Below are 57,671 nucleotides of genomic sequence, written 5' to 3'. Positions count from 1 at the left end.
TTGGAGGTTCCGGTTCAGGAAAAACCACGCTATTGAAATGTATGGTAGGCCTTCACCAGCCAGACTCGGGCTCGGTATTGTACGATGGCCGTGATTTTACACCAATGACCTACGAACAACGTATTGAGGTACGTAAAGAGATCGGGATGTTGTTTCAGGGATCGGCACTTTTTGACAGTATGACTGTGGAGGATAACATTATGTTTCCTTTGAATATGTTTACCGATCAAAGCCGTAAAGAGAAATTAGAGCGTGTAAATTTTTGCCTGGAAAGGGTTAACCTTGCGGGTAAAAACAAATTGTTCCCGGCAGAGCTATCGGGTGGTATGAAAAAGCGTGTAGGTATTGCCCGCGCCATTTCTATGAACCCTAAATATTTGTTTTGCGATGAGCCCAACTCAGGTTTAGATCCAAAAACTTCGATTGTGATTGATGAGCTGATTCAGGAATTAACCGAAGAATATAAAACAACCACTATTGTAGTAACGCACGATATGAACTCAGTAATGGGTATTGGTGATTATATTTTGTTCCTGCACGAAGGGAAAAAATTCTGGGAAGGAAGCAACAAAGAAATTGCACATACCGACATTAAAGAGCTGAACGACTTTGTGTTTGCCAGCCGCTTTATGAAAGCTGCAAAAGATAAGTTTTAAAAATTTTGTATATTTGGGTATGACCGCGGCAACAAAAAACATCATTCATAAATTGGAAACCTTACCAGATAGCATGGTAAACCAGGTAGAAGATTTTATTGATTTTTTAAAAGCCAAAGATGCCAAAAGCTTTCCTAAATCAGGACGAGAAGAAAACAAAATTGCTGAAGAACCAAAAAGTTTATATGGTGCGCAAAAGGTTTATTTATCATCCCTGAAGATTTTAACGATCCATTAAATTTCTCTTAAAACCAAATCGTCATTGCTTCGTACCTCGCAATGACGGCATACTATAAATTAAATGATACAATTACTTGCCCCCACCCACTGGAAAGATTACGAACTGATTGATTGCGGGGATTTTGAAAAATTAGAACGTTTTGGCAATGTTATTTTAATCCGTCCGGAGCCACAGGCCGTATGGAAAAAAACCTTATCAGAGCAAGAATGGCGCAAAACCGCTAACATTACTTTTAAAGGCCGTTCGGCTACTTCAGGCGAATGGGTAAAGAAAAACCTTTCTATCCCCGATCGCTGGCATATAGAATATAAAAACAATGAAGCCGCCATTAAACTACGCTTGGGTTTAACTTCATTTAAGCATGTTGGCGTTTTCCCGGAGCAGGCCGTAAACTGGGATTTCATTTCTTCATCAATCAAAAAGTTTAAAACACCACAGCCCAAAGTATTAAACCTTTTCGCCTATACCGGTGCAGCTTCGTTAATTGCCAATGCTGCCGGTGCAGAAACTACACACGTAGATTCGATTAAACAGGTTGTTACCTGGGCCAATGAAAACCAGGAGCTTTCTGGCCTGAAAGATACCCGCTGGATGGTAGAAGATGCCTTGAAGTTTGTGAAAAAAGAACTTAAAAGAGGCAAAAAATACAACGGTATTATCCTCGATCCACCTGCCTATGGTCATGGTCCTAACGGTGAAAAATGGAAACTGGAAGACCACATACAGGAGATGATGCAGGATGTAGTGCAGCTTTTAGACGAAAAAGAACATTTCCTGATCCTGAATACCTATTCTTTAGGTTTTTCATCAGTAATTGTTGAAAACCTGATCCGCACTTCGTTTCCTAAGGTTAAAAACCTCGAAACCGGTGAGTTGTATTTACAGGCCACATCGGGAATTAAATTACCACTGGGTGTTTTTGGTAAATTCTGCAATGTGTAAATGTTAATTACTTTATTTTAAACTACCAGAATTCCAACCTACTTTCATCCCAAAACAGTACCGGAAAACTGTCTAAACTTTAATTATTTTAATAATCTATGAAATTTCCTCAATTAGCAGGCACACTAGTACTTGGTTTTGCCGCAATCAGCTTGTTTGCCAACTGTAATTCGGATGGCAAAAGCAGCAGCAGTATCGGCAAAATATTTTCTTCTGATTCGACGAAGAAAAAAACCGATTCTACGGAGAACGTAATAAAGCCTGTTGATCCTAAATTATATGATTCTTTAGCTAAAAAACTGGCCAATGGCGATACCACAGGCCGGTGGCCGGTAAAAAAACAACCCTATCCTTTAGCTGGTGCTATTTTACCTTTTAAACGCATTGTGGTTTATTACGGAAATCTTCATTCGAAAAAAATGGGTGCCCTGGGCGAGTATGCGCCTAAAGAAATGTGGCAACGCTTAAACGCCGAAGTTAAACACTGGGAAAAAGCCGATCCTTCTACTCCGGTACAGCCAGGCTTACATTACATTGCTGCGGTTGCAAGTGGTACGCCAGGTAAAGACGGTAAGTACATTAACAGAATGGGCAACAAACAGATCGATTCGGTTTTAAAAATTGCCAAAATGCAGCCAAATACCATTGTATTTTTAGATTTACAGGTTGCATTGAGTAACATCAAAGCTGAATTACCACACATCGAAAAATATCTTGAGCTACCTTACGTACATTTGGGTATCGACCCTGAGTTTTCGATGAAAGATGGTTCATTACCAGGCAAAAAAATCGGAACTTACGATGCTGCAGACATTAACTATGTATCGGGTTACCTAGCCGATATTGTTAAAAAATATAACCTGCCTCCAAAAGTGTTTACCGTTCACCGTTTTACAAAGAAAATGGTAACCAATTCGCAAAACATTAAATTGCGCCCGGAGGTTCAGATTGTAATGCACATGGACGGATGGGGCGAACCAGAATTAAAAAAAGGAACCTACAGACACTTTATCCAAAGCGAACCGGTTCAGTTTACAGGCTTCAAACTGTTTTACAAAAACGACCTGAAAAAAGCGCCTAACAGGCTAATGACTCCTGAAGAGTTGTTAAAACTTACACCAAAACCGATTTATATCCAGTATCAATAAATAAAAGCGTATAAAAAGCCCGTAATTCTACGGGCTTTTTACTTAAACACTCTTTTTGACTGTTATTTGCAATTCATATTACCCCTATTTGACGACATGTAATCAGATAGCGTTAAAACTTCTAGGAATATTCGGCAAACTACTGTAATTAATATCAAAAAATATCGTTTTTTTGATTCAATTAATTAGTCGACTAGATTTTACAACAGGTAGGATATGCAAACAGCAACATTTGGTGGAGGCTGCTTTTGGTGCACCGAAGCCGTATTTCAGGCCCTGAGCGGAGTAACCAAGGTTACCTCTGGCTATATGGGAGGTGATTTAAAGCATCCAACATACATGGAAATCTGCAATAGCAATACCGGGCATGCAGAGGTGGTTCAGCTCATTTTTGATGAAACCATTATTTCTTTCAACGAACTTTTATTTATATTCTTTAAAACCCATAACCCAACTACCCTAAACAGGCAAGGTAACGATGTTGGGTCGCAATACCGTTCGGTAATATTTTACGAAAACGATGATCAAAAAACACAAATTGAGCAAATGATTGCTGCCTTAACCCAGCAGCATATTTTCGATAAACCGATTATTACTGAGGTTGTAGCTGCGACTGAATTTTACGAAGCTGAGGATTATCATCAGAATTATTTTAACGATAACCAGGGAAAACCTTACTGCTCTTTTGTGATACAACCCAAGTTAAATAAGTTTGCAATAGATTTCAGGAACAAAATCAAACCTGAGCTCCTCGAGTAATTAAACCTCAAAAGTAAGCAACCCGTGTTGGCTGGCGGTGTGTATATCCCTCCATACCCGATTAATCTCCGATCCCTTTTTTGCCGCCTCTAAACCACAATACGGAAACAAAACACTTGCAGTACGCCAACAGGTATGAACCAGTTTACGACTGATTGAACTGACTTCATTTAGTTTAGCATCGGTAATTTGACCATTGTTCATTAACTCAGTCCACGATTCATCAAATGCAGTATAGAATTGTTCCCTTAGCATTTGCACCTCATTTTTGCAGCGGTTTAATTCGCTGGTAAAGAACTGTATTTGGGCTTCGCTAAATCTCCGCATACTGGAACGCGAATGAAATGATTGTTCTGCCAGCTGAATAAAATGATTGGTCATGCCCAGGCTGTTTACCGCTAATGTAGTTTCGGCAAGCTGCAAAAAGGGATAATCAAAGCCCGAATCTGCTACGAGGATATCTTCATTGATGGTGAATGTTCTGTTTTCGGGCACTTCGAGGTCTTTTACCTCAAAAGCATGACTGCCTGTAGCCATTAAACCAAAATAAGACCAGCCGGGCAAAATATTAACCTCAGCCTTTTTCAGGATAAATGATTTGATTACAGGTTCACTGTTTTCATCCAGGATATCCTCACCATTTTCGTTTTTAAGCGTACAGTTGGCTGTAAAGATGGTAGCATGCAATGCACCGCTGGCATAGCTCCATTGCCCGTTTATACGATAGCCTGTTTCCGTTTTAACAGCCTCACCACCCACTGCCCCACTCCCCGCAAAACACACTTCCCGGTTGGCAAAAATATCGGCTGCCAGCTCCGGATTTAGAAAACCAGCAAACCATCCTGCACCGGCACATAAGGTGACCGTCCAGCCAAGACTGCCATCGGCTTCGGCCAGCTGTTCTTCTAAACGCAAAATTTCGGGTAACTTTTTATTAGCGCCGCCATAAACTTCGGGTACAAAAAGTTTAAACCAGTTTTCCTGATAAGCCAGCTCCAGTATTTCGGGATGCAGTTGCCCCATTTCTTCTGAAAGCGCTGCATATTCGGCAACTTTCTCCTGCCAGGTAAGGGTTAAGGTGTCTTCCATAGTATTTCCCGTTTAAGATTGAGCTAATTTAAACCTGTTTTTATTGATAATCTTCTTCCAGTCTAAAAAGCCGAAAATGGCCACAGTAAATAGAAACGTAGTTAAACAAGCCATTAAAGGCAACTTTTTATGGAACAATAAGGGAATGGCTACAATGTTCGAAATATTGAGGAAAATCCAGTTTTCTATTTTACGTCTGGCCAGTAACCACATGCCTGCCCAGGCAGTAGCCGAAACAAAGGCATCGAAAAGAGGTACATCCGAATCGGTAAAATGACGCAATACCAGGTACAATACCACAAAACCAATTACCGAGATCGATACGGCAATGCTTAATTCATTGTTGTTTGACCACGAAACCTGATTTTCGGCATCTTGTTTCCTTTTCTTCCAGATGATCCAACCATATACGCTCATTACCAGGTAATAGACGCTAAGCAGGGTTTCTGCATATAGTTTTACATTTAAAAGCAGAAACATAGACAAAAGAACAGAAATAATACCCGTAGGATAAAGCCAAATGCTGTTCTTTCTGGCCAGTAAAACTTCGGTCACACCAAAACCTACAGCCAGCCACTCGATAAAAGATGTATGTGCAATCTGCTCCTGAAAAAGCTTAAACCAATCCTGAAAATTCATTTACAATATTTTGCTAATGCTAAAAATAATTGAAAACTGTTTTCGGGGCGAAACAGTATGGTAAAAGTTAACCTCCTTCCTACGTCGGTATTATCCGCATCAGGTTCATTTAAGGTTAAAGAGAGAGGGTTTGGAGGTGGAGGGTTGAAAAACCTTTTGCCTTTTACCTTTTTATCTTTAGCCTTAAAACGGGTGTAATCTCAGCAAACTGGTTGAAAAGAATTTCTGAACCAATAAGCACCCCTTTGAGCAGGGCAAATATAGGTTTAAAAAAGGAAGGTTTTGTTTTTTATTAGATTTTGTGACGTTTAGAATGTTGTTTTGGTTAACGATAAGAAGATCGTCATTCCCAACTTGATCCGATAACTATCGGATGGGAATCCTAAAGCAAAAGCATTAAGATTCCCACCTGCGTGGGAATGACGAGTTACCGGAGTGTATGCCTCCGATAATTAAAGTTTAAATGTGATTAAAACAAACCAATTTGTCCCTTGTCATCAATATCGATATCATCAGGGTTGGTAATTTCAAAGTCTACCTTTTTTACAGGCTTTTCTTCAGCTTTTGGCGCTTCTTTTTGGGCCGGTGCAGGTTTTTCTGTTTTAGGTGCAGGCGTTTCTGTACGTTCGAACTTTGGCTTTACCTTTTCTACAACAGGTTCATCGGCAGTTTTTTCTACTGCTTCGGCAGTTTCGGTCGTTTCTTCAGCAGCTTCTTCCTCCCCTTCCTGATTGTTGTTATCATCTTCGGCAGGTATTTCTACTTCTTCCTCTTCTTCAATCTCAGGCTCTTCTAAAACAACTTTTTGTACATCGTGCGGCGATAAACGATTACCATTTGCCTTTAAACCTTTAACATCGATCAGTTCGGCCAATACCAGATCCAGGGTTTCCGGAACCTGTGTTTTACCTTTCAATACATCGACTATAATTTTGGCCGCAGGGTTGGCAGTTAAATGTAATAATCTCGATTTCTGCTCTTCGCTGATAAAAATGGTTTTCTTACCATTGGCCTGTAATTCGAATGCAAAACGCTTGATAAAATAATTCTGCGCTTTACCTTCAAAGTGAACTGCAGCAAAAACCCTTTCAGGATCAAACTTCTGAATCAAGAGCAGATTATCGTCAAAGTGGTTCGTTAAATCGAACGAACTCAACTCGTAGTAACCATCTTTGTGTACCTGTAAAATACGGTCGTCGCCATCAAACTCGCCCAGGTATTTACCACGTCCATCAACATTCAGGCGTTTTAACAAGTCATCGTACCAAATTTTAAGTCCGGATAGAGTAGAAACACCTTTACTTTTTAAAATGATCTTTTTAACCGGATATTTCGATACAATATTACCTTGCGAACCACGGCCTTTAATGGCCACTTCGGCAAAATCCAGATCGAACTGCAGCTTACGCAATTTCGAATGTGGTTTTAAGGCAACATTTATAATTTCGGCTTCTCCGTTAGGGTTAGCGGTAAAGTACAATACCTTCGAACCTTTTGATCCTTTGGTTAAATCGTATTCCTTATCGCGGGTTACGCCCACAACCGAAAAACGTTTAATGTACGAGGTTCCACTGGCACCATCTTTATAAACCATGTTATAAACGGTACGCTCGTCGTTTTTCTTGAACACCTGTACATGTATAATGCCTTTGCCTACAAAGGTTTTATCGGCCACTTTGGTAATGATACATTTACCATCTTCGCGGAAAACGATAATTTCATCAATATCCGAGCAATCGGCTACGAATTCATCTTTACGCAAGCCTGAGCCTACAAAACCATCAACACGGTTTACATATAATTTTACGTTGGCTAATGCAACTTTCGAAGCTTCAACCCGATCAAACAAACGGATTTCTGTTTTACGCTCTCTCCCCTTACCATATTTGTCTTTCAGTTTCTGAAACCAGGCAATGGCATAATCAGTAAGATGTTTCAAATGGTTTTTAACCACTTTAATTTCATCTTCCAGGTTCTTCATCTGCTCATCTGCCTTTTTCACATCAAAACGGGTGATGCTACTCATCGGCTTATCGATTAGCTTCTTGAAATCTTCGGGCAGGATTTCGCGGTAAAGCGATGGCTTGAAAGGATCGAACAAAATGTGCAATACCTCAACCACGGTTTCGAAATTACTCGAGTTTTCGTATTCGGGGTTTTTATACATCCCCTCCTGAATAAATATTTTGAGCAGGGAGCTGAAGAAAATTTTCTCCTGCAATTCATGCAGGCGGATTTCGAGCTCTTTTTTAAGTAAGCCTTTGGTGTGTTTTGTATTTTCGATCAGGATATCGTTCACACTTAAAAAGTGTGGCTTATCTCCCTGGATAATACAGGTATTGGGAGAAATGGAAACCTCACAGGCCGTAAAAGCGTACAGCGCATCAATCGTCACATCCGGAGAAATACCAGGTGCCAGATGCACTACAATTTCTACATTGGCAGCAGTATTGTCTTCAATTTTTTTGATTTTGATCTTACCTTTATCGTTGGCCGATAAAATACTATCGATAACCGAACCAGTGGTGGTACTGAAAGGCACTTCGGTAATTACCAGTGTCTTTTTATCCTTTTCAGTAATTTTTGCCCTTACGCGTATTTTACCTCCGCGCTGACCTTCATTATAATTCGAAAAATCGGCCATACCACCCGTAAAGAAATCGGGCATAATATTGGGGCGAACACCTTTCAGTGCTTCTATCGATGCATCTAGCAATTCGACAAAATTGTGCGGCATTACTTTGGTGGCTAAACCTACGGCAATACCTTCGGCACCTTGCGCCAATAGTAAAGGAAACTTAACCGGTAAGGTAATGGGTTCGTTGTTACGCCCATCGTAACTTAACTGCCATTCGGTAGTATCGGGATTGAACACCACTTCGTTGGCAAATTTCGATAAACGTGCTTCGATATAACGGGGTGCAGCAGCACTATCGCCGGTAACCGGATCTCCCCAGTTACCCTGCATATCAATCAGCAGGTCTTTTTGCCCAATCTGTACCATGGCATCGCCGATAGAGGCATCACCATGAGGATGGTATTTCATGGTGTTACCAATTACGTTGGCTGCCTTGTTAAAACGACCATCATCCATCTCCTTTAAGGAGTGCATAATACGGCGTTGAACGGGCTTCAAACCATCGTTAATGTGTGGAACCGCCCTATCCAGAATTACATAAGACGCATAATCGAGAAACCAGTTTTCGTATAAACCGTTAATTGGTGTTATGGTATGTTTGTGTTCTTCGTTGATGTTTGGGTCTAGTTCTTCACTCATTTATATACAAAAATTGGCAGCTGTAAATATAATAAAAAGGATAATACAGTTAAATATTGGTTATTCACATTTGGGCTATGTCGATCCTATCGGCTGGTGTCGCACCAACCGAACAAAGAAATGCTTAACAGATTTCTCCCCGTCTGTACGGGCAGGCACTGCGATCGAAGTGACGGCTGAATGAAAAACTAGAAAACTATTCTGTACCCAACAATACCCCCGAAACGTTCCAGGCGCTGGAGCTCGATCCCTCAGGCTTACCCATAGGGATAGTAACTTTAATGGTATGCTCACCCGCTTTTAAATCGCCGAGGCTAATCCAGTTGGGATTGGTAACTGTACCCGGGCACCAGTTAGACCGGCTTAAATCTGATGATGAAAGCCCTGTTTCGAAGTTACCTGAAGCGGGGTTAGATAAGCGGTACGAACCACAATCCTGTCGCCATGGGGTAAAAGCAAATGTTTCTTTATTATCGAGCCATATTGTATTTTTCCGCGGCACAAACTCGTCGCCATTTCCCCAGCCGCCATGGCCTGTGGTAATGTAACGCAATTTGGCATCTTTTACATCTTTATCTAGCGTGAAAGAAACTTCAAGACCTTTTTCGCTGCTAAACATGGTGGCGTATTCTTGTCCGGCCATTTCCATTACATTGGTCGAATTGAATAGTGGCATAATCACTTCTTTTTTGCTTTCTCCACGACCTCCATTATGCAGTGTGATGTTCATCGAAACTTTGTGTCCGCCTTTGTCATAATTACCAATAAAAACAGCAACCCAGGCTTCCTTCCCACTCAATAAAGGAAAGAGTTCCGAAATATCCTGTCTGTAATAAACTTTTTCGGCCCAGTTTTTATCTTTTAGTTTTAAAGTATTGTACTTGCCTACACCAAAAGGCGTAAAAAAGCGCATCAATTCAATTACCGGATTATAATTGGCCGTAGCCACTACGCCCTGGTATTTTTTTCCATTGCCGTTATCGTAAACCGGCAGGTCTTTCACCGAATTTTTCAGGGCATCCATTAAACTAATTGTTTTATCGGTTGGGATTACAAATACGGATCCCGTCCTGTCGTAGGCATCGCCGTTTGATTGTTCTGTTAAATCAACAAAAACATTTGGGCTACCGGTATAAGCCGGAAATTTAACTTTTCGTGCTATCACGGTTCCACCGGCAAAACGAAAAACCGAATCGTTTGATTGGGGCTTATCGATAAAGTTGATGGTTTCGTTGCTAAACACGCTAAGCGTGGTAAACCTGCTTTTCCACAACAAATCTTTATAGGTTAAGCCATCGCTCAGGTTTGTATTTATCTTCGCTAAATCAATCTGTTTTACATTTTTAACTGCTTCGATTTTAGTTGCGGTAACATAGCTGCTGCCATTGCGTACCTGCTCCAACACCAAACCCAGGTTTTGGCCTAAAACAGTTGGTGCAGCTTTAATACCGGCATCGCTTGTGTACCATAAATCGATGCGGTTAGAGTTTACCACTGTAGTAGCCTTTTTACAGGTATAACCCAGTATTACTTTGGTATCGTTGCTGTATTCAAAAACCTGTTTTCCAATTGCCGCACTATCAACAGTTGCAATCTGACTGGCGGCGCTTAAATCGGCAATCTGAAACAAAATTTGCGCAGGTTTGCTAACCAGGCTTTGCTCGTAAGGATATTTTGCCTTGTTATCCAGAATATTGGCATTGCTGATTAAATTCTGTTTGGCATCTGCAATAACTACCGTGGCATTCCGGTCTTCCTTTGGTTTGCCATCGGCCGAACGGAAGTAAGTAATTTTATAAGTTGCGTTGCTTTTGAGTACGCCCTGGGCCTGCAGGTTAAAAGCTATAAAGGCCGAAAAAACGAGGATGTATAAATGTTTCATTGTGGTTAAAAAACCAAATATAATAGTTTGTACGGTAAACGTTTGATTTTAACGAAATCCTATTTCCCCCTTCGAAGGGGGCAGGGGGGATGAAGTTGTAAACAATCAAATTAGAAAATCTAAAATCTCTATTCCATTATCATCCCCCTACCCCCTTCAAAAGGGGGACTGAGTTTACCGCCAGACAATTAGAAACCGAATTTCTAAAAATGTGCATCTAAACTTACCGCTCCAACCTATCCTCCACAAAAGCAAAAGGCAATAAGCTTTTTACGCTGGGCACTTTTAGTACCTCACCGTTTAAGCAATAAAAAATCACTTCAATCGGGCTTTGTTGTTTGCGCTCAAATTCAATCATTACCTGTAAGCAGCCTCCGCAAGAGGTAACCGGCTTTAAAACTTCGAAATGATCGGTTTGTGCAGTAATGGCCATACTTTCGATCACTGCATCAGGATACCTGGCACCAATGGCAAAAAGGGCCACACGTTCGGCACATAGTCCTGATGGGTAAGCCAGGTTTTCCTGGTTGCTTCCTAAAGCTATTTCACCCGAAGCCAAACGGATAGCCGTACCTACCCTGAATTTAGAATAAGGTGAGTATGAAGTGGCTAAAGCCTGCTCAGCCTGTTGGCACAATATGCGGTCTTTTTCTATTAATTCATCAATACCCGCGTATTGTTCAAAAGATATATTTAGATTTATTGAATTCATTTTAAACTGTTTATTACACCGGCCATGTTAAATTTTTATAGCGGGCGAACAATTTAGGTTATTTTTTGTATTATTTAATAAAATGCCAGCTAAATTTAATTTAAACGGCATAGTTTTTGGCTTTAAACAAACACCAAACACCCTCAGTTTTGAATAAATACGTACGCAAAAGTCTTAAAATTTTACTGTGGATAATTGCCTCCATTATTATATTGGTGGTAGGTTTAGCGCTGTCGCTAAATATTCCGGCCGTTCAAAACTTTGTAAAGGATAAGGCCATCAACTACCTCAAGACCAAAACCAAAACCGAAGTTAGCCTCGAAAGCATCAAAATAGCCCTGCCCAAAGATGTTGTGCTAAACAAATTCTATATCGAAGACCGCAAAGGTGATACCCTGCTTTATGCCGAAAAACTAGCCGTAGACATTAGCTTGTTTAAGTTGTTAAAGAACACTGTTGAGGTAAATAATATTGAGTTAAAAAATGTACGCGCAAATGTGAAGCGCATTAGCCCCGATACCACATTCAATTTTTCTTTCCTGGTTGATGCTTTTGCAAGCGATCAGAAAAAGCCCGAAGAGAAAGTAAAGAAAGATACCACCTCTACCCTAAAATTTTCGGTCGATAAAGTTTCGTTTGAAGATATAGGCCTTAGCTACCGCGATGATGTGGCCGGCAACGATGTAAAGCTTTACCTGGGTGCCTTTAAAACAAAAATCAAAGATTTTGATCTGGCCAACCAGCATTATGTGATTAAGGAGCTGAGCTTAAATAATACATCTTTAAGGTACCTGCAGCAAAAACCGCTGGTACAGCTGGTGCAACACATCACCAACAGCGTAGATAGCAGTGAGAAAGAGCAGGGAAAACTGCCTTTAATAGAAGTGGAGAATTTCGTTTTCAGCAAGGTAAAAGTAAATTACGACGATCAGATTTCGACTACCAAAGCTGTTGCCGATGTAAACGACCTTGGTTTGGTTAACTTAAAAGTAGATTTAACCAATAGCAAATACGCGGTTGATGATGCACATTTAAACAAATCTAACATCCTGTTTGCCTTTAAACCTGCGCCCGGTAACGATTTAAAAAAAGTAAAAGATACCGTATTACCCGAAAAATCGACCCTGGGGCTGCTGATCAAAAACATTAGCCTGGCCGATAATCAGGTGCAGTTCGATAACCTTGGCGCTAAACCTGCGGTAAAAGGAATGGATTTTAACCACCTCAAAATTTCCGGATTAAATTTAGGTGCGAGCGACGTATCGTACAGTGCAGCGGGGATAAAAGCCAATGTTAAAAATGGCTCACTAAAAGAAAAAAGCGGTTTTGTATTAAATGAGTTGAAAGGCGACGCCGTGTACAATGACAAGCAGATTAAACTGAGCAATTTTGTACTCAAAACCCCAAATACCACCATCGAAAATGCCACTGAGCTTAATTTTACTTCGATGGAGGATCTGACTAAACATCCTGAACGTGTAAAACTTAACCTGGCTTTTAAAAATACGACAATCGGTTTAAAGGATGCGGGCTTTTTTAGCGATGCGATTCCGACTAACTACCGCAACGAAAAAATAAGACTCAATGCTGATGTTAACGGTTATTTAAATAACCTGAATATTCCACGCTTACAAATTAGTGGATTAAAAAATACCCAGATCGATATCAGTGGAAAAGCAAAAGGCCTGCCCGATATCAAAAAAACTTTTCTGGATTTAAACATCAAAAAGCTCCATGTTACCAAAAGCGATATTTTGGTCGCCGTACCTAAAAAAGCACTCCCGCCTACCATCGAACTGCCCAATGTAATTGATGCAAAAGGTAATTTCAAAGGATCGATGACTGATTTCAACACCAACCTAAACATCCTGACGGATATGGGTGGTGCCAATGTAATTGCAGGAATGAAAGGGCCAAAAGGCAAAGAAAGTTACCAGGCCGATATTAGCCTGAACAATTTTAACGTTGGCCGTTTGTTAAAAATGCAGCCCAAATTGGGGCGTGTTTCGGCAAAAGCCAGGGTGGCGGGTACCGGTTTAGATCCTAAAAAAATCAATGCTAAATTTAATGCGAAGGTGTTAAGTGCTTACTACAATAAATATACTTACCGCAATTTAAATGTAGCGGGCACCTATGCCAACCAGAATGTGGTGGTAAAAAGCAGTATGCCCGATAGCAATGCGAACTTTGCCCTCGATGCTAAAGTTAACCTGGCCGGGAAGTACCCAAGCGTAAAGGCCGACTTAAATTTAAAACAGGTTAACCTGCAGGCTTTAAATTTTAGTCCTACCGTATTAAGTGCAGCAGGTGTAGTTAAAGTAGACCTGGCTACCGCCGATGCCGATTATTTAAACGGATCGATTGATGTAACCGGACTGCAACTAGTAAAAGATAAACAGCGGATTAATGTAGATACTATTTCGGTACGCGCCAAAACAACCGCTACTGAAAATGAACTCACGCTAAAATCAGAAATTTTATCGGCCAGAATTGACGGTAAATACCAGTTAACCAATATCAGTAGTGCCATTATCAATGAAATCAATAAGTATTATGCTTTCGGCACTGTTACTAAAGTTCCCGATCAGCGCCTGAGGTTCTTTGTGCGTGTGTACGACTCAAAACTGCTGAAGAGTTTTGTACCTGAATTAACGGTGTTTAAACAATCTCAGTTTTATGGCTTAATTGATACCCAAAAAGACAGCCTGCAGATTAAAGGAAATTTCCCGCAGGTGGTTTACGGCGATTTTAAAGTAGATACCACGGTTTTAAACATCAATAACGACAACAATAAACTCGATTACAGTTTAACTGTTAAAAGTTTGCAAAGTCCTTCCATTGCCCTTTTTAATACAGAGGTTACCGGCGATGCCGCCAACAATAATTTAGGCATAAACATTTTCTTACGCGACAGGCAACGTAAAAATAAATATGTAATTGGTGGTAATTTCCAATCCATTAACAAAGATTTTAAATTTACCCTCGATCCGCAAAAACTGTTGCTCGATTACCAGAAATGGGTGGTTTCGCAAGATAATTACATCCAGTTTGGGGCTTCGGGTATTTTGGTTAACCAGTTCCAGATCAGTAACAGCGGCCAATCGCTGGCCATAAACAGCAACCCGACCGAGCCCAATGCACCTTTAGCGGTTGAGTTTAAAGATTTCCAACTGGAAACCCTTACCAAATTTGCCGAAACCGATACTACTTTGGTAGGCGGTCGTTTAAATGGAACAGCCAATGTAAAAGACCTGGCCACAACCCCGAAATTTGAGGCCAATCTCACTATCGATCAGCTGCGCTACCAGAAAGACCAGTTGGGTACCTTGCGCTTAGCCGTAAACAACAATACTGAAAATGCTTTCGAGGTAAATGTCGCATTAACCGGCGTGCACGAATTGAGGGCCAACGGTTTTTATTATACTGCACCTCAAAGTGCATTAGATCTGACCGTAAATATCGATAAGATTGAAATGAAGAACATTGAGAGCTTATCGGCCGGGCAGCTGAAACGTGGCACAGGTACCCTAACGGGAGCACTAACCGTTAAAGGCGCATTAACTGCACCAAAAATACTGGGCGATTTAACCTTCAATAACGCAGGATTTAATGTAGCCTATGTAAACTCTTATTTCCGGATGCCAAACGAGAAGATTTCGTTTACTGAAGAAGGGATCAGTTTTAACAACTTTACCCTGATCGATTCTTTAAACCAGAAAGCCACCATTAACGGCAAAGTTTACACCAGCGATTTTAAGAACTACCGCTTCGGTTTGGATATCAAAACCAATAATTTCAGGGCACTGAATTCGACCGCAGCCGATAACGACATGATTTACGGAACGGTTTTCTTAACCAGCGATATCAAAGTGCGCGGCGACCTGAACCAGCCCGATGTAAACATGAATATTAAGGTAAACAAGGGTACCAAGTTTTTCTTTGCCCTGCCTGCTAACGATCCATCTATTATCGACCAGGAAGGTATCGTTCAGTTTATTGATGAAGATGCCCCGCCATTTAACGGCAAAAAAGCATTGAAGGTGGATAGCATCAGTAAAGCACCTATTAAAGGCTTAAATTTAGTTGCAGCAGTAAATATCGACCCTGAGGCAGAACTTAATGTGGTGGTAGACCCGGCCAGTGGCGACAACCTGAATGTTAAAGGCGATGCCGATTTAAATGTAACGATGGACCCCAGCGGTAAAATCAGCATGACGGGCCGTTACGAAATTGTAGATGGTTCGTACAACCTTACCCTGGCTGTAGTTAAAAAAGAGTTTAAACTGGTAAAAGGCAGCACCATTATCTGGACCGGCGAACCAACATCGGCCAATGCCAACATCACGGCTTTATACGAGGTAAATGCAGCCCCTATTGATTTGCTTAATCAGCCAGATCTTTACGAAGCCCGGACCAAATTGCCATTTCAGGTTTATTTAATGCTGAAAGGTGAACTGTTAAAACCGACCATTTCATTTAAACTCGATTTGCCAGAAAATGAGCGTGGCGCATTGAGCGGTCAGGTGTATACCAAGCTGATTAACGTAAACCGCGATGAAAGCGAACTGAACAAGCAGGTTTTCGCCTTGCTGGCTTTAAACCGGTTTATTGCTAATAATCCGTTCCAGAGTTTGGCTGGTGGTGGCGGTGGGGTTTCTACCCTTGCCCGCTCGAGTGTAAGTAAATTGCTAACTGAGCAGCTAAACAATTTAACTTCAGATTTGATACAAGGTGTAGACCTCAACTTCGGGGTAAATTCATCAGAAGATTACTCTACAGGTTCGATGCAGCAAAAAACCGATTTAGAAGTTGGCTTATCTAAAAAGCTACTGAACGATCGCTTAACGGTTACCGTAGGTAGTTCGTTCGCACTGGAAGGGCCGCAGGCACCGGGAGAAAAATCGACCAATATAGCTGGAAACGTAAATGTAGAATACGCACTTTCGGCCGATGGCCGCTACCGGTTAAGGGCTTACCGCCGCAACCAGAATGATGTGATTGTGCAAGGCCAGATTATCGAAACCGGCTTAGGCTTTACCCTGGTGGTAGATTACAACAAATTCAGAGAGATATTTCAGAAGAAACGCATTAGAAGAATAAGAAACATTGAACAGAAAGCACAAGATGAGAAAACTAACTAGACCGCTTTTATTTTTACTGGCCTGTTTAGTTTGGGCTTGCAGCAGTACCAAATCTTTAAAACCAGGACAGATTTTGTACACCGGTGCAGAAGTGAAAATCAATCCGGATTCTTCTGGTAAGATTGATAACGAAAAGCAGATTAAAAACGATCTGGAGGCAAAAACAAGGCCTCGTCCTAACAGTTCTATCCTGGGGATCAAATTCAAACTTGGCCTTTACAACCTTGCCGGCGAACCTAAAAAGCCAAAGGGTTTCAGGAACTGGCTGCGTAGAAAAGGAGAAGCCCCGGTGCTGCTGAACGATGTAAAACTGAAATACAATAACGATGTACTTACCAGTTACCTCATCAGTGAAGGGTACCTGCAAGCCAATGTTACCGGCGATACCGTAGTGAAAGAAAAAAAAGGTAAAGCCATTTATACGGCAGTTACCGGCCAGCGCTATAAAATCAACAAAGTAACTTTCCCGCCCGATACCGGTATCTTAACCAAAAACATCAATGCCAACAAAGATAAAACCTTGTTAAAAGTTGGCGATTTTTATGATATCGACACTTATAAAAACGAACGGATCAGGATTGATAACGACCTGAAAGAAATTGGTTATTTCTATTTCAGTCCCGATTACCTGATTATACAAGTGGATAGTACCATTGGCCAAAACCTGGTGAATATTAGGGTAAAAGTTAAGGATATTGCGCCTGATGCCGCTGTAAAGCCTTATACCATTAAAAACATCAATATTTATCCCAACTATTCGTTGCGAAGAGATAGTGCTTTAAGGAAGCTAAGTCCCTTGGTATATAACGATTTTAACATTTACGATAATCGCAATACATTTAAACCTAAACTTTTCGACCGCCTGGTATTCTTTCAAAAAGGAGAACCATACAACCGTAAAGATCATAACCAATCGCTAAACCGGATGGTAAATGTAGGTGCGTTTCAGGATGTCAGGGCTGAATTTTTGCCAGTAGATAGTTTCAGGAACAATCAGCTTGACCTGAATATCTATTTAACCCCTTTAAAGAAAAACTCGCTTACCTTCTCGGTTACCGGAACCAGTAAATCGAATAATTTTGTGGGTTCGGAAGTTAAGGTAACCCAAACCACCCGTAACCTGTTCAGAAATGCCGAGCAGCTCGATTTAAGTGTTAGTGGCGGCTTTGAAACACAAACTAAAGGAACCTCGCTGGGCAAAAATTCATTGTCGTTTACAGCCGAAGGAAAACTAACTTTCCCGAGGTTAATTGTTCCGTTTTACAAACCGAATAGCACTAATGCCTTTATTCCCAAAACCATTACCTCGCTTTCTTACCAGATGCTAAACAGGGGTTCGGAATATACTTTGCACGCAATTAAGGGCGAATACGGTTATAATTTCAAGGAAAACCAGTACAAGGAGCATAATTTTAATCCGATATCGATTAGTTATGTAGCTACAAGTTTTCCGGACACCAATACGAGAGATAGCCTTTTTAAAAGGAATCCGCTTTTAAGATCTACACTTGAAAACCAATTCATTGTAGGTAGCAATTACAATTTCACCTATACCAACCAAATGGAAGATAGCCGCCGGAATAATGTATATTTCTATGGCGCTTTAGAAACTGGTGGTAATGTGTGGGGTTTGTTTACTTCAAAAAATGATGAAGGCAAACGAACCATTTTTAATGTTCCGTTAACCCAGTTTATCCGTGCGGAAGCAGATTTAAGAGACTATTATAAAATTACCAAAAACCTGATTTGGGCCAACCGCTTAAATTTAGGTTATGGTTTTGCTTATGGCAACAGTACTTCATTGCCTTTTGTAAGACAGTTCTTTGCCGGTGGCAGTAACGATGTAAGGGCCTTCCCTGCCCGTACTTTAGGCCCGGGTACTTATAAAGTTCCGGATAATGCCATTTTTGCAGATCAGGGTGGTGATATTAAGTTAATGCTCAACTCTGAACTGCGCTTTAAAATTGTAAGTATATTGTATGGCGCATTATTTGTTGATGCAGGTAATATCTGGCTTAGGAAAGAAGATCTCGGAGAACCCGGCAAACCGGAAACTGCCAGACTTGGCTCTGGCTTTAAGCTAAAAAATGCATTTAATGAACTTGCTGTGGGTACAGGTGCAGGCTTAAGGGTAGATGTTAGTATTTTTGTGGTGCGCCTGGATGTGGCCTTTCCTGTGCGTAAACCTTATTTACCGGAAGGACAACGTTGGGTATTCAACGATATCAATTTTGGAAGTAAAGACTGGCGCAGACAAAATTTAATTTTTAATATTGGGATAGGATATCCGTTTTAGTGTTCTGATGAAGAGAGTAAGAGTATTACATAAAATCAAATATTTTTTTGTTGCCATTTATCACCTTTTTATAGCGGCTGGAAAAGGCTTTATGGAAGACAGGGTAATGAAATTGAGTGCCTCTCTGGCTTACTACACTATCTTTTCGCTTACACCACTCATTATTATCGTACTCTCGGCGGCCACGCTGTTTTTCGGCGACAAAATGAAAACCCGCGATAAGTTTTTTATCGAAGTTACCGAACTGGTTGGAAAACCCGCAGCTACCCAGATACAGGGCTTTGTTGATCATGCCAACAAAACAGGTCAATCTACTATGGGCTTAATTATTGGTATTGGTACATTAATTATTGGTGCAACGGCCATTTTTATCGAAATACAAGACAGTATAAACCTGATCTGGAAAGTAAAGGCCATGCCCAAAAAAGGCTGGATTAAAATGCTAACCAATAGATTGCTTTCTTTCTCACTCATTGTATCGATGGGCTTTTTGCTGCTGGTATCGCTGGTAATTAACAGTGTAGTGGTTGGTTTGGGCGATAAACTGGTTGCATTAATTTCGCAAAGCAAGGTAGAAGATGTGATTCCCGTTGCCAACGATACCATGGCACTACTCATTTACATTTTAAACAATGCACTTACACTTTTGGCAGTAACAGCCGTATTTACCATTATTTTTAAGGTATTGCCCGATGTTAATATTAAATGGAAATCGGCTATAACCGGTGCATTATTTACCGCGCTGTTGTTTAGCCTGGGCAAATATTTAATCGGCATTTACATCGAAAAAGGAAGTACTGTTTCGGCTTTTGGTGCCGCAGGTTCTATTATCATTATTCTGCTGTGGATTTATTATACCTCCATTATCCTTTATTTCGGGGCAGAATTTACACAAGCTTATGCCGAGAAGTACGATGGTGGTATTTCGCCCAGTAAGTATGCCGTATTTACTAAAATTACCATTGTAGAGAAAAAGGTTGATGTATTGCCTCCACAACACCCTGAAGATACAGTTAACCTGCCGAAAGAATAGTTAACTTAGATTATAATTCAGATCATCTTACTCCCAAATCGTCATGCTGAATTTATTTCAGCATCTCACAACTGAGAGACCCTTCAAGTAATACAAAGCTGGTTAGTGAAACACAACCAGTAGATAGATAAATCATCCCCCTGCCCCCTTCTAAGGGGGACGAGATCCCGAATTACCCTATCGGTTGGCGTCTCACCGACCGACTCAAGAAGTATCTAACACAACATCCCATTCACCTTATTCCCGAATCGTCATGCTGAATTTATTTCAGCATCTCACAACTGAGAGACCCTTCAAGTAATACCAATCTGGTTGGTGAGACACCAACCAGTAGATAAACAAAAAAGTCAGGCCTTTTAAAACCTGACTCTCCTTTTTTTATGCTACTTCCGTAATTACTTTAGGCTCTTCTGCCACCTCATCCTTCTCTACGCGCAGGTTCCGGATAATGTGCTGTTGCCTGTCTGGAGTATTTTTGCCCATGTAATATTCTAACAGGCTCTTGATGGTCTGATCTTTTAAAATTACAGGATCGAGCCTGATATCTTTTCCGATAAATAGCCCAAATTCGTCGGGAGAAATCTCGCCCAACCCTTTAAATCGGGTGATTTCGGGTTTGTTACCTAATTTCTCTATCGCATTTTTACGTTCTTCGTCGCTGTAGCAATAAATCGTTTCCTTTTTATTGCGCACCCTGAAAAGTGGCGTTTGCAAAATATACACGTGCCCTGCCTTTACCAGATCGGGGAAAAACTGAAGGAAGAAAGTCATCATCAGCAAACGGATGTGCATACCATCCACATCGGCATCGGTAGCGATAACGATATTGTTGTAGTGTAAGCCTTCTAATCCGTCTTCAATATTTAAAGCGTGCTGCAACAGGTTGAATTCTTCATTTTCGTACACCACTTTTTTAGTCAGCTCGTAACAGTTAAGGGGTTTACCTTTTAAGCTGAAAACGGCCTGGCAATCTACATCGCGCGATTTGGTGATCGAACCCGATGCCGAATCTCCCTCAGTAATAAATAAAGTGGTTTCGTAACGTTTTTCGTGCGTGCTGTTGAAATGCACTTTACAATCGCGCAGTTTTTTATTGTGTAACGAAGCCTTTTTAGCCCTGTCGTTAGCCAGTTTTTTAATACCCGCAATATCCTTACGCTCACGCTCCGACTGCATAATCCTTTTTAATAGCGCATCAGCAACATCAGGATTTTTGTGCAAATAATCGTCGAGCTCTTTTTTAACAAAGTCGTTAATAAAAGTAGGCACCGACGGACCTTCCGGGCCCATATTTTGCGAACCCAGCTTGGTTTTAGTCTGCGATTCGAAAACCGGCTCCTGCACACGGATAGAAATGGCGGCGATGATCGATGAACGCACATCAGCTGCATCAAACTCTTTCTTAAAAAACTCCCGAACGGTTTTCACTACCGCTGCCCTGAAAGCTGCCTGGTGGGTTCCGCCCTGTGTGGTGTGCTGTCCGTTAACAAAAGAATGGTAATCTTCGCCATATTGCTGACCGTGGGTCATGGCAATTTCGATATCGGGCCCAACCATGTGGATAATCGGGTACCTGATTTCTTCGGGCTTATTAAATTTAGAAAGCAGATCGTACAGACCTCTTTCTGAAAAATATTTCTGGTTATTGAAATTTACCGTTAAACCTGTATTTAAGAAAACATAGTTCCAAACCATGCTCTCCACAAAATCAGGAATATAGTGGTAGTTTCTGAAAATAGTTTCGTCTGGATAAAAAGTTATGGCTGTGCCGTTACGCTGTGTGGTATCAATAACCGGGTTTTCGGTTAAAATTTCGCCTTTAGAAAACTCAACTTTCTTTGTTTTTCCATCGCGGTACGATTGCACCGTAAAACTGGTAGACAAAGCATTTACTGCCTTGGTACCCACACCATTTAAACCCACCGATTTTTGGAAGGCATTGCTATCGTATTTACCACCGGTATTGATTTTGCTTACACAATCAATTACTTTACCCAGCGGAATACCACGACCATAATCGCGTACATTTACTTTTTGCTCCGAAAGGGTAATTTCGATGGTTTTCCCGGTTCCCATCACAAACTCATCGATAGAGTTATCTACAATTTCCTTTAACAAAACATAAATACCATCATCTTGTGCAGAACCATCACCAAGTTTTCCGATATACATACCGGGACGTAACCTGATGTGTTCTTTCCAATCTAATGAGCGGATACTGTCGTCGTTATAAATTACTTCTGCCATAATGTGTTTATTCTGTTCCCCAATGAAAAACCCTGCATTTTTGGTTTACAGAGCGATGAAGAATTTGTAGAAATAATCCTGATGATTGAAATAAAAACATTTTCAGATCTCCTCTTCAGAATTATCTTACAATAATAAATTTATTATATGAGGCTAGCAAAAGAAAATATCAACACAATGATGGAAAATGGAAGATGTAAAATGGTAGATGGTGGCTAAGCAGTTAATGGTTCATGGCTTCATAGTTTATAGCGTAATCCAAAATGAATGGAAAAGGGAAGACGGAAAATGGATGATGGCGGGTAAACAGTTGAGATGGTTCATGGCTTCATAGTCGATAGCGTAATCCAAGCTGAGTAGAAAAGGGAAGATGGAAAATGGATGATGACGGGTAAACAGTTGATGGTTCATGGCTTCATAGTTTATAGCGTAATCCAAAATGAATAGAAAAGGGAAGACGGAAAATGGATGATGGCGGGTAAGCAGTTGATGGTTCATGGCTTCATAGTCAATAGCGTAATCCAAGCTGAATGGAAAAGGGAAGATGGAAAATGGATGATGGCGGGTAAGCAGTTCATGGTTCAGAGCTTCATAGTCAATAGCGTAATCCAAACTGAATGGAAAATGGATGATGGAAGCATACCGTTCATGGCTTTAAGAATTAACCAAATCACCTCTTCCATTTTACCTCCTACATTTTACATCTTCCATTTTACCTCATACATCCTTCATCTTCCCCTTTACCTCATACATCTTCCATTTTACATCCTCCATCTTACCTATTTTCCCTATCTTCATCCCACATTAACAACTTATTCATGCAACAGAAAAAGCAGCTTTCGTTATTCGATTTATCTATGATTGTAGTAAGTCTGGTTATTGGCATGGGGGTTTTCCGTACACCGGTAAATGTGGCTGCTAAGGCGCAAATCCCCGAATTGTTTTACCTCGCCTGGTTTATTGGCGGTTTTGTAGCTTTTTGCGGCGCCTTAACCTATGCCGAAATCGGATCGCGTTTTCCGGTAACCGGTGGCTACTATAAGATATTTTCGGCGGCATATCATCCATCCATTGCCTTTGCCATCAATTGTATCGTGATCATTTCGAGCGCTGCCTCGGTAGCAGCCATATCTATTATTGGTGCAGAATACCTGAGTAAGATCATTTTGCCACCCGCCATGCAAAACGAAACCTACCGGGTTGCCATAGCCATTACAACCATACTGGTGTTTTATTTCATCAATCTGCTTGGTTTAAAAGCCAGTTCAAAAACACAAAATGTATTAACGGTTATTAAAATTGGGATGATTTTAACCCTCATCTGTGCTGTGTTTTTTGGAGGCGCTACACAAACTGCAACACCCATTTTTAAAACTACTGACGGAACATTACCCAACTGGGCCGATTACGGCAAAGCCCTTGGCCTTTGTTTAATTGCGGTTTCATTCTCTTACGCTGGTTATGCGCAAACCATTAATTTTGGCGGCGAAGTTAAAGAAGCAAAAAAAGTAATCCCTCGGGCAATTATTATTGGTTTAACCATTATCGTTATCCTGTATCTGGCCATTAACTATGTATATGTTCGGGTTATCGGCTTCGAAGAACTAAAATCGGCCGAAAGTATTGCCGCCATACTGGCTGCTAAAATATTCGGCCCCGCTGGTTTTAATGCGCTTTCGGTGATCATCTTTTTCTCGGTAATGGGCTATGTAAATGTAAACTTGTTGAGTAACCCCAGGGCCATGTTTGCCATGGGCGAAGAAGGTGCCTTACCACGGGTTTTTAGTCGCATGAATAAAAAAACGGAGGTAATTACTTTAAGCTTAACCGTTTTTACGGTGATTGCAGTGGTAATTATTTTCTATGCCAAAACTTTTGATAAGATTTTAAACTACACCATTTTTTTAGAAAGCATTAGTATGGCCAGTTCGGCAGCAACTATTTTCATTCTGCGCAAAAGAACTGCACATCTTGATAAAAAAACCATCTATACTGTTCCATTATATCCTATATTGCCTATTATATTTATAGCAGCTTATACCTTTGTGGCCCTAAGCATTTACGCCGACGATCCCAATGCTGCACTGAATGGTTTATATATCTTTATTGGCTTTCTGGCAATTTATTTTGTGAGCAGATGGTTTAATAAGAAATAAGTAGACTGCGAACAGAAATTAAAGGAGATTAATGAACAAAACACTCTCGCTAAAACAAGAAATTGCTTACGCTGCCGGTATGATTGGCTGGAGCACGATGACGAATATTATCATCGTAATGCTGCCCTTTTTCTACCTGCCACCAAATAACGCAGGCCTCCCCCCGCTTGTACCGCAGCTTGTTTTATTCGGAGCCTTCAATATCCTTTCTATAATTGCTGCCTCAGGCCGCCTGGTAGATGCCCTTTACGATCCGTTTATTGCAGCTAAAAGTGATGCAAGCACCAATAAAAATGGCAGGCGTATGCCTTTTATGAAATGGGCTATAATCCCGGCAATGCTTTTTTGCGGACTGGTTTTTTACCCGCTTCAAAAAACCGAAAGCCTGCACAATGCCTGGTGGCTAACCATTACCCTTTGTTTGTTCTTTGTTTCGGTTACCACTTATATTATCCCTTACAACGCTTTACTTGCCGAAGTGACTAACACGCCAAGGCAAAAAGTGAAACTCTCGAGTTACCAGCAGGTGGGTTTTGTAATTGGCATAATTTTATCAGCCTGCACCAATAATTTTGCCGATCTGGTACAGGATAATTTCCAGGTAAGCAACCGGAGCGAAGCCGTTCAGATGGCCATTTGGGGTTTATGCGCACTATCCGGACTGGTGATGTTATTACCCGTCTTTTTCATCAATGAGAAAGATTTTTCGGTAGCCAAACCAAGCCATGTTCCGCTTTGGGCAGCCATGAAAAACACCTTTAAAAACAGCAACTTTAAATATTACCTGATTTCAGATTTTGCCTTTTACACTGCATTGAGCATTATTTCGAGTGGGCTGTTATACTTCTGCACCGTTTTGCTGGGCCTGCACGAATCAGAGGGAGGGAAATTTATGGCATCAATGGTGCTGGCTTCGCTCCTGTTTTATCCACTGGTTAATTTTGGTTCGGCTAAAATAGGTAAGAAACCTTTTGTGCTCCTCGCTTTTGGGGTGCTGTGCCTCATTTTTGTCACCATATTTTTCCTGGGCAAATTGCCATTTGGTCCGCATACCCAAATTTACATGCTGGTTTTATCTGCGTCATTTCCTTTGGCAGCACTGGGCATTTTACCTACAGCTATACTGGCCGATATTGCGCAAAGAGATACTTTAGCAACCGGCGAAAACCACGAAGGAATGTTCTTTGCGGTAAAATACCTCTTTGTAAAGCTGGGCCAAACGCTGGGTATTGCCATTTTTGCTATGCTTACCATTTACGGTAAAGATCCGGGTAACGATTTCGGATTGCGCCTGAATGGAATTGTAGGTTTTGGGCTTTGTTTAATCGCATTGCTGTTTTTCAGCAGGTTTAAAGAGGAAAAGTAACAACTGAACTAGAGAATGATTGAATTTGAATGATAGAAGGAGTCCAAATTCTCTCATTCAATCCTTCCTCCATTCAAAATTCAATCATTCCTTCATTCTCTCATTCTAACATACATTCGATCATTCCATAAATTTACCTATCTTTGCACCGAAGCAGGAATAAGGGCTTGTCATTCTGAATGGCATATTCTCTCCGCAAGTTAGTCCTTCAACAAATGATTGTTCTAGCTTCTTCAATACATATTACATAAAAACATACATGTTATTCAAAGAATTAAACCTCATTGAGCCGATTTTAAAGGCACTTGAGACTGAGGGTTACACACAACCTACGCCTATACAGGAGCAATCCATCCCTACTATATTAAAAGGAAAAGATTTATTGGGCTGTGCACAAACCGGTACCGGAAAAACTGCAGCTTTTGCTATTCCGATGTTGCAATTGCTGCACGAAAAACACATCAATACCAAAGCCACAAAAAACATTAAAGCTTTGGTTTTAACGCCAACCCGCGAGCTGGCCATCCAGATTGAGGAAAGCTTTAAAGCTTATGGCAAAAACTTAAACCTTCGCCACCTGGTAATCTTTGGTGGGGTAAACCAGTTCTCTCAGGTAGAAGCGTTGAAAAAAGGAGTCGATATTTTAGTGGCTACCCCAGGCCGTTTACTGGACTTAATGAACCAGGGTTTTATCAGCCTGAACACCATCGAGCTTTTTGTTTTAGATGAAGCCGACCGCATGCTTGACATGGGCTTTATACACGATGTAAAACGGGTGGTGGCTAAATTACCTGCAATGCGCCAGACTTTATTTTTCTCGGCTACCATGCCCGATGAAATCCAGAAGCTCGCCAATACCATTTTATCGAACCCCACTAAGGTAGAAGTTACACCGGTTTCATCTACGGCAGAAACGATTAACCAATCTATCTACTTTGTAGATAAACCCGATAAAAAGAAATTACTTATTCATCTGTTACAGGATAAAACGATTGAAACAGCCCTGGTTTTTACGCGTACCAAGCATGGTGCCGACCGGATTGCCAAAGATTTAGGTCATGCTGGTATTAAAGCCGCAGCCATCCATGGTAACAAATCGCAAAATGCCAGACAACGTGCCTTAAACGATTTTAAAGATAAACACATCAGGGTATTGGTGGCTACCGATATTGCCGCCCGCGGCATTGATATCGACCAGCTATCGCACGTTTTCAATTATGAGTTACCGAATATTCCGGAATCTTATGTACACAGGATTGGCCGTACAGGTCGTGCAGGAGCAAACGGATTTGCCATTTCTTTCTGTGATGCTGAAGAAAACGAGTACCTGCTGGATATACAGAAATTAATTAAAATCACTTTACCGATTGTTGATGACCATCCTTATCCCCTAACCTGGGAAAACATGCTGGCTAAAAACCAGATCAAACGTAAACCTCAGGCACAATCGAAAGGCGGTGGCGGTGGATCCAGAAAAGGTGGTGATGGTAACATGAGCGGCAAACCCCGTAATGCAAGCAACAACAGACGTTTTGGTGGCAACAGGAGGAAAAGAGACTAGAAAGGCGGAAGGTTGAAAGGTAGAAGGCATAAGGCTTAAAACCTACAGTTTATAAAGAAAAACCCAAGTGACAAAAAATGTAACTTGGGTTTTTCTATTTTAAGTTTAGACTTAAGACAAGAGAAAAAAGCCTTCTACCCTAAACCTTCAATCCTTCTACCTTTAAACTACCACATTAATAATCTTTCCTTTTACGAAAATGATTTTCTTAGGTGCTTTTCCATCTAAAAACTTCTGGAAGTGTTCATCTGCCAATAAAATGCTTTCAACTTCTGGTTGAGCAAGGTTTAAACTCAAATTCAGGTTCATTTTCATTTTACCGTTAATGGAAACCGGATAAGCGAACTCATCTTCTACCAAATATTCGGGTTTGAACGTTGGGAAAGCTGCATAAGAAAGTGTACCGGCATCGTTACCCAATAATACCCAAAGCTCTTCGCAAATGTGCGGTGCATAAGGTGAAAGGATAATTACCATATCTTCCAGAATCTGACGGTTTTTACATTTCAGATCGGTAAGTTCATTTACAGCAATCATAAAGCTCGATACAGAAGTATTGAACGAGAAGCGCTCGATATCATCCTGAACTTTTTTAATGATTTTATGCAACGATTTATGCTCTGCTTTTGTTGGTACGGCATCGTTTACATGGAATACCCACTCTTCGTTGTGGAACAAACGCCAGAATTTACGCAAGAACTTAAACACACCTTCGATACCGTTGGTATTCCAAGGCTTGCTTTGTTCTAACGGACCTAAAAACATTTCGTACATACGCAGGGTATCGGCACCGTAACGCTCAATCAAATCATCGGGGTTAACCACGTTGAACTTTGATTTCGACATTTTTTCTACCTCAACACCGCAAATGTATTTTCCACCTTCCAGAATAAATTCTGCATTGGCATATTCTTCTCTCCAGGCCTTGAATTTATTTAAATCCAGTGTGTCGTTCTCAACAATATTCACATCAACATGCAATGCCGAAGTTTTATATTCTTTTCTTAAACCCGCAGAAACATAGGTATTGGTTGGTTTACCGTTCTCATCGTTAATGCGGTAAACAAAGTTACTTCTCCCCTGAATCATGCCCTGGTTAATCAGTTTTTTGAAAGGTTCTTCTTCTTTGGTATAACCCAAATCTTTCAAAAATTTATTCCAGAAACGGCTGTACAACAAGTGTCCTGTAGCATGCTCAGATCCACCGATATACAAATCAACTGCCTGCCAGTACTCAATAGCTTCTTTCGAAGCAAATGCTGAATCGTTATTGGCATCCATATAACGGTACCAGTACCAGCTGCTACCTGCCCAACCTGGCATGGTGCTCATTTCATAGTGTCCACCTGCAGCAGGTATCCAGTCTTCAGCTCTCGCCAAAGGTGGCTCTCCCGTTTCAGTTGGTAAATATTTATCAATTTCGGGTAGCAACAAAGGCAATTCTTCTTCCTGTACCAGATAAGGTAATCCATCTTTAAAGTAAACCGGAATTGGCTCACCCCAATAACGCTGGCGACCGAAAATCGCATCACGCTGACGGAAGTTCACTTTTGCTTTCCCTACTCCTTTTTCTTCTAACCAGTTATTTAAAAACGGAACAGCTTCCTGATAAGTTAATCCGTTTATAAAACCCGAATTAATATATTTTCCTTCTTTTGTTGGATCTGCCTGAACGTCGATATCTTTTTGTGCATCTAAAATCTGAACAATCGGTAAGTTAAAGTGCGTAGCAAATAACCAGTCGCGCTGATCGCCACTTGGCACGCCCATTACCGCACCTGTTCCATAACCAGCCAGCACATAATCTGCAATCCACAATTGAATACGCTCGTCGCTTACCGGGTTAATTACATAAGTACCGGTAAAAGCTCCCGAAACGGTTTTGGTATCAGCCATTCGGTCTAACTCCGATTTCTTCTTGGTTAAAGAGATATAATCTTCGATAGCCTGTTTTTGTCCTGGAGTAGTTAATTCGGCAACCCACTCGTGCTCTGGTGCCAATACCAGGTAAGAAACGCCAAAAATGGTATCAACACGGGTAGTAAAAACTTCGATATATTTTTCAGTTTCTTCAACTGCCAACTGTGAATTGTCAACTGCAAACTTCACTGATGCCCCTACACTCTTGCCAATCCAGTTGCGTTGCATTTCTTTAATTGGCTCTGGCCAATCGATGGTATCCAAACCTTGCAAAAGGCGATCAGAATAGGCCGTAATGCGCATACTCCACTGCATCATTTTCTTTTGCTCAACTGGAAAACCGCCACGCTCAGAAAAACCATCTTTTACCTCATCATTTGCTAAAACGGTACCCAGGGCAGCACACCAGTTTACGGTACTTTCCCTTAAATAGGTTAAACGGTATTTTAATAATTCCTCTTGTTTTTCCTCTTCGGTAAAAGTTGCCCAATCACTTGGCAGGAAAGATTTTACGTCATCATCGCAAACCGCTTTCACATCAGTCGATCCCGAAGCATTGAACTTTTCGATCAAAGTGGTAATATCTTCTGCCCTGTCGTTTTCGATGTTGTACCACGAGTTAAACAGTTGCATAAAAATCCACTGCGTCCATTTGTAATAAGATGGCTCGCTGGTACGCACTTCCCTGCTCCAATCGAAAGAAAAACCGATCTGATCGAGCTGGCGGCGGTAGGTTGCAATATTGGCTTCAGTAGTAATGGCCGGGTGCTGACCGGTTTGTATCGCGTATTGCTCTGCAGGTAAACCAAACGAATCGTAACCCATTGGATGCAATACATTAAAGCCCTTAAGGCGTTTGTATCTCGAAAAAATATCAGATGCAATGTAACCCAGTGGATGGCCAACATGCAAACCTGCACCCGATGGATACGGAAACATATCTAATACATAATACTTTGGCTTTTCAGAATTACTTTCGGCTTTGAAGGTGTGATTGTCTGCCCAAAATTTCTGCCACTTTTGTTCTATTTCTTTGAATTGGTAATCCATTGCAGGTTTTAAAATTTTTAATGCGCGAAATTACGCAAATAAAGGGGTTTAGTAAAACATAAATTTTGGATCAAATTAAACCTCACAGGTTTTTAAAACCTGTGAGGTTTGTTTTTCAGATAAAAAAAAGCGCCATCAGTTAAAACCAATGGCGCTTTTAAATAATAAAGAGATCCGGATTTATCTCGACAGATAATAAACCTTTTTAATTCTATTGTTTATGGTTGCTGTAAACTGAAATTTGTTTCCGGTAATGCTGTTTACCGCACAAAAATTGCTTCCATCATTCAAATCCATGGTAAACTGATCCGAATAAATGATAATGTAGGTACCGATAGTCCTGTTACCTGATAAACTCACTTCAACCTGATCATCGTTGTTCGCTTTATAGTCAACGTAATCGCTGGTTTTACCATAAGTTACATCAGCATTAATTTTGGTAGGATCTTTTAAGGTTTCATCAGCGGTATATCCGGTAGTAACGATTCTATCTAAGGTCCATCTTCCCATCATTTGCGCTTTTAACGACGTTGTGTCCTTTTTACAAGATATAATCGTGCTAGTAACAATTAATAATAGTCCTAGTAACGTAATTTGCCTTTTCATAGTTAAAATTTTAGTCTTAAGTTTTATGATTAACGGCGTTTCAACAAATTTCGTACCGTATTTTGACAAAATGATGAATTAATTAAAGAATTTAATCTTTGAACTAAAACCTTAACGCATCCGTTAATGTTCATTTAAGGCCCTTTTAAATTGGTGTTTATCAGGTATAATTTATATTTTCGCAGAAACAAAAATGAAATACATGGAAGAATTCGAAGTAAGTGATGCATCTAAGAAAACCAAAACCGTATACATCTCTACTATCATTAGTATTGCTTTGGTTTTATTAATGCTGGGGCTGCTTGGGTTGGTACTTGTACATGCCAAAAACCTGTCTAACTACGTTAAAGAGAACATCGTTTTAAATATTATTGTGGATGAAGGCGCAAAGGAAGCTGATGTACTGGCCTTTCAGAAAGAGTTAAACTCTAACCCTGCCGTAAAGCAAACGCAGTATGTAAACAAAGAGCTTGCTGCCAGAAATTTAACACAGGATTTAGGCGAAGATTTTGTTAACTTTTTAGGTTACAACCCCTTAACTTCTACTTTCGATGTGTATTTAAAAGCAGAATATGCCAACAATAAAAGCATTGATGCTTTAAAAGCCAGTATTTCTAAAAACCCTGTGGTTAAAGAAGTGGTTTACCAGAGTTCGTTAATTGATATGGTAAATAAAAATATCAGCACCATTGGTTTAATTATTTTAGCATTTGCCATTTTATTGCTAATAATATCTATCGCACTGATAAACAATACGATACGACTAGCTATTTACTCGCAGCGCTTTTTAATTAAAAGTATGCAGCTGGTTGGTGCAACGAAAAATTTTATTCGCCGTCCTTTCTTATTGTATGCTGCCCTGCATGGTTTAATTGCGGCCTTTATTGCCATTATTATCCTGCTGGCCACATTAATATACGCCCGTAAAGAAGTGCCTGAGATTATAATTCTAAATAATTATACAGAATTTGGCTTCGTATTTATAGGCCTTTTAATTGTGGGAATTTTTATAACAGGTATTAGCACCTGGTTTGCAGTAAGCAGATATTTACGTTTAAAATCTTATCATCTTTACAGATAATGACAGAAAAAAAAACAAGTCCGGTTGTTAAGGACGTTAAAAGCGAATTGGTTTTTACCAAGAAAAACTATCAGTTATTGTTAATCAGCATCGCTATTGTAGTAGTTGGTTTTATTTTAATGATGGGCACTACAGGCGATATTTACGATTTCAGAAGAACTTTACTGGCACCCGTAGTTGTGCTTTTTGGCTTCGCTTTCGGGATTTACGCCATTCTTAAAAAATAATCCCCTTCAAAGGAAAATCTGGGAAACGCTTAATTTTTAGTTGAGCGTTTTCTTTAGTTTTTGCTATTTCAAAACAAATATGAACTCTTTTCAAGCTATTGTCCTTGCTATTGTTGAAGGAATAACTGAATTTTTACCAGTTTCGAGCACCGGACACATGATTGTTGCCTCATCTTTTATGGGCATTGCATCAGATCCATTTGTAAAACTATTTACCATTGCCATACAGCTGGGAGCAATCCTCTCGGTTTTAGTGCTATACTTTAAAAGATTCTTTAAATCAATCAATTTCTACATCAAACTATTGGTTGCTTTTATTCCGGCAGCCATATTCGGATTGTTATTAAGCAAGAAGATAGATGAACTGTTAGAAAGCCCGATGGCTGTTGGTATTTCACTTTTAGTAGGTGGTGTAATTTTATTATTTGTTGATAAATGGTTTAACAAGCCCAGCATTAACGAAGAAGAAAATGTAACTTATTTAACTGCTTTAAAAATCGGTTTTTTTCAATGCATTGCCATGATACCTGGCGTTTCGCGTTCGGGAGCAACGATTGTTGGTGGTATGAGTCAGAAATTGAGCAGAAAAGTTGCTGCTGAATTCTCGTTCTTCCTTGCCGTGCCGACCATGTTTGCAGCTACCGCAAAAAAACTTTACGACTTTTATAAAGAAGGTCATACCATTACCCACGAACAAACCAATCTGCTAATTATTGGTAACGTTGTTGCCTTTATCGTAGCCCTTTTAGCCATTAAAAGCTTTATTGGTTATTTGAATAAAAATGGCTTTAAGGTTTTTGGCTGGTACAGAATTGCTGCCGGCCTGGTTATTATTATCCTCCTGCTAAGTGGCCACAGCTTACAAATTATATAATTCATGTAAATATTTTAACCACAGATAAAAAGCCTGTCCTTCAGTTCTGGTGGGGATGAACACAGATAATAATCATCTGTGTTTATCCGTGTAGATCTGTGGTTAAAAAAACCTAGGCAAACCACATTGAATCTGTATCTTTGCGCAAAAAAGATTTGTGAGCACCGAAAATCCAAAGTTTAAAGATTTCAATTTTGCTGAAGGCGAATTGCTGTTGATTAATAAACCATACAAATGGACCTCATTTGATGTGGTTGGAAAAATCCGTAATTCGTTAAAACCATTAAAGCTAAAAGTTGGCCATGCCGGCACATTAGATCCCCTTGCAACAGGTTTACTGATTATTTGTACCGGTAAATTAACCAAGCAAATTGATACCTTTCAGGCCGAAGAAAAAGAATATACCGGCACCATGATACTGGGTGCCACTACCCCATCCTTCGACATGGAAACTGAGGTAGATGAAACCTTCGATATCAGCCAGATTACCAACGAAGAAATTTACACCGCCTGCAAGCCATTTATTGGCGATATTGAGCAGTATCCGCCTGCACACTCTGCGGTAAAAGTAAATGGCGAACGTTTATACGTTAAAGCCAGGCTGGGCGAAGAAGTAGAGCTGCGCAAACGCTTTGTAAGTGTTCCCGAATTCGAGATTACCAGAATAGAACTGCCCGAAATCGATTTCAGGGTGGTATGCAGCAAAGGCACTTACATCCGTTCACTGATATCCGATTTTGGCAAACAACTTAACAACGGTGCCTATCTTTCTAAACTTACCCGTACCCGCAGCGGAAACTTTTTGCTTAAAGATGCGTTTGAGGTATTAGAACTTGTTAATTATATTCGCAGTAAGAAAGAAGAAGCAAAAACCCAGGCGGAGGTATGAACCACATTAAAAACAGGAACACCAGATTTGTAAAAGAAATCTTTTTAATCGTTGCAGGTGTAACTTCGGCATGTTTTGGCTTAAAAAGCTTTTTAATGCCGAGCCATTTTATTGATGGAGGTGTAACCGGTATTTCGCTTTTACTAAGCACCTTAACGGGCTGGAATTTATCTTACCTTATTGCCATCATCAACATTCCATTTGTGATATTAGGTTACCGGCAAATCGGTAAGGGCTTTGCGTTTAAAACCGCCATTGCCATTGCAGCACTTTCACTGGCCTTAATTTTTCTACCCTTCCAACCTATTACCCACGATAAATTGTTAATTGCCTTTTTCGGCGGGTTGTTTTTGGGCGGAGGTATTGGTTTGGCCATGCGCGGCGGTTGCGTAATCGATGGCACCGAGGGTCTGGCGCTTTACATCAGTAAAAACAGTATCCTTACTGTTGGCAATATCATTCTCATTTTAAACATCATCATTTTTGCCTTTGCAGCGTATTTTTTAAACATCGAAACAGCACTTTATGCCATTCTAACCTATTTATCGGCCTCTAGTACTATCGATTTTATTGTAAACGGCATAGAACAATATACCGGCGTTACCATCATCTCCGAGCATCAGGAAGATATTAAAAACTTCATTATTAACGAGATGAAACGCGGTGTTACCATTTATAAAGGTGAGGGTGGCTATGGCGAAAAGAAAGATATAGATATTATTTTTACCGTAGTAACCAAGCTCGAAATGAGCAAATTACAAACTGCTATCAGGCAGATAGATGCCGATGCTTTTGTGATACAACAACAAATTGCTGATTTAAAAGGCGGGGTAGTAAAAAGGCACGCGCTGCATTAAGCTTTTGGTCGCAAATTTGCGTTGATTTAGTTTTGCTGTAATGGCAATGATTTTAATTTAATTACATTGAAAATATACCATAACCTATCCGAGTTTTCGAAATTAGATAATGCTATTGTAACCATCGGCACTTTTGATGGCGTACATTTCGGGCACCAGAAAATCATTAAACAACTGGTTGAAAAGGCAAAAGCCGATAACGGTGAAAGTGTAATCCTTACTTTTTTCCCGCACCCGCGAATGATCATCGATCCTGAAAACCAGGAGTTAAAAATGATCAATACCATTAATGAGAAAGCCGATATTTTGAAAAAACTTGGTGTTGATCATTTGATTATTACTCCTTTTACCCGCGATTTTTCTAATCAGCTGCCCGAAGATTATATTAAAAACACTTTGGTTGATAATATTGGTACCAAACACATTATCATTGGTTACGATCACCGCTTTGGCAAAGACCGTTCGGGCAATTTAAGTGATTTAAAAGCCGCCGGACTGCATTATGGCTTTACGGTTGAAGAAATTATGGAGCAGGATATTCACGATGTGGCCGTAAGTTCGACCAAAATACGTCAGGCGCTTTTAGCAGGCGATGTAAGTTTGGCCAGCGATTATCTCGGCTATCCCTTTTCTATTTTCGGCAGGGTAATTAAAGGCGATAAAATTGGACGTACCATCGGTTTCCCAACAGCAAATATCTTTGTAGAAGAAACCTATAAACTCATTCCCGGCGACGGCATTTACGCGGTTACAGTTGAGATGAGCCCTGAATTTAAAGAAGAAGGTTCAAAACCGGCAAATGAGCTTCAGACTCCAGACTCCGGACTCCGGACTTACCGCGGTATGGCTTATATCGGACAACGACCTACCATAAACGGCATGACCAGAAACATTGAGGTTAACATTTTTGATTTTAACCAGGAAATTTATGGTCAGGACATTAAAATGAACTTCCTAAAATTCTTACGCCACGACGTCAAATTTACGGGATTAGAGGCCTTAACCATTCAGCTACAAAAAGACAAGGAGGCTACATTGGCTTTTTTCGAAACGACAGATTAAAAGCATAAAATCACGTTTTTTCTTTCAAAAAAGCCTCATTTTCGTTATATTAGCGGCAATGAGGCTTTTTTATATCATTTTCTTCTGCGCCATTTCTATTCCTTTTGCGGTACGCGCATCGCAGAAAAAACAAAATGATGCTTTACCGAAAAACCATAAAGTAAGTTTCATAACCAGCGAAAAAGCTAAGAAAATTACAAGCGATTTTAAACCCGACAACGATAGCCTGCAAAAAGATTTGCTCAATAACCCTATCGTTAAAATATCTTCATCGGCTTTTTTGCTGCTTAGTTTTTTAGTGTTTCTTTTTGTTAAGTACAACACAGCCTGTATCAAAGCTGTAATCAAAAGATTAAATTATAATTATTGGTGCCTTTTTAAAATGCTGTACCCAAAACATGTTTTTTGGTAAGTAATTTCATTTTTTTAACTGCAGCAATGCGGTACAATTAAAATGCCGGGCTTAGCCCCGAACATAATTATTTAATACATTACTCATTTTTATAGATGCATTTACCAGATTTAATTGCCGATTTAGGGTTAATTCTTGCTGCCGCAGGGATAACCACACTTATATTTAAAAAGATTAAACAGCCCCTTGTTTTGGGCTATATACTGGCTGGCCTTTTGGTTGGCTCTCACCTTGATTTTTTCCCTTCTGTTACCGATACCAAAAGCATTAACATCTGGGGCGAAATCGGGGTAATTTTCCTGCTTTTCAGTTTAGGTTTAGAGTTCAGTTTTAAAAAACTTGTTAAAGTTGGCGGTTCAGCTTCCATTACAGCTATTGTAAAAGTACTGTTTATCATTTTGGCCGGTTACTTTGTAGGTAAAGCCATGCGCTGGTCTGATATGGACAGCTTGTTCCTGGGGGGAATTTTATCAATCTCCTCAACCATGATTACCATCAAGGCTTTTGAAGAGCTTGGCCTGAAACATAAAAAATTTGCCGGACTGGTTTTCGGAGTCTTAATTGTTGAAGATTTAGTGGCCATTTTACTGCTTGTACTGTTCTCTACGCTGGCCGTAAGCCAGCAGTCGGCGGGGACCGAAATGCTCTACTCTATCTTAAAACTAGCCTTCTTCCTGGTTTTATGGTTCTTGGGTGGTATATTTTTGGTCCCGTCGTTTTTAAAGGCTACCCGAAAGTTAATGAACGATGAAACCATGCTCGTGGTTTCACTTGCTTTGTGTTTGGTAATGGTACTACTGGCCGATAAGGTTGGCTTCTCTCCTGCTTTAGGCGCATTTATCATGGGCTCTATTTTAGCAGAAACTACTCAGGCCGAAAGGATCGAACACCTTACCAAATCGGTGAAAGATCTGTTTGCTGCTGTATTTTTTGTTTCTGTTGGTATGCTTATAGATCCCGCAATGCTGGTAAAATACTGGGTACCTATTTTGTTCGCTACACTGGTAATTGTTATCGGTAAAATTATCTTCACCATTTTAGGTGCTTTATTGTCTGGCCAGCCTTTAAAAACATCGGTACAGTCGGGTATGAGTTTGGCTCAAATTGGTGAGTTTTCGTTTATCATCGCATCTTTAGGCTTAACACTTAAAGTTACCAGCGATTTCCTCTATCCAATAGCAGTAGCTGCCGCGGCCATTACCACTTTTACCACCCCATACCTAATTAAGCTATCAGAGCCATTCTACGAATTTTTAAAGCGTGTTTTACCTCAAAAATGGCAGGATGGAATTGAACGTTACAGTTCTAGTACCGAGGGCATCACCACTTTAAGCGACTGGAAAGTTTTATTGCGATCGTATATTTTCAATACCATTATCCACTCGGTTATTATCATTGCCATTATATTTCTGGCTTACCGTTACGTGCAGCCATTTATTGTGCGCAATATTGCCGACAGTTTAACTTCCATTATCATCAGCATAATTGCTTCATTTATACTCATGTCGCCATTTTTGTGGGCACTATCAATCAGAAGGATTCAAAAAACAGCTTATTCACACTTATGGCTGAATAAAAAATACACCCGCGGACCGCTCATTGCCATTGAGTTTTTCAGGATTGCATTGGGAATATTTTTCGTTGGTTTTTTAATGTACGAATTCTTCGATACCTGGATTGCAGCTGTTATCGCCCTGGGACTGATTATTTTAGGTATGGTTATTTTCTCCAGAAAACTGCAATCGTTTTACGATAAACTGGAAAGACGTTTCATTTTAAACTTAAATGCAAGGGAAAACCGGAAACCCGATATTTTGCCATGGGATACCCACTTAACTGAACTGACGGTTTCGGCTGAATCGGAAGTGGTAGGCAAAACCCTTACCGAATTAATGATCAGGGAAAAATATGGGGTAAACATTGCACTGATTGAGCGTGGCAGAAACAACATCCCAACGCCTGGCCGCGATGAAAGGCTTTACCCTAACGATAAATTGCTGCTAATCGGAGCCGACGACCAGCTGGCGGCTGTAAAAGCGATTTTAGAAGTAGACACCCCTGAAAATATAGAGGAAAACAATTTCCCGAATAAGGAAATGACCCTTCAAAAAGTAGTGGTACATGCCGAATCGCCGGTTCATGGTCTGAGTATCAGAAATGCCGGAATCCGCGAAAAGGCACAGGCCCTGATTGTCGGTATCGAACGCGGTGCCAACCGAATCCTAAATCCCTCGTCAGATTTTGTTTTCGATACGGGTGATGTAATCTGGATTGTAGGAAATAATAAGAAGATTAAAGAGGTTATTTAGCTATAACCGTCATTGCGAGAAGGCTTTTTCAGCGAACGAAGCAATCCTAATGCGATCGCTGTTAGCTGCTATTGTTGTAAGATTGCTTCGTAACTCGCAATGACGATCAAATTTTATATCTTCGTGTAGAACCCAACCTATGAAAGTCGACAGAGAAAAGAGTGAATTTCTGGATGATATGATTGAGCAATGGCAAAGTGATGGCTTGATTACCGAAGAAACAGGCGATAAGCTGCGTAAAAGTTATGAAGCCAAAAACTTCGACTGGTTACGTTTGGCGCAATATGCATTTTGGGTAGCGCTGGCCTGTGGGTTTATTGCCCTGGGCTCTTTACTGATTGATAATGCTATTTTAAATTACCTGAAAAGGGTTTACAATACGCCCAACATTGTAATCGCCATTGTTTCGGGTGGTTTGGCCGGATGGTTATACATTTTAGGTTTCAGGCGTAAAACGAAATTACCCCACCTAAAATTCAGCAATGAAGCCATAGTGTTTTCGGCCATTTTATTAACAGCAAACGCCATTGCCTATTTTGGTAAAGCGCTGGATAACGGATCGGGTAATTTTTCTATTCTTATCCTCATTTCAGTTTTTATCTATGGCGCATTGGGTTATATTTTTAATTCAAGGCTGATCTGGATTTTTGCCTTAATCTCATTAGGGGCCTGGTTTGGCACCGAAACCGGCTATCTCAGCCGTTGGAATTATTATTTCCTGGGTATGAATTATCCTTTGCGTTTTGTTGTTTTTGGAGCCGTTTTAACTGCTGTATCTTTTATCATGAAAGCGGTACCTAAAACCCGGCATTTTTTTCAGGCAACCTACATTGCCGGAATGGTATATCTTTTTGTATCGCTATGGGCGCTGTCGGTATTTGGTAACTTTGCCAGCCTGGATGAATGGTACAAGGTAAGGCAACTGAGCTTGTTTTACTGGGCATTAATATCTGCCGCAATTTGTGTAGCCAGTACCCTGTTTGGTTTAAAATACCGCGATGATATTGCCCGCGAATTTGGCATTACCTTTTTGTTTATTAACCTCTATACACGCTACTTTGAGTACTTTTGGGATAGCTGGCACAAAGCACTATTCTTTTCTGTTCTGGCAGCTTCATTCTGGCTTATTGGACGAAAAGCCGAAAAGATATGGAACGTAGAGTTTTTGAAATAAAATGTTTTCGCTTTAAAATCTATGAAAATATACCAACAGGCACTAACACTCAGAGAAAGGAGAAGAGGTTTCCACATCATTACCGATGAAGTTGAAAATGCCCTACCCCAGCTTAATGAGATCAATATCGGTATCTGCCAGGTTTTTATTCAGCATACTTCAGCATCGCTTAGTATCAACGAAAATGCCGACCCAACCGTCAGGCTCGATTTTGAAATGTTCTTTAATAAAACAGTAAAAGAAAATGATCCTGATTATGAACACGATTACGAAGGATCGGATGATATGCCCGCGCATTTAAAAGCTGCACTTTTAGGAAGCTCAGTAACAATCCCTATTCGCAATGGCCGGTTAGCATTAGGCACCTGGCAAGGTATTTACCTATGCGAGCACCGAAATTATGGCGGGCAAAGAAAGCTGATTGTTACCGCCTGGGGCACTTAACTCTGCCTTAAGCTTTTTTTACTTCTTCTTTAATTTCCGGGTGGTTATCCTGAATGGAATTATTTCCGGTTTCTACTTCGATTTCTTTTGTGGTAACGGCATAATGTGAAGGGTAAATTTCCGACCCGAAAGCTACGGCATAGGCCTTGGTAAATTCGGCACCAAAATACAGGATAATAGAAGAATAATAAGTCCACAGCAATACCACTACCAGCGACCCAGTTGCACCATAAGTACTGCCAACATTGCTTTGACCAATGTAAAGGGAAATGGCAAACTTACCGATCATAAACAAAACGGCGGTTACGATTGCTCCTGCTGCAACATCTTTCCATTTAATGATGGCATCGGGTAAAACTTTAAATATTACACCGAATATCAATGAAATCACAGCAAGCGTAACAATCTGGTTCAGAATATAAAAAACGACTATCGATACATCTTCAAACCTGGCCTGTAATCCTTTGCTAAAAGCATCAAGTACCGAAGTAATAGCCAGCGATACCAACAATACAAAACCCAGGCTAATAATTACCGAGAACGATAAAAAGCGGTTTTGCAACATTTTTACCCAGCCTCTTTTAGGTTTGGGCTTAAGTCCCCAAATGGTATTAATCGAATCCTGAATATCGCCAAAAACTGTTGTTGCACCAATTAAAAGCGTAATGATACCAATAATTAACGCTATGGTACTTTTTCCATCCAGATAAGCATTTTTAATTAACTGCTGCAAGGAAACAGCAGACTCGCGACCTAAAAAACTTTCGAGCTGGGCATACACCTGCCCTTCGGCAATTTCGCGACCTAAAAATATGCCGCAAAGCGAAATAATTACGACTAACAGTGGTGCCATCGAAAATACGGTGTAATAAGCCAGAGAGCCACTTAGCTTGGTCACCTTATGATCGGTAAAGCCTGTAAATGATGCCTTTAAAACACACCATATTGCCTTAAATGTAATTTTATTCTTCGCCATAAGCAGTTTAAAGATGATACGTTAATATTTAAACCGCTGTTTTTTCGAATTGTTTGGTATTTATATTTCGGATTAAACCACAAAGCCCCGGTTTAAACCAGGGCTTTGTCATCAATTCGCTTGATATAAGTTACTTCGCTTTAATCCATTGAACAATATCGTTCACTAAAGTTTCTGATACACTTACCGCCGCCTGGTATTGCGCCATAGTTCCTTTTTCGGTTTGGGAACTTAACAGGTGATTTAAATCCGGGTAGAATTTCAACACCACATTTTTCTTCTTAGCTAATGCTGTGCTCCAAAGATCGAAATCGGTTTTACCCACCTGAAAATCATTTCCACCTTGTAAAACATAAATTTTAGGTTTGCTTAGGCTCTTCGCAACCGTAACCTGGTTGTACGAATTTAAGTCGGCCCAATACTTTGCAGGTAGGCCCAAAATAATAGAATCGGGCTTTATGGTTGTTCCCAATTGCGTTATCCTGCTCTTGTCAATCTCGACCATGGCTTCGGCAAGCTGCTTTTTAAATGCCGCAGTGGTATCGTTTGCCAGGTTAAACATATAACTATTCTGATCTACAATCACATCGGTTAGCTTCCTGGCAGGTGCCGCAGCCAAAATAATTCCAGCTAAATCAGGTGTAAGTGTTGCCATTTTAGGTGCCAGCATACCACCCAAACTATGGCCGAATACATAAACGTTTTTCGGATCGGCACCAGTAACCGTTTTAGCCACAGCGATAGCTGCACTGGCATCATCCAATACTTCTTCTTTTACGGTATAGGGTGTTGCAAACTCGTTTGGATAAATTAAAGTCCGCTTTACATAACGGATAGAAGCAACACCTTTTGAAGCCAAACCACCAGCTAAATCTTTAAATGGTTTGTTGGCACCAACGGTTTCATCCATATCGCCCGGCCCTGAGCCATGTATAAAAACAACAACCGGAAAGTTTTTGGCATTTTTTGGCGTGGTTACAATTGCCGCCAGTTGCTTGCCGGCAGGGCCAATATATACCGATTTTTCGCTATACAAGCTAGTATCTACATAACTTGGTTTTAAATAAGTAGCGATTTTTTTTGAAGGTGCGAGAAATATCCCCACTATCTTTTGCTGCTTATTAAAACCCAGGATAAAATTCTGATCGCCATTGGCAAATTTACCTTCAACAGTAACCGAGAAAAATTCGCCCTGTGTTTTACTCTGAATGGCATCAAAAGATTCGGCTTTACCAAATTTGGCACCGATATCGCCCCAAAGCTTTTTTAAATTTTCTTCGGGGAGCTTAGTTTTTAGCGTGTCGTTAAAAAAGGTATGTGCCTCGGTAAACTTCTCTTCCTGTAAAAGTTTAAAAAAATCGTTGGCACTGTTAAATAACTGAATTACATTTTGAGAAAATGCAGTGGTAGTAAATAGTAAGGCAATTATAAATAGGATGCTTTTCTTCATGCTTGGTTTGTTTGTTTGAGTTGCAATGTACCAAAGTTAATAATATTTGGTATGCCAAAGCTGGTAAACAAACGACATATTTAGTTTTAACTATTTTTAACATTTGCCTGCATCCTCTTCCACAAAATGTAGGGAATAAACAGGATGGCGAGTGCTACCAATGGCGGGATTAGAAGTGCGGCACCATCGCCAACGAAAGCACGTGAAGCAAAAGCGCCTATAAAATTAATGGCAAAGCCGGCAAAAGCCCATTCTTTAATGGCAACGAACTTTTGCTGTACAATAGCCAAAGTACCCAATATCTTGGCAATGCCTACTATAATGAGCAGGTACATGGGGTAACCCAGGTGTTTCAGCACTTCTTTACCTGCTTCCTGTTGCGTTACTCCGCCAAAACCATCCATCAGCATCATTAGGGCAAAAATAATTGTGGCTACCCAGTACCATGTCTTTAATTTTTTCATTTTATTGGTTGTTATCGTAATTAATTAGCCAGTTGTTACCGTAGCGATCGGTTAAATCGCCAAAAATAGCTCCCCAAAATGTCTCCTGTAAAGGATGTACTGCTTTGCCTCCAGTTGAAAGTTTATGGTAAAACAGTTGGGCCTCCTCTTCCGAACTGCAATTGAGCATCATCGAAATGGCATTTCCTTTAATTAAGCCCACCTCTTCTACCATATCAGTGGCCATAATTACGAAGTCATCTTTAGCCAATACCGCATGCAAAATGCTTTTCTCTAAATAATGGGGTATTTTAGCAGCTATGGGCGATTCGCCGATGGTTTGCAGGGTTAATTCGCCCCCCAGGCAATCCTGATAGAAAATCATCGCCTCGCGACAATTGCCGTTGAAGGTTAAATAGGAGTTAATATGTGCCACGTGATTTTATTTTTGGATGCCCACCATACAGCGTACATCGGTTTCATTTAAATACATTTCCAAACAATAACCATTGGGGTCGATATTGGCTTCGTTCAGCAACTTTTCGAAAGTTTTTCCAATCTGCGAAACGTCTTTCATAAAATCCGGGATCAGCTCACTGATGTAGGCACCCTTTTTTATGGTAAAATTTTCCAGGTCTGGGTTTCGCTCCGCTTCTTCCGCCAGTGATGTAACAGCAGCCTTATAGATAATCTTTCGGCTTTCATCGGGCCTGCTTATCCCAAAATACATGCGCTGTTTATTTGGTGGAAACAGTACGTGTAATTGTTGATGTGCAGCCAAAACACCATCCGGAAAAGAACTTGCGGTTATACAAAGCACTTTAATATCTTCTTCAATAATATAGGTTTCCATAAACTTAAGAGTTAACAGTACAAACATACGGGCAGAAACCGACAGCCTAAACCTGTAGAAACGACAATTGCAGGGGTTGTTTCCGACAATACACCTTGTTATATTTGTAATGGCTCCCCACCGCGGGAGATTCACCTAACCAATAAAAACAAGAATAGACAGATGAAACATGTATCTATTTTAATTCCCGAAACTGCCGTAATTGAAGCCATTGCCGATCCGCGCTACTTATTTACTGCGGTTAACGAATTTTTACAGGCATCGGGCAAGCTGCCTTTGTTTAAGGTAGAGCTTGTGGCCATGACCAAAGAAGTACGCTTAAACAACAGCCTTTTTTCGGTACATGCAGATAAGCTCTTGCACGAAGTTGAAAATACTGACCTTATTTTTGTTCCGGCCATTAGCGGTAATGTGGATTACGCCATGGATGTAAACCGGGATTTGCTGCCCTGGATCACCAAACACCATGCAAAAGGTGCCGAAGTAGCTTCGTTGTGTCTGGGTGCCTTTTTGCTTGCTGCAACAGGTTTGTTAAATGGCCGGAAGTGTTCTACCCATTGGTTGTTTGCTAACCAGTTTAAAGAAATGTTTCCTGATGTGGAGCTCGTAGATGGCAGTATCATTACCGATGCACAGGGCTTATACTCTAGTGGTGGTGCAAATTCTTACTGGAACCTGCTTTTGTACCTGGTTGAAAAATATACCGACCGTGATACTGCTATTTTAGCGGCCAAATACTTTGCTATTGATATAGACCGCGAAAGTCAGCTGGCTTTTATGATGTTTCAGGGGCAGAAAGGGCACGAAGATGCTAAGATTAAAAAAGCACAGGAATTTATTGACGGAAATTACCAGGATAAAATCACTGTCGATCAACTGGCGGATATGCTGGCCCTGGGGAGAAGAAGTTTTGAGCGGCGCTTTAAGAGTGCGACCAAAAACACAGTAATCGAATATATCCAGCGGGTTAAAATTGAAGCCGCAAAGCGAAGTTTCGAATCGAGCCGTAAAAATATCACCGAAGTGATGTTCGATGTTGGCTATACCGACACCAAATCGTTCAGGGATGTTTTTAAAAAAATAACGGGTTTAACACCAATCGAGTACCGGAACAAATACCATAAAGCGGCACCGGTTTTACAGGTTTGATAAAAAAATCAAGCTCAACACAATATCTTGCGTTTACAGCGTTTATGTATATGAGAGCGTTAATTTAGATGACGGGGATACTGCCTGAAGGTGGAATCCCCGTTTCTTTTTTATAACCGCCTTCCTTCAGCCTTTGTCATCCTGAACGTAGTCGCAGCATCTTTTGAAGAGATCTCTCCCCGCCTGTACGGGCAGGCATTCCATCCGATAGCTATCGGATCGAAATGACGGCTAACGTTAATTACTACGTACAGAAAAAATAAAAAAAATTAAGCTTAACACAATATATTCTATTAATAGCGTTTATGTATGTGAGAGCGTTAATTTAGATGACGGGGATGCTGCCTTAGGGTGGAATCCCCGTTTCTTTTTGGTGTTTGTCAAGCTGAGGAATAATTTATTGCATAAAAATCAATATTAGTGACGTAAATGATTGATTTTTTGTCCTGCGCTCAGTCTTGCTTCGGCTCACCGCCGCCGAAGGGCTCCTTCTTTTTGGCGTCAAAAAGAACCAAAAAACGCTGGCTGAAAATTTTTCTTTGTAAGTCAGTAAGTTGGCTTGGCCTGTGGAGCCCGAAAAATTTATTAGGCCGGAATTAAGTAGAACGGTGAGCTAGTGCTTCGGCTTAACTGGATGGAAATACATAGAGCTAATAAATAGCTTATTATTAACGAATTACAAAGCAACCTTAATAGTAGCGTAGTTGAAGGATATACCCACAGATTTCTCAGTTCCGCTTCACATCATCCGATAGCTATCGGATCGAAATGACGATCCTCATGTACAAAAGATATTTTACTTCAGTTACGCTAAATAAAAAAAGGGACACCTGTTAAAAAAATGTCCCTTTTTAAGATATATGATGGAGTTACGATTTTTATTCTGCTTTATCAGTAAAATCAACTGGTTTCTTATCAAAATACTGATCGAAGTTTTGCACTTTTTTAGGTTTTAAGATCACATACAAACCTAATCCGATCAATACCAGTGCTGTACTTATTCTCGACACGTCGAAATCGAAAACAGTTATAGATTTAAGGGTAAATAAACCACCAATGATGGTTAAAGCCAACCAGCCGCTACCGGTAAAATCTTTACGATAGCCCAACCACAAACCAATACCTAACATGATGGTATGCCATTTTAAGATCCAGTGTGGAATATCTATTCCCGAGTTTCTAAGTAAGCATACCGAACCGATTACTAAGATTAAAATGCCTAAACCAAATTGTTTATCAGCGTGATTTTTTTTGATGAAAGTTTCCATGACCTTTTGTTTTTATACTTCAAATGTAGCAAGGAAACGCAGGCCGGGGAATGGCTTTTCCTCGAGTTAAGCAGTTTTATCGGTGAGTGAAATAAAAGCGTCGGTAAAAATTTCTGGATTATTTTTGGAAAAGGGATTTTACCGGTGAATGAAGCAGTTTTCAGTGACCAGTTAGCAGATAATCAAGAAGCAATAGTCAATGACTAGTTACCTTATAGACAACCAGACCAATAACCAATTAGGCTATAAACCATCAACTATTGACCAGTGAACAATTGAGCCAATCGTTAGTTTGTAAAACGATACTTGAAAAGACTTTAGTTTAATTGTGATATATACTTTTGAGATAAAAGCTCCATCTGCTGCCCTAACTTTGTTGACCAATCAGGCAGAACCTAAAGTTCATATTAAGGACAGCAGATTATTGAGTTATAGCCAGAGAGTATTTAGGGCCGAACCCATTATCACGATTTTAGCCACTCAATTCGGAGCATAAAACAAGTGTATTATGCAAGTATATGGAATTGATTTATCAAAGGAGAAGTTCGATGTGAACTTTGTAAATGAAAAAGGACTAGAAAAGAACAAGACAGTGAAAAACAATCTACATTCGATATCGGCTTTTTTGTCCGATCTTCCTGCTGAAGTAGTGCTGTGTACAGAACATACAGGGAGCTATGGCGATTTATTGGTTTACCTGAGTAATCAATGTGGTGTGCGCATTTCCCTTGTTTCAGGTTACAGTGTTAAACATAGTTTGGGGCTTATTAAAGGGAAATCCGATCCAAAAGATGCCAGGCGTTTACGGGAATATGGAGAACGTTTTTTCGATAAATTGTCTTTTAGAGAATATCACAGTGAGGAGATTTCAGAACTTCGACAACTGAGTTCGCTACGGGCCCAGCTGGTCAAAGCACGGAAAGAGTTGCGTACAGGAGCACATGCGAGAGAAGTTATGCCCATGCAGAGCCTTGCGGCTAAACACAGTTTAGCATCGACATTAAACTTTTTAGATACAGAGATCCTTGAAGTGGAAAAGGAAATAGAGTTGCTCATAAAAACGAGTGAAGAATTAGCCGAAAGCTATGAGCTGGTAGTTAGTGTGAAAGGTGTTGGACCTGTTATTGCAACCGATATGATTATTAAAACAGGTAATTTTATGATAATTGATACAGCGAGAAAGGCTGCATCTTATGCAGGAGTTTGCCCATTCCCAAACAGTTCGGGCAAAATGGTTTCGAAATCAAGAACCGTTCCCTTTGCTGATAAAGAACTTAAATCATTATTATACATGGGTGCAAAATCGGCAGTTAAACACAATAAGGAGTACAAGTTATATTATCAGAAAAAAGCACAAGAAGGAAAACCTCACTATCTTATTATGAATAATGTGGCTAATAAAATGCTCAGAACTATATACAGCGTGTTAAAAAATAAAACACCATATAGTCCTGAACATATATGCCTTGATCCTAGAGAATTTAAAACAAACCGCTCCGAAAAAAAAGTAGCCTAAAACTTGTTTTTTATTAGAGTATATGAACTAACGATCTACCTATTCAAACACGATAATCTCCATCCCTTCGCTCATAATTACTTTTGAAGTGATATTAATAAATAAGCCATGGGCCAGGATGCCGTTAATCTGATTGAGATCTGAAGCCAGCTTTGCAGGGTCATCAATCTGGCCAAAATCAGCATCAATAATCAGGTTTCCGTTATCGGTAATGAAGTTTTTATTCTCTTTTAGCCTAAGTATGCCTTTACTACCTAATGACTCAATCTGATCGAAAACATACTGGTACGCCAGCGGAATAACTTCTATAGGCACTGTAAAAGCACCCAGTTTTTTAACTTTTTTCGAAGCATCGGCAATTACGATGGCATTTTTACTTAATGAGGCTATAATTTTCTCTCTGAAAAGTGCACCGCCACCACCTTTAATCAGATCGAGCGATTCGGTAAATTCGTCTGCCCCATCAATACTGATATCAATCTTACTTAAGCTGCCCAGATCAAGAATTTCGATACCGAAAGATTTGGCCAGTTTTTCTGTGGCAACAGAACTTGCTGCTGCAGTAATGTTTAAACCTTCCCGCACCCGCTCGCCCAATGCTTTAATGGCAAAGGTAGTGGTAGAACCTGTACCTAACCCCACAACATCGCCATCTTTTACATATTTTACAGCGGCAAGTGCTGCAGCCTGTTTTTCGGCATCTTGTTGGTTCTGACCGTTCTTTTCCATATAGTAAAAATAGGAGTTAAATGATAAACATCACAAAAACAAAAAATAATTTACTGTTCAGGCAATAAATCGTAAATACAGCGTTTATGTATATGAGAGCGTTAATTTAGATGATGGGGATTCTGCAATTGTGGAATCCTCATTTCTTTTTTAAAGGGTATTCTGCTATCATATGCGGGAGACCCTGAAATAAATCCGATAGCTATCGGATCAGGGTGACAAAAAAAACGGCTGATGTTTCCACCAACCGTCTTATTACTAATTTAAGCTATTTTTTATTTTAAAGAATTAATCCAGCTGGCAATTTTTAAAGCTTCGGCTTTGGTTACCTGAGGCATTGGAGGCATCTCAGTTGAATAACCCGGCCAGTTTTGTGGCTGTGGATTGTGGATCAACTGAAATATCTTCTCAGGTGAATATTTACGTTTTGCAATTTCTGCAAACGGCGGACCAATTTGTCTTTTGGTTTGGTTATGGCAAGCCAGACAAGTATTTTTAGTTAATAAACCTTCTACTTCTTTAAAAGTTGGTGCTTTTGCCGTAGCTGCAGTTGTTGCAGGCGTTTTGGTTTCAGCGGCTTTTTTTGCTGGTACCGTTTTTTTAGCTGGTGCAGGTGCTGCCGGTGCTGCTGCTGAGTTTTTAGTGCTCACTTCGCTCATGGCAAGTTTAGTTCCATCAGGGATCTGGTTTAAAGTATAATAAGCTACCGGATGAACCAGCGAATAGAAACCATCCTGCGAACGGATACCATCTAAAGTTAAAGTGTGGATATAATGTTGACGCAGGTTTTGAACAATAAACCTTGCTTTCAATCCATCAGCCGATACTTTAACACCCGAAATTTTTAATTTCTCGGTATTTACCGGTGGCGAACCATAAACCGGGTGGTATTTATAAATAAAGCTTTCAGCATCGTAAGAAGCTAAATCTTCGGCCGATTTACGATCTACCGGCATAGTAAATTCAACTTCAAAACCATCAGGCATTGCCCTTACGGCTTTCATTTCGAAAGGTGTTTTATTGTTGTAAACCAATCTTTCCAAGCCTTCGTTTGCATCACCTGCTGATCCCCATCCACGGTTGGTTTCTCCAACAAATAACGAACCATCAGTTCCCCACTCTAATCTTAACACACCTGAACGGAAACCTTTACGGAACAAGAAGGCAGCGCCTTGCTCTTCACCTTTTACGGTTTCCATAAAAATCCTCGAAATGATACTCATACCCTGATCGCCAACTAAAATCTGACCTGCAAAAGGACCAAATGTATTTTCAGGAATTTTAACAGGCTCTGCAGAAGAGATACCCAAAATACCGTAAGGCAACCAAACCGATGGTAAACGCAACTCAGGAAATACTTTCTTCATATCGAACAAAGTTTTGAAGGTTTCATTTACCCTGTTTTCTGGCTTAATATATCTTCCCTGCTCATTTTTAATTCTACGCTCATCTATTTGCGAGTAAAAGAAATCAGATTGTAGTTTAACCGGAGAGTTCGGCAGGTTGGTCCACCTTAAACTTGCAGGGTGGCCCATAAAATCGCCTTTGTTTACTTTCCATAAACCACCTGAGCCAACCCAGTCGCCCTGGTTTTCGGTATAATAAAATTTACCATCAATTTCGCCAATACCTGCAGGCGAACGGAAACCCGCTGCATAAGGGCTCATTTTACCATCTTCGGTAATGTTCATCGCCCAACCACGCATAGGTACGCGGCTTTCTGCACGCCACCATTCTTCATCGCCAAAGGCAACGTTTGCGGTGACCATAAAAGTACCATCAGGCATTAATTTAGGTCCGAAGCTATATTCGTGGTAGTGACCGCTTAAAGGCCATGCATATACGGTTTCGTACACATCGGCTTTACCATCCTGATCTTTATCAACCAGTTTGGTTAACTCGCCACGTTGCGCCACGTAAATCGCACCATTTTTATAGGCGATACCCAAAATTTCGTGCAAGCCATAGGCAAATCTGCGCCAGTAAGGTTTGGTTGTTGTTGGGTTTTCTACCACAAATACTTCTCCCCTACGGGTAGAAAGGGCTAAATCGCCATTTGGTAAGGTAATTAAACCACCAACCTCTAAAATAGGTCCTTCGGGTACGCGTACTTTATTTATTTTGAAAAAATCTTCTTCTTTCGGTGTTTCCTGTGCAAAAACTGTAGTAAAGCTAAAACTTAATGCCAGTATTGCTAATTTCTTAAATGTATTTCTCATTACTATCACAATTAAAACAAAATGGTATAATTCAACTTACTTCCAATGGCTACAACCATTTCTTTCTTGCCATCTACATCTCTGATTACTGGTTTGGCAGTGCCATCAGCCAGCTGGATGTAATAAGATTTGTCATCAACCAGGTATAAACCTTTCGATACTTCTTCGATATTGGAAGCAGTAGCTAAAAGGAAATACAAATCTTTTGAAGCATTGTCAACAGTAATTTCTCTTGTTAAGCCTTGTCCGTTTTCCATCACTTTTACCGCATCGGCAACAGTGGTACCATAAATATTGTATTTAAATGTTGGTCTTTCTTGTTGATCCAATACATATCCTCTTGTGCGGAAACCTGTACCTGCAGTATCTGCAACCCATTTATCCTGTGCATTTGCCAGTTTTGAAATGGCTAAAACAGGTTTTTTGGTAAAGCGGGTAACACTACCCAATGCACGTGAAGTACCGTTACCGCGACCATCCCACATTGGGGTTGCGTCGATAAAATCGCCGTGCCAGCCTTGTAATAAGGTTCCGTTATCCAAATCGTAGCTATAAGCTGTTTTTTCTGGTCCGCCTACTGAAATAGCATGTACCGAACGTACGCCTGGTAACACATCTACAAAACTTCTGATCATATTGTTGCTTGCTGCTTCGATATAAATCGGATCTGCACCGCCCCTTTGGTCTGACTTAGGAATTTCAGATAGCGCAGTGATTACGATGTTTTTAAAAGCCACGCTACCATGATCGCCTTGTAAACGCAATGGCCCGGTAGCTTTTTCAGCACCTGCAGCACCACGGGTTGCACCAAACAATTCTACATTTTCGTGAATGGTTACACCGTTAAGCACTACACTAATTACTTTCGCATTTTCGGTTTTCTTTCCAGATGCATCGAATTTTGGTGCCTGGAAAACAATTCTAATGTGCTGCCATAAACCAGGTGCCTTACTTGCATTCTGACGCGGAGCTACGCCTCCAAAACCTTTGTCGGCTTCTGGCTTGCTGTCATCCCAACGTTGGTAAATACCACCATTGTTTGATGAGGTTGCGTTTCTCAATCCCCAGGCATCATCAATCTGGATTTCGTAATTACCCTGAAGATAAATACCAGAGTTTGCACCTTTGGAAGTTAAATAATCAAGTTCTACTGCTACATTACCATATTCGTTTACGGTAAACAAATCAGATCCGGCTTTTTTAGCTGTTGACTGATTAACCAGAATTCCTTCGCCCTTGGTCGCTTTCAAAATATTTTCACCGTTTAAATCGGCTACAACATTTTCGGCTAGTGACCATGAATTTCCAGGGTTCCGGAAAGCAGAGAGATCTTTTAGTTCGATGCGCTGGCCGTATGCCAGCAAGGTTCCACAAAGCCAGAGCATGGCTGTGAAACTCGTCTTTGAGACGTTTCTTATCATATATTTGGTTTCATTTGTGCCAGCCTTATCAGGGCCTGGCTGTGTCTTAAAATTTCCATTGAGCAGGTGTTTACTACTCAATGGAAAGGTAAAATTAATTATTTTTCAGTTGATAATGAATAAGGGAAATCGGCTGGATTTGAACCACGTGTTTTGTTTGGTGTAGCTGTCATGTTAAAGTTTAACACGGCACCTTGCTGCACACCACTGTGGCTGATCCAGTTTTTTGAATATGGTTTACCATTGATCTGCAATGACTGCACGTAACGGTTGTTATCGCTGTTTGCAGGCGCGTTAATGACTAACTGTTTGCCGTTTTCTAACGTAACGGTTACCTTTTTAAACAAAGGCGCACCCAAAACATACTGATCTACAGCAGGCGTTACCGGATAGAAACCCATTGCCGAAAACACATACCAGGCAGAAGTTTGTCCGTTATCTTCGTCACCGCAATATCCATCAGGTGTTGCTTTGTACATTCTGTTCATGGTTTCGCGCACCCAGTATTGTGTTTTATAAGGAGCACCACCATAGTTGTACAGGTAAATCATGTGCTGGATAGGTTGGTTTCCGTGTGCGTACTGCCCCATATTGGCAATTTGCATTTCGCGGATTTCGTGAATTACGCCACCATAAGCACTTTCGTCAAACACTGGAGGCATAGAGAAAACTGAATCCAGTTTGGTTACAAATTTCTGGTGACCGCCCATTAATTTTGCTAAACCATCGATATCCTGGAAAACAGACCAGGTATAGTGCCAGCTGTTACCTTCGGTAAATGCACCACCCCATTTAAACGGGCTAAACGGGCTTTGGAAAGTTCCATCCTGGTTTTTACCACGCATTAAGCCTGAAGCCGGATCGAAAAGGTTTTTGTAGTTCATGGCTCTTTTCTTGTAAATATCGATCTCTGATGCCGGTTTACCCAGTGCTCTTCCCAGCTGGTAAATGGTGAAATCATCGTACGAATATTCTAAAGTTTTAGCCGCATTTTCGTTCTTTTTAACATCAAAAGGCACATAACCCAATTCGTTATAATATTTAACGCCATCGCGACCAACAGCTTCCATAGGGCCTTCGTTGTTGGCTCCATGTTTTACTGCCTGCCATAAGGTTTCGATATCGTAACCACGCATACCTTTGATATAAGCATCAGAAACTACAGAAGCAGAGTTGTTACCTACCATGATATTGGCATAACCCGGGCTGCTCCATTCAGGCAACCAACCACCTTCTTTATAGTCGTTAATTAAACCTTGCTGCATTTCCTTGTTAATAGAAGGATAAACGAGGTTTAGGAAAGGATATAGTGCCCTGAATGTATCCCAGAAACCAGTTCCGGCAAACATATACCCAGGTAATACTTGTCCGTTATACGGGCTCCAGTGTACAATCTGGTTCTGTGCATCAATTTCGTACAATTTGTTCGGGAAGAACAAGGTGCGGTACATGGCCGAGTAAAAAGTACGCGTTTGATCGATGGTACCACCCTCAACAGCAATTTTACTCAAAGTTTTGTTCCAGGTAGCACGACCTTTTGCTTTTGTTGCTTCGAAAGCATCGTTAGCCAGCTCTCTTTTTAAGTTTAAATCGGCTTGCTCGAAACTAATAAATGAAGAAGCTACTTTTGCAATTACCTGCTCGCCTTTTTGAGTGGCAAAACCGATAACAGCACCTGCATGATCAACGGTAAGCTCTAAATCTTTATCGTTTAGTTTTTTATCATCCCAGGTTTTGGCTAGTTTGAAATCTTTATTAAAATAGATTACAAAGTAGTTTTTGAAATTTTTAGGCAAGGGGCCACGGGCATACTTTGAAGTATAACCGATAATTTTCCTTTCTGCCGGAATAATTTTAATGTAAGAACCTTTGTTCTGTGCATCAATTACCACAAAAGAACTATCGGTTTTAGGGAAAGTAAACCTGAACTGTGCCGCTCTTTCTGTTGGTGTAATTTCGGTGGTTACATCGGCATCTGCCAAATAAACACTATAGTAATAAGGCTTAGAAACCTCTGCTTTATGGCTGAACCAGCTTGCGCGGTCATCGTCAGTAAATTTTAGTTTACCGGTAACGGGCATTAAAGAAAAAGCGCCGTAATCATTCATCCATGGCGATGGCTGGTGGGTTTGTTTAAAACCGCGGATTTTATCGGCATCGTAGGTATAGGCCCATCCATCACCGCTTTTACCGGTTTGTGGGGTCCACATGTTCATCCCCCATGGCAAACCAATTGCAGGGTAGGTATTTCCGTTTGATAATGCCGGTTTGGATGCTGTTCCCATCAGGGGATTTATCCAATCAACCGGATCTGTAACCTTACCTATGGTTTGTGCGAAGCTGGTTGTTGCCGCAAAACCCAATAAGGCAATAAATAGTCGTTTCATTTGTTTTGTCCGTGTTTTATATGCGTGTAATTATTATTTAAACTTGCGAATTTTTAACGTAATCAGCCCAAAGCGCATCTAAATCTTTTCCGGTTAATTTCGTCCAGATTTCTTTGGTATAGGTATGGTCTCTTAATGAGGCATCAACCGCTTTAATGGTACCCGGCTTAACGCTTTTCTCCATCCAGGCAAAAAATGCTGCCGTAATGCGGTAGCTGTTTTTATAGCTGTGCTCTGGTTTTAAAGCTGGCAGTGCCCATTTGGCACCCGCATTATCCACACCGAATTTATAACGGGCATAATCGGCAATACCTTCGGTTAACCAACCCGGCCCAACACTACGGCCATAATCCTGTACAATGTGCATTACTTCGTGGGTAACCACATCAATATCTTCGGGGTGTTTCACCATCCAAAGCGAACTGAAAGTTACTTTGCCATCGGCTGTTGCTGCAACGCCCTTGTAAGCCGTATCGACAAAAAATTTCACTTCTTTGATGGTTGAAGGGTTATACTCTTTTGCCAGTTTTGGATAAACTTCGAAAAATGTTTTAATTAAACGCTTTTTTAACTGAGGATCCAGTTCTGCAAAATTACTTTCGAAGGATAAGGTGTAGCCGCCCTTTTTAGTGGTTTCCTGTGCTTTTAGCTGTGCAGAAAGTGCCGAAATCAGCATTGCACAAATCGAAATGGTAAATATTTTTTTCATTTATCTGAGATTTATAGCTTTGGTTAGCACGTTTGGTTCTGCAAAATAAATATAATATGTAAAACGTTTTACTAAATGATCAAAAATTTTACTTTATAAACGATTATTTTACTCGCCGCCCCTAACCTGGCGTTATTATTTACTGCTATAGGTTAGTGTTACTTTTTGCGGTTCCTTACCGTAATCTTCCCAAAGCTGATCGACAGTTTTGCCGGTTAAAGCTGCCCACGATTGCTCTGTGTATTGGTGTGCCCTCAACTGCTGATCTAAGGTGGCAATTAATCCTGGTTTTACATTTTGTTCTAACCATGCGAAAAAACGTGCGGTAATGCGATAGCTGTTTTTGTAGCTCTGTTTATCGGTGTATGCCGGCAAGCTCCATTTAGAACCTACATTATCTACACCGTATTTATAGCGCACATAATCAGCAATGCCCTCGGTTAACCAAACCGGACCTGCACTGTAGCCATAGCCTTGTACAATGTGCATGGTTTCGTGTGTTACCACATCGATATCAGTAGGATGCGCTTTCATATAACCGGCACTGAAAAGAATCCGGTTTCCGCTGGCTTCTGCAACGGCCTTATATGCCGTATCCACTACAAAAAGTACATCGTTGGTAGATTTGTTGTTAAAAGTTTTAACCAGCGTAGGATAAATTTCGAAATAGGTTTTAATCAGGTTTTTTCTAACCTCCGGATCTAAATTGGGGTCTTTACTGATGAAGGTTAAGGTATAGCCTTTGTGTTTTTCCTTGCTATAGGAAACCCAGTTTTTTGAAAGCGCGGTAAACAACTCTTTTTCAATTTTCTTTTGCGATTTATTTTTAACCCATTCGCTGTTTACCTTTATTTCTCCAGCCCTGGCTTTAATTGTTGGGGTTTCGTCGGTTACAAAATCAAGCACTACATTTCTTTTTGTACGGTATCCGTCTGCCTGAGCAAAACCTGGATAAACCTGAAAAAAAGCAGCCTTTAATCTGGCATCTACATCGGCATTGGTAACACTGTCGGCATCGTTAATGGTAATTTTATATTCTCTTTGCCCACGGTTTTGAGCAAAAGCACCGGCACCTAAAAGCGAGGCTAAGGCAAGGATTAAAAATTTCTTTTTCATTTGGTTGGTTTGGGTGTATGATAAATATGAACGTCGGGCTTAAAAATTAAATAGCCGGGTAAAAAACATCGCTGGTATGGGTAGCGATGCATCAAAAAACGGCACATTATTTTCAAAAATAAACCTAAAAAATATAGCTTTAAAACAAAACTAAAACGTTTAAGTAAGCAATAATAAGCATATTACTACGTAAGCAAAAATTAATTCAGGCTTTTTGAGACAGAAATTTTCATTAAACGCACAGCCAAATGCCACAGCGGCAATTAGAAATAAAAATATTACAGAAAAATTTTCGTGCCGGCAGGATAAAAAAGAGGCTGTTTCATCAATAACAAACTAGGTTTGATGAAACAGCCTCTGCAGAAAGGAGATAAAAACCAGCCTTAGGTAAGGCTTAAATCGCAACAACTTGCTGCACCGATAAGGGCTGCATGCTCTTTAAGTTCAGATATTTTTATTTCCGTTTCAATGCCATTACCTTTTAGTGTGGCAATCAGTTCGGGGGCAAAAGCATTAAACGATTGCGCAATATTACCACCAATAATTACGGTATCAATTTTATGTTCCTTTATAATCGGAATTAAAAACTGAGCCAGGTTATTACCAAATTCCATAAAAACCATGGTTGCATGGTGATCGGTTTCTACAATCTCAACAAGCTCTTTAACACCGGCTACTACTTTTCCGCTAAGCTGGTTAAAACGTTTTACGAACCAGCGCGTAGATAAATAATCTTCGGCAATTCCGTCTAAAAATTCGGAGTTCCAAAGGTCAGCATCGAAAGCTTTGTAGTTGAGGCACAGCGATGAACCCAACCCTGTACCAAGCGTTAAGCCCAACACACTTGCATTTCCTTTGGCTGCGCCTGCAAAAACCTCGCCTTGCAAAAAGCCTGCAGCATCGTTTATAAAATGAATATGATCAGTAGGAATGTCCAGTCTTTTGGAAAGTTCTTCTTTAACATTAATCTGATAAAGCGATTTAAACTTATCCTGTTCTTTAATTAAAGAAATGCCTTCGCTGTAATTAAATGGGCCTGGCATGGCAATACCCACACTGCGAACGCCATTTTTAATGTTCTTAAAAGCCTTATCAATGATATCGCACCAAGCCGATAAAATCACTTCTTTACTCTCCTGTGAATTCACAGGGCTACGCTTGATAGAATCTTTCACCAAAGTTCTTGTTTCTAAATCCACCAATGCGGCCGTAATATGCGAGCCGCCAATATCTACACCTAATGCAACAGGCTTTTCCATTCTATATCTTATATTTCTGTTATTTACTCTTCCTACTTTTTAATAATTTGCAAAAGTAGTAATTCCTTATCTATTTGCTAAGCGAAAATGGCTTATCTTCAGCTAATAACCCTCTATTTAACGAAG

Annotated in this window: 46 protein-coding genes (2 of these 46 cut by a window edge); 23 read left to right on the top strand and 23 right to left on the bottom strand. The window is 40.4% G+C overall.

The features are described from left to right. The 5 genes from HWV58_RS18145 to msrA form a co-directional block, all read left to right on the top strand. Positions 1-656 carry the 3' portion of an ABC transporter ATP-binding protein gene (locus tag HWV58_RS18145; RefSeq protein WP_124557883.1) on the top strand. 97 nt of this gene lie to the left of the window's left edge, so 656 of the gene's 753 nt are visible here — the last part of the coding sequence; its start codon lies off the left edge, out of view; it ends in the stop codon at positions 654-656. 19 nt (positions 657-675) lie between these two features. Further along, the gene (locus HWV58_RS18140) at positions 676-894 is read left to right on the top strand and encodes a DUF2281 domain-containing protein (protein ID WP_175635440.1); all 219 of its coding nucleotides are present in this window, start codon (positions 676-678) and stop codon (positions 892-894) included. 63 nt (positions 895-957) lie between these two features. After that, positions 958-1,839 (top strand): class I SAM-dependent methyltransferase, encoded by an 882-nt coding sequence (locus HWV58_RS18135; protein WP_175635439.1) that lies wholly within the window; start codon positions 958-960, stop codon positions 1,837-1,839. A 98-nt stretch (positions 1,840-1,937) separates the two neighbouring features. After that, complete coding sequence (locus tag HWV58_RS18130; RefSeq protein WP_175635438.1) at positions 1,938-2,987, top strand: hypothetical protein; 1,050 nt, start codon at positions 1,938-1,940, stop codon at positions 2,985-2,987. A 216-nt stretch (positions 2,988-3,203) separates the two neighbouring features. Then, positions 3,204-3,746, top strand: a complete 543-nt coding sequence (gene msrA / locus HWV58_RS18125; RefSeq protein ID WP_175635437.1) for a peptide-methionine (S)-S-oxide reductase MsrA — start codon at positions 3,204-3,206, stop codon at positions 3,744-3,746. On the opposite strand, the gene HWV58_RS18120 is transcribed toward msrA, so the two are convergent. The 5 genes from HWV58_RS18120 to HWV58_RS18100 all read right to left on the bottom strand — a co-directional run bounded on the left by HWV58_RS18120 (position 3,747) and on the right by HWV58_RS18100 (position 11,345). Continuing rightward, positions 3,747-4,835: an acyl-CoA dehydrogenase family protein gene (locus HWV58_RS18120; protein ID WP_175635436.1), complete on the bottom strand. Its 1,089-nt coding sequence runs from the start codon at positions 4,833-4,835 to the stop codon at positions 3,747-3,749. It abuts the gene before it with no gap. A 12-nt stretch (positions 4,836-4,847) separates the two neighbouring features. Then, the gene (pnuC, locus tag HWV58_RS18115; protein WP_175635435.1) at positions 4,848-5,474 is read right to left on the bottom strand and encodes a nicotinamide riboside transporter PnuC; all 627 of its coding nucleotides are present in this window, start codon (positions 5,472-5,474) and stop codon (positions 4,848-4,850) included. A gap of 469 nt (positions 5,475-5,943) precedes the next feature. Then, the gene (locus HWV58_RS18110; protein WP_175635434.1) at positions 5,944-8,751 is read right to left on the bottom strand and encodes a DNA gyrase/topoisomerase IV subunit A; all 2,808 of its coding nucleotides are present in this window, start codon (positions 8,749-8,751) and stop codon (positions 5,944-5,946) included. A gap of 196 nt (positions 8,752-8,947) precedes the next feature. Further along, positions 8,948-10,633, bottom strand: coding sequence for a PNGase F N-terminal domain-containing protein (locus HWV58_RS18105; RefSeq protein WP_175635433.1), 1,686 nt, complete (start codon positions 10,631-10,633; stop codon positions 8,948-8,950). A gap of 223 nt (positions 10,634-10,856) precedes the next feature. Further along, positions 10,857-11,345: a cytidine deaminase gene (locus HWV58_RS18100; RefSeq protein WP_175635432.1), complete on the bottom strand. Its 489-nt coding sequence runs from the start codon at positions 11,343-11,345 to the stop codon at positions 10,857-10,859. 149 nt (positions 11,346-11,494) lie between these two features. On the opposite strand from HWV58_RS18100, the gene HWV58_RS18095 reads away from it, so the two are divergent. Genes HWV58_RS18095 through HWV58_RS18085 form a run of 3 tightly spaced genes read left to right on the top strand, consistent with a single transcriptional unit; the run spans position 11,495 to position 19,815 of the window. Beyond that, entirely contained in the window at positions 11,495-16,486 is a 4,992-nt protein-coding gene (locus HWV58_RS18095) for a translocation/assembly module TamB domain-containing protein (RefSeq protein WP_175635431.1), read from the top strand. Continuing rightward, entirely contained in the window at positions 16,470-18,782 is a 2,313-nt protein-coding gene (gene tamL, locus HWV58_RS18090; protein WP_175635430.1) for a translocation and assembly module lipoprotein TamL, read from the top strand. Before HWV58_RS18095 ends, tamL begins: the two co-directional genes overlap by 17 nt. Before the next feature lie 7 nt (positions 18,783-18,789). After that, positions 18,790-19,815, top strand: coding sequence for a YihY/virulence factor BrkB family protein (locus HWV58_RS18085; RefSeq protein WP_175635429.1), 1,026 nt, complete (start codon positions 18,790-18,792; stop codon positions 19,813-19,815). A gap of 378 nt (positions 19,816-20,193) precedes the next feature. Here the strand turns inward: HWV58_RS18085 and HWV58_RS18080 are convergent, their stop codons facing one another. Further along, positions 20,194-22,062 carry a DNA topoisomerase IV subunit B gene (locus HWV58_RS18080; protein WP_175635428.1) on the bottom strand — a complete coding sequence of 623 codons (1,869 nt, stop codon included), beginning with the start codon at positions 22,060-22,062 and terminating at the stop codon, positions 20,194-20,196. A 246-nt stretch (positions 22,063-22,308) separates the two neighbouring features. Then, positions 22,309-22,674: a hypothetical protein gene (locus HWV58_RS18075; protein WP_175635427.1), complete on the bottom strand. Its 366-nt coding sequence runs from the start codon at positions 22,672-22,674 to the stop codon at positions 22,309-22,311. Between the two features lie 206 nt (positions 22,675-22,880). Between HWV58_RS18075 and HWV58_RS18070 the strand changes: the two genes are divergently transcribed. The 3 genes from HWV58_RS18070 (at position 22,881) to HWV58_RS18060 (ending at position 27,145) form a co-directional block, all read left to right on the top strand. Further along, positions 22,881-24,218: an APC family permease gene (locus tag HWV58_RS18070; RefSeq protein WP_175635426.1), complete on the top strand. Its 1,338-nt coding sequence runs from the start codon at positions 22,881-22,883 to the stop codon at positions 24,216-24,218. 31 nt (positions 24,219-24,249) lie between these two features. Further along, a complete protein-coding gene (locus tag HWV58_RS18065; protein WP_175635425.1) occupies positions 24,250-25,584 on the top strand; it encodes an MFS transporter in 1,335 nt (444 codons plus the stop codon). Positions 25,585-25,843: 259 nt separating this feature from the next. After that, entirely contained in the window at positions 25,844-27,145 is a 1,302-nt protein-coding gene (locus tag HWV58_RS18060; RefSeq protein ID WP_175635424.1) for a DEAD/DEAH box helicase, read from the top strand. Between the two features lie 162 nt (positions 27,146-27,307). Here the strand turns inward: HWV58_RS18060 and leuS are convergent, their stop codons facing one another. Both leuS and HWV58_RS18050 read right to left on the bottom strand, forming a co-directional pair. Continuing rightward, on the bottom strand, positions 27,308-30,115 hold the full coding sequence (leuS, locus tag HWV58_RS18055) for a leucine--tRNA ligase (protein ID WP_175635423.1): 2,808 nt from the start codon (positions 30,113-30,115) through the stop codon (positions 27,308-27,310). Positions 30,116-30,295: 180 nt separating this feature from the next. Then, positions 30,296-30,628: a hypothetical protein gene (locus HWV58_RS18050; RefSeq protein ID WP_175635422.1), complete on the bottom strand. Its 333-nt coding sequence runs from the start codon at positions 30,626-30,628 to the stop codon at positions 30,296-30,298. A 295-nt stretch (positions 30,629-30,923) separates the two neighbouring features. Here HWV58_RS18050 and HWV58_RS18045 point away from each other — a divergent pair, with 295 nt between their 5' ends. The 10 genes from HWV58_RS18045 to HWV58_RS18000 all read left to right on the top strand — a co-directional run bounded on the left by HWV58_RS18045 (position 30,924) and on the right by HWV58_RS18000 (position 40,050). Next, the gene (locus HWV58_RS18045) at positions 30,924-31,802 is read left to right on the top strand and encodes a cell division protein FtsX (RefSeq protein ID WP_175635421.1); all 879 of its coding nucleotides are present in this window, start codon (positions 30,924-30,926) and stop codon (positions 31,800-31,802) included. Further along, entirely contained in the window at positions 31,802-32,029 is a 228-nt protein-coding gene (locus HWV58_RS18040) for a DUF3098 domain-containing protein (RefSeq protein WP_175635420.1), read from the top strand. The genes HWV58_RS18045 and HWV58_RS18040 overlap by 1 nt, the downstream gene beginning before the upstream one ends. A 79-nt stretch (positions 32,030-32,108) precedes the next feature. After that, a complete protein-coding gene (locus HWV58_RS18035) occupies positions 32,109-32,903 on the top strand; it encodes an undecaprenyl-diphosphate phosphatase (protein WP_175635419.1) in 795 nt (264 codons plus the stop codon). 157 nt (positions 32,904-33,060) lie between these two features. Continuing rightward, positions 33,061-33,792 (top strand): tRNA pseudouridine(55) synthase TruB, encoded by a 732-nt coding sequence (gene truB, locus HWV58_RS18030; protein WP_175635418.1) that lies wholly within the window; start codon positions 33,061-33,063, stop codon positions 33,790-33,792. After that, entirely contained in the window at positions 33,789-34,649 is an 861-nt protein-coding gene (locus tag HWV58_RS18025; protein ID WP_175635417.1) for a YitT family protein, read from the top strand. Before truB ends, HWV58_RS18025 begins: the two co-directional genes overlap by 4 nt. A 66-nt stretch (positions 34,650-34,715) precedes the next feature. Beyond that, the gene (locus tag HWV58_RS18020) at positions 34,716-35,711 is read left to right on the top strand and encodes a bifunctional riboflavin kinase/FAD synthetase (protein ID WP_175635416.1); all 996 of its coding nucleotides are present in this window, start codon (positions 34,716-34,718) and stop codon (positions 35,709-35,711) included. Between the two features lie 58 nt (positions 35,712-35,769). Continuing rightward, positions 35,770-36,123 (top strand): hypothetical protein, encoded by a 354-nt coding sequence (locus HWV58_RS18015; RefSeq protein WP_175635415.1) that lies wholly within the window; start codon positions 35,770-35,772, stop codon positions 36,121-36,123. A 95-nt stretch (positions 36,124-36,218) separates the two neighbouring features. Continuing rightward, the gene (locus tag HWV58_RS18010) at positions 36,219-38,432 is read left to right on the top strand and encodes a cation:proton antiporter domain-containing protein (protein ID WP_175635414.1); all 2,214 of its coding nucleotides are present in this window, start codon (positions 36,219-36,221) and stop codon (positions 38,430-38,432) included. 139 nt (positions 38,433-38,571) lie between these two features. Further along, positions 38,572-39,606 (top strand): DUF2157 domain-containing protein, encoded by a 1,035-nt coding sequence (locus HWV58_RS18005; protein WP_175635413.1) that lies wholly within the window; start codon positions 38,572-38,574, stop codon positions 39,604-39,606. Between the two features lie 21 nt (positions 39,607-39,627). Next, positions 39,628-40,050 carry a secondary thiamine-phosphate synthase enzyme YjbQ gene (locus HWV58_RS18000; protein WP_175635412.1) on the top strand — a complete coding sequence of 141 codons (423 nt, stop codon included), beginning with the start codon at positions 39,628-39,630 and terminating at the stop codon, positions 40,048-40,050. Between the two features lie 7 nt (positions 40,051-40,057). On the opposite strand, the gene HWV58_RS17995 is transcribed toward HWV58_RS18000, so the two are convergent. From HWV58_RS17995 to HWV58_RS17975, 5 genes are all read right to left on the bottom strand, one after another. After that, positions 40,058-41,026, bottom strand: a complete 969-nt coding sequence (locus tag HWV58_RS17995) for a YihY/virulence factor BrkB family protein (RefSeq protein WP_175635411.1) — start codon at positions 41,024-41,026, stop codon at positions 40,058-40,060. Positions 41,027-41,156: 130 nt separating this feature from the next. Further along, positions 41,157-42,476 (bottom strand): alpha/beta hydrolase, encoded by a 1,320-nt coding sequence (locus HWV58_RS17990; protein WP_175635410.1) that lies wholly within the window; start codon positions 42,474-42,476, stop codon positions 41,157-41,159. An 86-nt stretch (positions 42,477-42,562) separates the two neighbouring features. After that, positions 42,563-42,940 (bottom strand): DoxX family protein, encoded by a 378-nt coding sequence (locus HWV58_RS17985; RefSeq protein ID WP_175635409.1) that lies wholly within the window; start codon positions 42,938-42,940, stop codon positions 42,563-42,565. Between the two features lies 1 nt (position 42,941). Further along, entirely contained in the window at positions 42,942-43,355 is a 414-nt protein-coding gene (locus HWV58_RS17980) for a VOC family protein (protein ID WP_175635408.1), read from the bottom strand. Positions 43,356-43,361: 6 nt separating this feature from the next. Next, complete coding sequence (locus HWV58_RS17975) at positions 43,362-43,772, bottom strand: transcriptional regulator (protein WP_175635407.1); 411 nt, start codon at positions 43,770-43,772, stop codon at positions 43,362-43,364. Positions 43,773-43,934: 162 nt separating this feature from the next. Here HWV58_RS17975 and HWV58_RS17970 point away from each other — a divergent pair, with 162 nt between their 5' ends. Continuing rightward, entirely contained in the window at positions 43,935-44,921 is a 987-nt protein-coding gene (locus tag HWV58_RS17970; RefSeq protein ID WP_175635406.1) for a GlxA family transcriptional regulator, read from the top strand. 878 nt (positions 44,922-45,799) lie between these two features. On the opposite strand, the gene HWV58_RS17965 is transcribed toward HWV58_RS17970, so the two are convergent. Then, complete coding sequence (locus HWV58_RS17965; protein WP_124557848.1) at positions 45,800-46,189, bottom strand: LiaF transmembrane domain-containing protein; 390 nt, start codon at positions 46,187-46,189, stop codon at positions 45,800-45,802. Between the two features lie 508 nt (positions 46,190-46,697). Here HWV58_RS17965 and HWV58_RS17960 point away from each other — a divergent pair. Continuing rightward, the gene (locus HWV58_RS17960; RefSeq protein ID WP_175635405.1) at positions 46,698-47,705 is read left to right on the top strand and encodes an IS110 family RNA-guided transposase; all 1,008 of its coding nucleotides are present in this window, start codon (positions 46,698-46,700) and stop codon (positions 47,703-47,705) included. 39 nt (positions 47,706-47,744) lie between these two features. On the opposite strand, the gene rpiA is transcribed toward HWV58_RS17960, so the two are convergent. From rpiA to HWV58_RS17920, 8 genes are all read right to left on the bottom strand, one after another. Further along, a complete protein-coding gene (gene rpiA / locus HWV58_RS17955) occupies positions 47,745-48,434 on the bottom strand; it encodes a ribose-5-phosphate isomerase RpiA (protein ID WP_175635404.1) in 690 nt (229 codons plus the stop codon). 275 nt (positions 48,435-48,709) lie between these two features. Next, positions 48,710-50,653: a c-type cytochrome gene (locus HWV58_RS17950; protein WP_175635403.1), complete on the bottom strand. Its 1,944-nt coding sequence runs from the start codon at positions 50,651-50,653 to the stop codon at positions 48,710-48,712. Positions 50,654-50,664: 11 nt separating this feature from the next. Continuing rightward, the gene (locus HWV58_RS17945) at positions 50,665-52,074 is read right to left on the bottom strand and encodes a 3-keto-disaccharide hydrolase (RefSeq protein WP_175635402.1); all 1,410 of its coding nucleotides are present in this window, start codon (positions 52,072-52,074) and stop codon (positions 50,665-50,667) included. 98 nt (positions 52,075-52,172) lie between these two features. Then, positions 52,173-54,461, bottom strand: coding sequence for a GH92 family glycosyl hydrolase (locus HWV58_RS17940; RefSeq protein ID WP_175635401.1), 2,289 nt, complete (start codon positions 54,459-54,461; stop codon positions 52,173-52,175). 37 nt (positions 54,462-54,498) lie between these two features. Next, positions 54,499-55,170 (bottom strand): basic secretory protein-like protein, encoded by a 672-nt coding sequence (locus HWV58_RS17935; RefSeq protein ID WP_175635400.1) that lies wholly within the window; start codon positions 55,168-55,170, stop codon positions 54,499-54,501. A gap of 135 nt (positions 55,171-55,305) precedes the next feature. Then, a complete protein-coding gene (locus tag HWV58_RS17930; protein ID WP_175635399.1) occupies positions 55,306-56,286 on the bottom strand; it encodes a basic secretory protein-like protein in 981 nt (326 codons plus the stop codon). Between the two features lie 383 nt (positions 56,287-56,669). After that, positions 56,670-57,545: an ROK family protein gene (locus HWV58_RS17925; RefSeq protein WP_175635398.1), complete on the bottom strand. Its 876-nt coding sequence runs from the start codon at positions 57,543-57,545 to the stop codon at positions 56,670-56,672. A gap of 70 nt (positions 57,546-57,615) precedes the next feature. After that, positions 57,616-57,671, bottom strand: partial view of a GH92 family glycosyl hydrolase gene (locus HWV58_RS17920; RefSeq protein ID WP_175635397.1) — the 3' portion only. It continues 2,212 nt past the right edge of the window; the window shows 56 of its 2,268 coding nt (coding positions 2,213-2,268); the start codon falls outside the window, past its right edge; the stop codon is at positions 57,616-57,618.

The organism is Pedobacter ghigonis (assembly GCF_903166585.1).
Taxonomy (GTDB): domain Bacteria; phylum Bacteroidota; class Bacteroidia; order Sphingobacteriales; family Sphingobacteriaceae; genus Pedobacter; species Pedobacter ghigonis.
The sequence above is the reverse complement of the archived record's forward strand: the minus strand, read 5'-3'. Positions and strand labels throughout refer to the sequence as shown.

Excerpts from the sequence above, each read along its gene's own strand:
- HWV58_RS17960 (WP_175635405.1), top strand. The coding sequence starts at position 46,698 with ATGCAAGTATATGGAATTGATTTATCAAAGGAGAAGTTCGATGTGAAC.
- HWV58_RS18100 (WP_175635432.1), bottom strand. The coding sequence starts at position 11,345 with ATGAATTCAATAAATCTAAATATATCTTTTGAACAATACGCGGGTATT.
- HWV58_RS18050 (WP_175635422.1), bottom strand. The coding sequence starts at position 30,628 with ATGATGGGAAGATGGACCTTAGATAGAATCGTTACTACCGGATATACC.
- HWV58_RS18065 (WP_175635425.1), top strand. The coding sequence starts at position 24,250 with ATGAACAAAACACTCTCGCTAAAACAAGAAATTGCTTACGCTGCCGGT.
- HWV58_RS18070 (WP_175635426.1), top strand. The coding sequence starts at position 22,881 with ATGCAACAGAAAAAGCAGCTTTCGTTATTCGATTTATCTATGATTGTA.
- HWV58_RS18000 (WP_175635412.1), top strand. The coding sequence starts at position 39,628 with ATGAAAATATACCAACAGGCACTAACACTCAGAGAAAGGAGAAGAGGT.
- HWV58_RS17930 (WP_175635399.1), bottom strand. The coding sequence starts at position 56,286 with ATGAAAAAGAAATTTTTAATCCTTGCCTTAGCCTCGCTTTTAGGTGCC.
- HWV58_RS17945 (WP_175635402.1), bottom strand. The coding sequence starts at position 52,074 with ATGATAAGAAACGTCTCAAAGACGAGTTTCACAGCCATGCTCTGGCTT.
- HWV58_RS18060 (WP_175635424.1), top strand. The coding sequence starts at position 25,844 with ATGTTATTCAAAGAATTAAACCTCATTGAGCCGATTTTAAAGGCACTT.
- HWV58_RS18005 (WP_175635413.1), top strand. The coding sequence starts at position 38,572 with ATGAAAGTCGACAGAGAAAAGAGTGAATTTCTGGATGATATGATTGAG.
- HWV58_RS18015 (WP_175635415.1), top strand. The coding sequence starts at position 35,770 with ATGAGGCTTTTTTATATCATTTTCTTCTGCGCCATTTCTATTCCTTTT.
- HWV58_RS17940 (WP_175635401.1), bottom strand. The coding sequence starts at position 54,461 with ATGAAACGACTATTTATTGCCTTATTGGGTTTTGCGGCAACAACCAGC.
- HWV58_RS17985 (WP_175635409.1), bottom strand. The coding sequence starts at position 42,940 with ATGAAAAAATTAAAGACATGGTACTGGGTAGCCACAATTATTTTTGCC.
- HWV58_RS18045 (WP_175635421.1), top strand. The coding sequence starts at position 30,924 with ATGGAAGAATTCGAAGTAAGTGATGCATCTAAGAAAACCAAAACCGTA.
- pnuC (WP_175635435.1), bottom strand. The coding sequence starts at position 5,474 with ATGAATTTTCAGGATTGGTTTAAGCTTTTTCAGGAGCAGATTGCACAT.
- HWV58_RS17990 (WP_175635410.1), bottom strand. The coding sequence starts at position 42,476 with ATGAAGAAAAGCATCCTATTTATAATTGCCTTACTATTTACTACCACT.
- HWV58_RS18120 (WP_175635436.1), bottom strand. The coding sequence starts at position 4,835 with ATGGAAGACACCTTAACCCTTACCTGGCAGGAGAAAGTTGCCGAATAT.
- HWV58_RS18040 (WP_175635420.1), top strand. The coding sequence starts at position 31,802 with ATGACAGAAAAAAAAACAAGTCCGGTTGTTAAGGACGTTAAAAGCGAA.
- HWV58_RS18135 (WP_175635439.1), top strand. The coding sequence starts at position 958 with ATGATACAATTACTTGCCCCCACCCACTGGAAAGATTACGAACTGATT.
- HWV58_RS18035 (WP_175635419.1), top strand. The coding sequence starts at position 32,109 with ATGAACTCTTTTCAAGCTATTGTCCTTGCTATTGTTGAAGGAATAACT.
- HWV58_RS18025 (WP_175635417.1), top strand. The coding sequence starts at position 33,789 with ATGAACCACATTAAAAACAGGAACACCAGATTTGTAAAAGAAATCTTT.
- HWV58_RS17970 (WP_175635406.1), top strand. The coding sequence starts at position 43,935 with ATGAAACATGTATCTATTTTAATTCCCGAAACTGCCGTAATTGAAGCC.
- HWV58_RS17935 (WP_175635400.1), bottom strand. The coding sequence starts at position 55,170 with ATGAAAAAAATATTTACCATTTCGATTTGTGCAATGCTGATTTCGGCA.
- HWV58_RS17975 (WP_175635407.1), bottom strand. The coding sequence starts at position 43,772 with ATGGAAACCTATATTATTGAAGAAGATATTAAAGTGCTTTGTATAACC.
- HWV58_RS18110 (WP_175635434.1), bottom strand. The coding sequence starts at position 8,751 with ATGAGTGAAGAACTAGACCCAAACATCAACGAAGAACACAAACATACC.
- rpiA (WP_175635404.1), bottom strand. The coding sequence starts at position 48,434 with ATGGAAAAGAACGGTCAGAACCAACAAGATGCCGAAAAACAGGCTGCA.
- HWV58_RS17995 (WP_175635411.1), bottom strand. The coding sequence starts at position 41,026 with ATGGCGAAGAATAAAATTACATTTAAGGCAATATGGTGTGTTTTAAAG.
- msrA (WP_175635437.1), top strand. The coding sequence starts at position 3,204 with ATGCAAACAGCAACATTTGGTGGAGGCTGCTTTTGGTGCACCGAAGCC.
- HWV58_RS17925 (WP_175635398.1), bottom strand. The coding sequence starts at position 57,545 with ATGGAAAAGCCTGTTGCATTAGGTGTAGATATTGGCGGCTCGCATATT.
- HWV58_RS18140 (WP_175635440.1), top strand. The coding sequence starts at position 676 with ATGACCGCGGCAACAAAAAACATCATTCATAAATTGGAAACCTTACCA.
- HWV58_RS17950 (WP_175635403.1), bottom strand. The coding sequence starts at position 50,653 with ATGAGAAATACATTTAAGAAATTAGCAATACTGGCATTAAGTTTTAGC.
- HWV58_RS18130 (WP_175635438.1), top strand. The coding sequence starts at position 1,938 with ATGAAATTTCCTCAATTAGCAGGCACACTAGTACTTGGTTTTGCCGCA.
- tamL (WP_175635430.1), top strand. The coding sequence starts at position 16,470 with ATGAGAAAACTAACTAGACCGCTTTTATTTTTACTGGCCTGTTTAGTT.
- HWV58_RS18085 (WP_175635429.1), top strand. The coding sequence starts at position 18,790 with ATGAAGAGAGTAAGAGTATTACATAAAATCAAATATTTTTTTGTTGCC.
- HWV58_RS17965 (WP_124557848.1), bottom strand. The coding sequence starts at position 46,189 with ATGGAAACTTTCATCAAAAAAAATCACGCTGATAAACAATTTGGTTTA.
- HWV58_RS18080 (WP_175635428.1), bottom strand. The coding sequence starts at position 22,062 with ATGGCAGAAGTAATTTATAACGACGACAGTATCCGCTCATTAGATTGG.
- HWV58_RS18010 (WP_175635414.1), top strand. The coding sequence starts at position 36,219 with ATGCATTTACCAGATTTAATTGCCGATTTAGGGTTAATTCTTGCTGCC.
- leuS (WP_175635423.1), bottom strand. The coding sequence starts at position 30,115 with ATGGATTACCAATTCAAAGAAATAGAACAAAAGTGGCAGAAATTTTGG.
- HWV58_RS18105 (WP_175635433.1), bottom strand. The coding sequence starts at position 10,633 with ATGAAACATTTATACATCCTCGTTTTTTCGGCCTTTATAGCTTTTAAC.